Origin of the sequence: Synechocystis salina LEGE 00031 (assembly GCF_015207985.1) — a bacterium.
GTDB classification, from domain to species: domain Bacteria; phylum Cyanobacteriota; class Cyanobacteriia; order Cyanobacteriales; family Microcystaceae; genus Synechocystis; species Synechocystis salina.
In genome coordinates, this window is record NZ_JADEVV010000025.1 from 1 (window position 1) to 55167 (window position 55167).

Here is a 55167-nt window from a genome sequence, read left to right on the forward strand (position 1 = left end):
ATGTTTATAAGAGACAGGGGTGGGGGTAGGGACGGAGGGGGAAATTTGGCAGTGCATAAGGGCAACAGAAACATTGTCATGGCCGTTAACTTGGTTGGCCAACTCAATCAATCGAGGCACTGCTTCGGCCACCGGGCGATCGCCTTGGAGCACCGGCAGAAAATCATCTTGCCAATACTGCTCTACCCGATTGTTGTCACAGAAGCCATCGGAACAGAGTAAAAAGAGACAATCCGTGGGCACAATCAAGCGCTGAATAATGGGATGGAGTTGCCCCGCTGGCCCCAATCCCACCGCTTGGGTTAACGCCCCCGATCTGGGTAATTCCACCGCATGGCGATAGAGCATTAACCCCAGCCGCACTTCCCTAGAAGCCACGTCATCGTCCACCGTCACCTGTTTACAGCTATCCTTAGTCAGCCAATAGCAACGGGAATCCCCCACATTGGCCAGGAAAAACTGCTGAAAATCCGCCAGGGCCATCACCAGGGTGGTGCCCATCCTTTCCCTTTCGACCCTTTCCTCCCGGTCATTACGACGATTGAGTTGCTCGTTAACTTCTTCGATATCTTCCTTGAGATGCTGGATGAAGCTGCGGATTTGGTCCGGCTCATTCATCTGTTTTTGTATCTTGGAAATAATCCGAATTGGTAAATGATCAATTACCCATTGGGAAGCAATTTCCCCCCCTTCCTGGCCCCCCACCCCGTCACAAATGAGGGTCATGGTGTTGGCCAACTGTTGCCCTTCTATGGGGGTTTCGCTGACGGGAAAACAGGCGTCTTCATTATGGTCTCGACTGGGGCCCCCATCGGTTAGGGCAAACACTGTATAGCTAAAATCATACTGCTCTGCCAAGGATTGAATGCCCGTGTCCAACACCCGCAACAGGTAGTCCGCATGGGGGATTTTGCCCTGCTTTAGCCTTTGCCACAGGGTCTGACAAAAATCGGCGATCGCCGGATGGGCATTAGTCAATAACGACTCCCACACCCCGGCTAAATATTTGGTTTCATAAAATTGGTGCTCATCTAGCTGCAACTGCTGGAGAAAAATTTGGGGGCCCTGCACCCTCAACCAGTCAAATTCCAATAGGCTAGACACCACCCCCTGCCTTTGTAACGGTTGCCAAAGACGAATCATTTGCCAGAGCCAAGTTAACTGTTGTAGGGGTGAAGCTTGCTCCCACATTTCCCCCAGGGAAGGCAATAAACGGTCATGGAGAGGTTCCCCCGTCTCATCTAGGGGCACCGGGCCATAGTCCAACAGCCAGACCGATAAATCCTTTTCTTCGTCCCAGCTGGGAAAATAGTCATACACTTCCGGCACATTGAGACGAAAGGGCAAAAGCTTTTGGTAGGGCAAAATATGATCCGGGATTTCCTCTGGCCCGTCCACTCCCAGGGCTGGAGTAGTGTCCAACAACACTTGGGGCCGCACCAACAGATAACGGTCCAGTAACAATTCCCCCGGTTGATAGGCCTTGATCCAATCCCCCACCGACCACAGATAGCGTTTCAGCAGAGGGGTCTGGCAGGTTTTGCACAGGCGATCACCTAGGTCATTGGGGGCTTGACAATCGCGGTTGGAGCAGTGAACGGTCGGCACGGCATTACCCCTCTAACAAATTTCTGATTAATTTTAAGGAAATATGCAATCTTAAGAACATTTCCAAAAAGTTGTAATAGGCTAAAAGAGAAAAAACTGCCATTGTTTGCAAAATTGACCCAAGAGGATTATGAGCGCTGAAGCTGTCATCGAAAACCGAGACTATACCCTAATGATCGATAAAAGCAGTAGCATGGCCACCGCTGATGATCCCAATGGCCCCACTCGCTGGGAAATAGCCCAAGCTTCGACCATTGCCCTGGCTCAAAAATGCGAAGAAATTGACCCCGACGGCATCACGGTTTACCTATTCTCCGGCCGCTTCCGTCGTTATGACAATGTTACGGCCCAGAAAGTTGCTTATATTTATGCTAACAACGAACCCATGGGACGCACAGATCTTGCCAGTGCCCTCAAGGATGGTTTGGATAATTTTTTTCAGCGGCGTCAGGCGGGGCAAACTAAGCCCAACGGAGAAACTTTTTTGATCATCACCGACGGTGAACCCACCGATCGTAAAGCGGTGATCCGTTTAATTTTGGAAGCGAGCCAAAAAATTGACCGGGACGAGGAATTGGGCATTTCCCTCATTCAGGTGGGCAACGACAAAAAAGCCACAGCCTTTTTCCAGGCTTTAGACGATCAATTACAGGCCGCAGGAGCTAAGTTTGACATTGTGGATACCGTCACCATGGAAGATATGCAGGGCATGAGTTTGAGTGATGTGCTGCTCAAGGCAATTACGGACTAGGGGAATACCCAGGCATGGTGCTGATTTTGCCTTCTCAATGGAAAAAACACCTGAGCTTATTGCCGCTCTCACTGACGGGGACGGGGGTATTTTTCCTTTTTCTGACCACGGGGGTAGGGGCCCAGACTGATCGCCTTTGTCCGGCGGAACTGGGACAAAAACTGGCAACCCATTTACAACAACCGGATTTAGGCCGGGCCCAATGGGGCATTGCCATCCAACCTTTAACGGAGTCTCAGCCTGTTTACCAATATCAAGCTGATCGTCTTTTTATTCCGGCCTCTAACCAAAAATTAATTACCACCGCCATGGCTCTGCAGGAACTGGGGCCAAATTTTCGCTTTGCCACTCAGGTTTACCAACTTGATGGCGGTAAAAAAGTTCAGATTATCACCAGCGGTGACCCCAGTTTGACCCTGGAAGACCTGACGGCGATCGCCAAAAAGTTAAAGGATAGGGGGGTAACGGTAATTGAAGAATTGGTGTTAGTAGACGCCATCGCCCCCCAGGATTACCAACGCCCCAGTTGGGAGTGGGATGATTTGCACTACGGTTATGCTCCCCCTGTCAATGGCGCAATTTTGGCCGGTAACCAAGTTAGCCTCACCCTCACGCCCCAGGACTTAGGGAAACCCTTGGCCCCCACTTGGTCCGATTCCATTGCGGGGGAACAATGGCAGATTATTAACCAAACCCAAACGGAAGTTGATCCAGCCCAGTCTCCCCAGGTTCGACAAATTTTTGGTCAACGGCAATTGGTCCTCACCGGCGCTCTGCCCCCCGCAGGGGAACCCCGGGAGATTACCTTGGCCGTGGCAGACCCTCCAGGTTATTTCCTCGCTAGTTTGCAACAAAAGTTGGCGGAACAGGGTATTACCGTCAACTCCCAAACCTTGAGCACCGACACCACGGCGATCGCCCTGGCCCCTGTGCTAACTCTAACGTCTGCTCCTTTATCGGCATTGATTAAAACGGTCAACCAAGACAGCAATAATCTCTACGCTGAAGCGTTGCTCAACGCCATCCAACTGCCATCATCTGACACCAATTGGCAGTCCTACTTGGAAAGGCTTGGTCTAGCCCCCACTACGGTTAGATTACGGGATGGTTCAGGACTGTCCCGCCAGGATTTGGTCACACCCCAAACCCTAGTACAACTTTTGATAAATCAAACCCAACGGTCAACGGGGACAATCTATCAACAATCCCTTGCCGTTGCCGGGCGATCGGGCACCCTGGAGCGGAGTTTCGCCGATACTCCCCTGGTGGGCAAAATGCGGGGCAAAACAGGTACCCTCACAGGGGTAGTTTCCCTCACGGGTTATGTGGAAAACGACCATTGGGGCCCGGTGGCATTCAGTTTTATGGTCAACAACAGTGATCTAGGGGCTGCTGTGCTACGGGAAGCAATGAAGCAGATGGTACTTTGGACTGCCCAGGTGGAAAAGTGTCAGCCCAGTGGTCAATAACTCAATAACTATTTGTTATTAACGCCTCGTATTTAAACAAAGGTAAGAATCCACCACTCTGCCGGTACGATGACAATTGACCAAGAGGTAGTCACACACGGGACAAGCGGTTTCAGTGACAATTTCCTTTTCAATCAGGCATTGCTGACGGACGGCATGGTTTCCGCAATTGGGGCAATGGATAGTCTGCTTGGTAAGGATTTGGGGAGCTTGGATCGGTCGGTGATACATGATCATGGTGATTGCTTAAGGATACTTAAAGAGGGTTTGTTAAAAATCAAGTCCAACAGGTCAAATTGCGGCGGTAAAAAACGATAAAATTCCTGTAAGATTTGTAAAATAAAGCACAGTTATACAGTTGCAGTTAGGGAAAAGAAAAAATTACTCCCAGTGGCAGTTAGCGCTGATCCCCATGGCGGTCAAGTCCATTTCCGCCGTGTAGACCCTTCGATGGCTTAGATGATCAACCAAGGAAAACAACGCCGCTAGTGAACTTTTTAGGCCGCAGCGACCCAGCTAAGATCCAAAAACTAACACTTCCTTCGGACTGTTCAGGTTTTCTTAACTATTAATTAAGCTTTGCTAGACAATAGCCACGGGTCAATCAATATGACTCAAATTCTTGATCCCCATGGGGTTTTCTCATTTTTGCCCCAGGACAAATCGTTAACGATGACGAAAAAGGCGGTTTTAGTCTCTGTGCCTGCATTCTTCACCGCTTGGGCCCTAGGAACGCCCTGGCAACTGGCCATCAGACGAATACCCGGTGTTGCAACGAAGGCATTTGTTGACGTACCTGCTTGAGGCGGTCGGGGTTAATTTCGGCGATCGCCAGGCCTGGTTTTTCCCCCGCATCGGCCAGAATCACTCCCCAGGGATCAATGATCATGGCGTGGCCGTGGGTGTGGCGTCTTTCGTAATGGCAACCGGTTTGGGCTGGGGCAATGACGTAGCAGGTATTCTCAATGGCCCGGGCCTGGAGCAACACTTGCCAATGGTCTTTGCCGGTGTAGGCAGTGAAAGCGGCGGGCACAAAAAGAACATCTGCCCCTTGGCGAGAAAGGTAACGGTACAGTTCTGGAAAACGAACGTCGTAGCAAATGGACAGCCCCAAATTACCAAAGCTATCGGAATGGTACACCGGGGGATATTTTTGCCCAGCCATCACCGTGGCCGATTCCCAATAGGTGTTGCCGTCGGGCACATTAACGTCAAATAAATGAACTTTATGGTAGCGGGCCAATTCCTGCCCATTGGGAGCAATTAAAGTGGCTGTGTTATAAGCCTTGCCCGCCTCCCCCGCCACCGGAAAGGGAAAGCCCCCTGCCAGAATAGTCACCTGGAACCGTTGGGCCATGGTCTGCAAAAATTTTTCCGTCGCTGTGGCGATCGCCGAAGCCTGTTCCAGTTTGTCTGTTTCATTGCCCAAAAAAGCAAAGTTCTCCGGCAAACCCACCAATTCTGCCCCCTGGCGCACTGCCAAATCGATCAACTCCTCTGCTTCTTGTAAATTCTCGGCTAGGTTGGGGCGGCTGGTCATTTGCAGGGCAGCGGCTAAATACGGTTTCATGAAAATTCCTTGTCAGAAAGAAGCAGTGGGGGCTAGCAGTTCATTTTATCCTGATCGGGTGTAGGGACGGAACTTGCTCCCAAAAAGAGGAAGAGGGCTTCACATCTTAAGATATTATGGAGAAAAACTTCCTTAAAGTTTAGCCTTTGCTAAACTGAAGTCCCCCGCTTTTTAAGATTGTTAATTTCAATTTATTTTTAAGAATCTATTTTTAACCTCATTGATAAGAATTTCTAAGGGCAATAACAAGGTTTACTTAACAGCCCCCTTTGAGAATCTATCCTCAGGAGTTTAGGGAAGTAACCATTACTGTTGACCATTCTAGGCATGGTGGTTAACCAAACTAAATATTCTCCATGGCACTTTTACAAACTTCTTTTGATCGAATGCTTGATTCTTCCGTACCCACTTTTTCCGTCACCACCCCACTGTACTACGTTAACGATGTGCCCCATTTGGGTAGTGCCTACACTACAGTAGTGGCGGATACCCTGGCCCGCTTCAAAAGATTGCAGGGCTATGAAGTGTTGATGATCACCGGCACCGACGAACATGGGCAAAAAATTCAACGTACTGCCGAAGCTCAAGGCCTTGATCCCCAAACCCATTGCGACCATATCGTGGTCAAGTTTAAGGAACTATGGCGATCGCTCAATATTCGTTACGACCGCTTTAGTCGTACTACTAATCCCCACCATTTAGCCATTGTCAAAGACTTTTTTCAACGGGTCTGGGACAAAGGGGACATTTATCTGGCCCAACAACAGGGATGGTACTGTGTTGCCTGCGAAGAATTTAAAGAAAAAAGAGATTTATTGGAGGATAACCATTGTCCTCTACACCCTAACCGCAAGGCAGAATGGCGGGATGAGGAAAACTATTTTTTTCGCCTTTCCCGCTATCAGAAACCCTTGGAAGAACTGTATGCCCAACGACCGGAATTTATCCAACCCAGTAGTCGTCGCAATGAAGTGTTAAATTTTGTCGCCCAGGGATTGCAGGACTTTTCCATTTCCCGAGTCAATTTGGACTGGGGTTTCCCCCTCCCCAATGATCCCAACCATACTATTTACGTTTGGTTTGATGCCCTACTGGGCTATGTCACCGCTCTCTTAGGGGAGGATGAAGAACCTAGTTTAGCTAACGCTTTGGCCAAATGGTGGCCCATCAATTTACACTTGATTGGCAAAGATATTTTACGGTTCCATGCGGTCTATTGGCCGGCTATGTTGCTATCGGCGGAATTACCGATCCCCGCCCAGGTTTTCGGCCATGGCTTTCTCACCAAAGATGGGCACAAAATGGGTAAAAGTTTGGGCAACACCGTTGATCCCCTAGACTTAATTAACCGCTATGGGGAGGATGCTTTTCGTTACTATTTCCTCAAGGAAATTGAGTTTGGTAAAGATGGGGATTTCAACGAACAACGGTTTGTCAATGTGCTCAATGCCGATTTAGCCAACGACTTAGGAAATTTGCTCAATCGCACCCTGGGCATGGTGAAAAAATACTGTCAGGGGCAAGGTCCCCAGGTAATGGCCACGGATTTAGCCCCCGATAATCCCCTCAAAGCCCTGGGCAGTCATTTAGGGGAACAGGTGAGCAGTGCCTATGAAAGACTGTCCTTCACCGATGCCTGTGAGGCAATTTTTACCTTAGTGAGGGCTGGCAATAAATACATCGACGACATGGCTCCCTGGAAGTTATTTAAACAGGGCAGTCAGAAGGAAGTGGAAGATGTGCTGTACAGCGTCTTGGAGTCCATTCGGCTCTCGGCCTATCTCCTTTCCCCCATTGTTCCCCGCCTGAGCACCAAAATTTATCAACAATTGGGTTTCACCTGGGATTTTGACCAGTGGCGATCGCCGTTGGAGCAAGCGGAAGAATTCAACCGTCACCAATCCTGGGGCCAACTATGTGCGAATCAAAATCTGCCCCCGGCCCAGCCTATTTTTACCAAACTGGAGTTACCGGCAGAGGAGTAGAATCAAAAGCTGACCCCCTAGGTCAACTTCGATCTTTTGAAGATTTTTTAACAAAAATTAACATTTTTATCACTTTTCCGCTTTTTTCCTTTGAATTTTTTTTAAAAACCCCTTTAAATCACGACTTAATTATTTAGGAACACCATGTTTGAGGACTTTGAACAGGATGCACTGTTTACACCGGATCAGTTATTAGAAAACCGGGGCAGGGTGGCCATTTTCATTGATGGTTCCAATCTTTTTTACGCGGCCTTGCAACTAGGTATTGAAATTGATTACACCAAATTATTGCACTGTTTAACGGGGGGCTCCCGACTATTGCGGGCTTTTTTCTACACCGGGGTAGACCGCAGTAACGAAAAACAACAGGGATTTTTGCTTTGGATGCGCCGCAATGGTTACCGAGTCATTGCCAAAGACCTGGTGCAATTACCGGACGGTTCTAAAAAAGCCAACCTAGACGTGGAAATTGCCGTGGATTTGATGTCCTTGGTGGGTTCCTATGACACCGCTGTGGTGGTTAGTGGAGATGGAGATTTGGCCTATGCGGCTGATGCGGTCAGTTATCGGGGGGCGCGCATTGAGGTGGTGAGCCTCCGTTCCATGACCAGCGACAGTTTAATCAATGTTTCCGACCGTTATGTAGATCTTGACAGCATTAAGGAGGAAATTCAAAAACAACCCCGTCCCAACAGTGCCTATCGCAACGTCAACCCTATGCCAATTTTCTCCCAGGAAAAATCTACTTAACAGCCAACTCCTAGTTGTGTTCGTTTAAATAAGACTGAGATAATAACAGCTTCCGTAAAACTTTTATTAAGGCTACTCTAGTTTCTGATTTCGTCGTATTTTTAACTAAATAGCCATGGTTTTACTCTGGCGCACAGTTTGGTATAAATTCTGGTCAGCGGAAATTTTTCCCCGCATCAGGCTCTCTTCAGCCCAAACTGCCAGAGTTGCTTTTGCCCATAATCTGAAACCCTGGCATGGGAGCATTAGAGGGCAATGCCCCGCAGTTGTTGATACAGCAGAGTGGCTTGCAAATCGGTCATACCAGCAATGTAATCAGTTACTTTCAGAATTTTGCTGTAGTTATCGTCATCGGGGGCTACTTGGTGCTCTGGAGGCAACATAAATTTAAGCAGTTTCCCCTTCGGACGGGGTTGTTTTTCCAGGACGGCGGTAAGAAAATCAGTTAATAGATCCCCCAAGACTTCAAAGCCAGCAATTTTAATTCTGACCACATTGGGATGGTGAAAAACCGCATTGGTGGTCATGGTTTCAATTTCCTTAAGTTGGGGGGAAAAACGGCTTAGCCCCACTAGGGATTGGTCAAATTTCCCCGCTAAAATATCCGGTTCATGGTCAAGAAAAATTTGGGCTACTTCTTTTACCAGTCGATTGATGGCCTTAGCCCGCAGTCGTTTGATGGTTTCCGCTGGACTGCCTTCGTATTGGTTTAGCTCAATGTCAGCAATGCTTTGTAATTTATCTTGCACTGCTCCAAAGGGAAGATAGCCCATATGAAAACCATCTTCCAAATCGACAATGGAGTAACAGAGATCGTCCGCCGCCTCCATTAAAAACGTCAAGGGATGGCGACACCACCAAGCAACCTTTGGCGATCGCCGAATGAGACCCACCGTTTCAGCTACTTCAGTGAATAGATCTTTTTCAGCCTGGAAAAAACCGTATTTTTGTAAGCTTTTACCGGGATGGCGGGCTAGGGTGCGTTGGGGAATAAATGATTCCCGGGGATATTTGGCAAAGGTGGCCAGGGTGGCACAGGTTAGTTGCAGTCCCCCTGGGCGATGGGGTAAACCAAGCCTAGTTAAAATACGAAAGCCCTGGGCATTGCCTTCAAAGCGGTCAAAATCAGCTTTTTCTAGGGGATTAATCAGGGCACCGGAACGATTTTTGCGGGCATACCATTTTTGAAAAGCGGTTTGAATGGCATCTTCCCCCGCATGGCCAAAGGGAGGATTACCAATGTCGTGGGCCAGGCAGGCCGCCGAAAGAATATCTCCAAAGTCCGCCGCTTCGATCGCCTGGAGTTGATGGCGTTTAACCACCTGATCCCCCACCATGCGCCCTAGGGAACGGCCTACACAAGACACCTCCAAACTGTGGATCAGACGGGTGCGGACATCGGCATTTTTGGATAGGGGAAAAACCTGGGTTTTATCCTTCAGGCGGCGGAAAGCCGTGGAATAGACAATGCGGTCATAATCTTTGAGGAAAGAGGTGCGCTCAAACTGATGCTCCTCCAACTGTTGTTTACCGAGGCGTTTGCGGGAGAGTAATTGTTGCCATTCCATTGGGTTAATATTTTTGTTGGCCTATGGACCACGGCGACGAACCTGTTGCCACCGCAGTACTAACCCGAGGTTAACCTGTTTAGTCAACCAATAAAAAACGGTCAGAATCACCACGGTGACGCTAATGGCCAAGAGGGGGCGGTGATGGGAAAGGCTTTGGGCCAAATTATGACCCACATCTTTGGGGTCTGTAACCACATGCCAACTGTTTAAACGCAAAAATCGCCCCAGATAAATACCGATCGCCGACAACAGATGGGCCGTTAACTCCATGGGCCAAGTCCAGGCTGACCATTGCCGCTGCTCCAGGTAATAACCGGCATTGAGCAGGGACATGACGTAACATTGCCAACCAGTGCCTAAAAACAGCACAAATTGGGGCGTCACGGTGAATACCATAATGCTTTCCGGCACTCCCCGCCGCACCAGTTGGAAGTAATGGATAATGTCGGTCAAAATGTAAGGGGCATTGGGCAAAAAGGCGATAAATACCGCAAAAATTACCCACCATAGTGGCGATCGGGGCCATGGTTGGCGCTGGGGATTATGCCAACGGAATAACCAAACACTGAGCACCAGGGGAATAACAGCCAAAAAAGTGTTCCAGGCAATGCGATCGCCATTGATGGCCAACACCTGCCAAGACACCCGTAGCCAGGAAATGATTAGTTCCATACTCCTAATCCCTTAGCACGTAGCCTACCCCCCGCACTGTCTGAATTAAACGGGGCTCCCCCGCCGCCTCCAACTTCAACCGTAGGTAACGGATATAAACTTCAATAATGTTGGAATCCCCCATAAAATCGTAGCCCCAGACCCGTTCCAAAATTTGTTCCCTGGTCAACACCTGGCGGGCATGGGAGAGGAGATAGTCCAAAAGCTCAAACTCCTTGGCGGTGAGATCAATCAGGCGATCGCCCCGTTGAATTTCCCTTGTACTGCGATTGAAGCGTAGATCGGCAAATTGCAGCACTTCATCGCTAGCCGTGTGGGTACGACGCAATTGCACCCGGATGCGGGCAAAAAACTCATCGGAGTTAAAGGGTTTGACAATGTAGTCATCGGCACCGGCATCAAGCCCCATCACCCTTTCTTCCACGTCGTCCTTGGCTGTGATCAGGATAACGGGAATGCGACTGCCCGTCTGCCGTAGTCGTCGGCATAGCTCCGCTCCAGACAGCCCTGGTAGGGCTGCGTCCACAATGATTAAATCGGGGGGAAATTCCTGGGCTTGGGTAAGGCCCTTCAGACCATCCCTAGCCACACTGACATCGTAGCCTTCATATTTGAGTTCCAACTCCATAAATCGGGCTAACTTTTCTTCCTCTTCCACAACTAGAACACGGTGACTCATGGCAAACTAGGCGATCGCATAGCAAATATGTTCATCGTACTGCCCCCGCTGCGGATTTTAACCTGGGTTGGGCCAGGGAAAAGGGCTCAAAAAGCCGCAACTGCTCAAAACCATGGCATAGAAAAACTCTGTCTTGGGGCAGGGACCATGGCAACGACCAGTGAATTTAAATCAATTTAACTGTCTCTTTGATACTTTCTAGGTGCCGTACCGATCGCGCAGGTCTTGGTTGAGGTGGGAGCGATCGCCCATCACTTCGATCAAGGGGCCGTGCTTAGACATGGTGATAATACTCACCGCCGCCACGGGCATACCGATACGGTCTCGAAAACGGCCGATGTCAATGCCCAACAGACTACAGAGCATAATGCGGATGGTGGACTTATGGGATACCACCAACACATTACCGTCGGTGAAAGTTTGTTCGATTTCCTCTAGCACCTCAGAGCTACGACGGGCGATATCAATGCCCTTTTCTCCCTCAGAAGGAGCATTCCAACCCGGATCCGCCAGCCAACGGACATAATCATCGTGAAATTCTTGATTCACTTCCGCTGGGGTTTTCCCTTCCCATTCGCCGTAGGCAATTTCCTTCAGACCGTCCCGTTTTTGGATAGGTACATTGATCAGCTCACTCAGGGGAGTTGCCGTGGCCATGGTGCGGTGTAGGGGGCTGGCAAAAATAGCCGTCCAATGAACATCCTTGTAAGCTTCGGCAAATTGGTGGGCCATTTGATAGCCATGGCTAGTGAGGTCAATGTCCAGGCGGCCGCAAAAAGTCCCTGTTTGGCTAGAGGTGGTTTCGCCGTGGCGGAGAAAATAGAGATTAAGGGTCATAATAGCTGATGGATTTTTGGAGATAGTTTGGACTGGGTTCTGTTTCACCCACTGGCTTGGAGTTAACTAGCCCCAATCCGGGCAAGATTGTTAACAAGGCTTCCGGCTCAGATCAAGGAAAGAATAGTTGCCATGATTCAACTATGGCCCCACCCGACGCCAAACACAGTAGGGGCAATCGTTTTCCCCCACTGCACCAAATTTCATATACTGTCCCGGCAAAACATTTTCAAATTTAATCGTTTTGGTGTCACCTTCTTTGGTGCATTGGGCTATGACCACAGTAGCAGTACTAGAGTTCACTTGACAATCGATGGTGGTAACTTCCCCGGTACCGGCAACGCTCATCTGTAATTGGTTCCCGGCAATTTTGAGGGAGACCATGCCAAACATAAAGTTGAGCAGTCCGGACAGCGCTTCGATGTCTTCCTCTGGTTTGTATTCAGGGCTTTGCCGGTAGTCTGCCATGGTTTTTTCGTAATCGAATTTCCATGTTCCCTGAAAAGCTTGCAATCCATTGCCCAACGTTGCCCCAAGACCACCACTAAGAGGGCTACTAGGACTACTGTTACCTGCTTTGGGGGCCATGGTGGGGGGTAAACTTTCCCAACAGCGGGAATCGTACTGGGCTAGTTCCCCCATCTCGGCGCAATCTAAGGCTATCGCCGGGGAGGCCATGGCCAGGGTTCCGACCATAACACTAACGATGGCAGAGGCCAGTGCAGGGCAGGAAAATCGGCCGACAGAGAAAAAATACTGTTTGGGCATGGGGGCAAAGGGGAAAGCTGAAACAATGGCTAGGGCGAGAAGGGCCAACGGACTAGAAATGGCGATCGGGAGCCGGAACGGTATGATGATGCCCATGGCTCCTGCCTATGACCTAAACAATCTCCACCCACTTTATGGATGGCTTATTCGCACCAATTCCGAGTAATCCTTTAATCGACTTCACCATTCTATTATTGGTGACCCTGATTCTGCCGCCAATTTTTGAGCGTCTCAAGTTACCAGGATTGGTGGGACTTTTGTTCGCTGGCATTGTGCTGGGCAAAAGTGGTCTAGGAATATTAGATCAGGATTCGGAAAGCATCAAGCTCTTCACCGACATTGGCAAAATTTATCTGATGTTTGTGGCGGGATTGGAAATTGATATGGTGGACTTCCGCCGCACCCGCAACCGTTCTTTGCTCTATGGTTGCCTCACCTTTGCCATTCCTTTACTGACGGGGTTGGCCGTGGGTCAACTTTTTGGCTATTCCCTCAATGCTTCTGTGTTGATGGGGTCCCTATTTGCCTCCCATACCCTGTTGGGCTACCCCATTGTGCAGCGGTTGGGCATTGTGCGAAATCAGGCAGTGATGGTCACCATTGGGGCCACCATTTTCACAGATATTGCCGCTCTGTTAGTTTTGGCCATCTGTATTTCCATCCACAGTGGTAGTTTTTCCCCGGCGGGTTTGGTGGTGCAGTTGGTGGCGATCGCCGGATACAGTGCCTTGGTGTTAGTCGGCTTTGATTGGGCAGGGAAGGAATATTTTCGTCGCACCGGGGATGAGCAGAGTAATCAATTTCTCTTCGTACTGCTGGCGGTGTTCCTTGCTTCCGTGGGCTCGGAATTGATCAATGTGGATAAAATTGTTGGAGCCTTCTTGGCCGGGCTGGCGGTGAACGATGTGTTGGGCAAGGGGCCAGTTAAGGAAAAAGTCGAGTTTTTGGGAACTACCCTATTCATTCCCTTTTTCTTTATTGGCATTGGGCTGTTGTTGGATTTACCGGCCTTTATGGTCACCCTCACCACCTTGTTTCCCCTGGTGGTGGCCATTGTGGGCGGGCTGATCATCTCCAAGGGGGTGGCGGCTATCCTTGCCCAACTGAAATTGGGCTATACCTGGGCCGAGGGTCTAACCATGTGGTCCCTTTCCATTCCCCAGGTGGCGGCCACATTGGCGGCGGCGGTGGCCGGTTATCAAGCCATTAATGCCTCTGGCGATCGCCTGGTGTCAGAAACGGTATTGAACACCATCATTGTGCTGATGCTGATCACGTCCATCATTGGCCCCCTGATGACAGCCAAGTTTGCCACCAAAATTCCGCCCCCCAATAGTCTCTCTAACCTCGAAGATGACTCGGCCTTACCGGGGGAAAATGGCGAAATTACCCTGGTGCCCCCCAAAGCTTCCACCTTTACGGTCCTAGTGCCCACCCAGAATCCCCAAACCCTGGGCTATTTGTTGGAAATGGGAGCCCTGATCGCCCGCCATGAAAGTGGCGTGGTAATTCCCTTGGCGATCGCCAAAGCACCAGTGCACATGGATGATCCGGGGCTGAATAGAAGGCTGACCCGAAACGAACTGTTATTGCAACAGGCCACAGAACTGGCCACCACCCTGAAAGTAGATGCCCACCCAGCCCTGCGCATTGATGACGATGTGGCCCGGGCCATTAGCCACACAGCGAGGGAAAAAAATGCCGATCTGATCATCATGGGTTGGAGTCAGCAGTCCCTTGGTTTACGAGCTAAATTGTTTGGCAGCACCATCGATAGTGTGTTTTGGTCGGCTCATTGTCCAGTGGCGGTGATGCGACTTCTGTCCGACCCCCATTCTTTTCATCGCATTCTTTTCCCCATTAAAAATCTCACTCCCCAAACCTTGGAACTATTCCAGTTCACCCAGCGCTTGGCGGAAACCAATGGAGCCATTGTCACCCTGCTCCATGTTTGTCCCCACAACACCTCCCCACAACAGGTGCAAGCATTTAAAACGGAAATGGAACGGTTTTTAGACCAGTGCCAGGCCACAGCAGAATATCCCATTAAAGTTATTTGCCATGACGATGCTGCTAAGGTACTAGTCCGGGTTTCCCACACCTTTGACCTGGTCGTGCTCCGTTCTTTCCGAAGGCGATCGGTGGGGGGAGTGGCCCTGGGGGAAGTCACCGATAAAATTTTGCGGGAAATTACCAGTTCCTTCGTTTTGTTTGGTGATCCCTACGCTTAAATTTTTACTGGGGTAACCATCGGGGGTGAAAGTTATTCTCAAAAACTGCCAGAGTCGTATATCTACGTAAAATCTTCCTAGCAAAAAGGCAAGATTTTATTGCGGCTCCGGCAGGGGCGGCTTCGGTTTCCTCAGACCATCGGGGGGATAGCAAGCTTCTCCAGCATCAAACAGCTCTTGGAGTTTCTGCACATTATTAGGATGTTCAAAGACCGGGCCACGGATGCCGTAGAAGTCCTTAACGCCCACAAACCTGCCCGTAATGTCGTGGGGAAAGCCCCAAAGACTGCTTTGCAACAGTACCGCCTGATCCTCTGGTAGGGCCAAGGGTTCATTGCCATGGTCAATACGATTAATGCCCTGAAAACGCTCTAGGGTGCCATAGCCCGGTGACCAGACATTATAAAAGCCTCGCACATCCTCCTTGCCGGGGGTTTCATTCCGGAAGAAGTGTACGGAACCCTTGGGAGAAAATAAAATTTCACCCTGTTTTTGCACAAGGGATCCCATTTTGATGGGAGCAAGATTGATACCCGGGACTTGACCGGCTTTGATGGTTTGCTGTTTCTCCTGGGCACTGTAGAGTCGAATTTGAGAATTTTCTGTCGAGAAAAACCATTCGTCGTTGTCAAGATGGAAATGGGGCGGCGGCCCTGCATTGGGTGGCAAGATGGTTTCCGACATCTCGTATAGTCCGCAGGTATCAGGAATTGTCCGCAAGAACACCACAATATCTTTACCAGGGGTTTGAATAGCCTCGGGATTTTTCAAGAATCGGGGCATGGTCAACTTCAAACCGGTGTCAGGGAAATCATAGGTAATTCTCTCTGTCATGCCCCGACGATTCGTTTCGGAAAATGTATAGTCTCCATCCCCCATGGGGGTATAAAGACTGCCCTTAGGACTATTGGCCAAACTCGGTACGAGGGTCGCCACCACAATAGCGAGGGTGGTAGCAGCTCCCACGAGCCAAGCCCAGTGAATACCCCGCCAACACTTTAGTCTTTGCAGTAATAAGTTCATTGACCCGATCCTTAGGTACATACGACGATTTTCACATATCTTGGCAGAGACCGGCCAAGCCAGACCCCTGCACGGGCCAATGGTAGAATGGAGGCTGCTTTGAGCCCTGTTATCTGGTTCCCTTGGGAGGAATTGGAGCGCAACTCAAACCTTTCAAACTGCCTTGGAGTAATTGCATGACTGACTCGCCCGATCGCCTGATTGCGACTGACCTCAGAAACGAAATGTCGCGCTCATACCTGGAATATGCCATGAGTGTGATTGTCGGGCGGGCGTTACCCGATGCACGGGATGGACTCAAGCCAGTCCATAGACGCATTCTCTATGCCATGTATGAGTTGGGACTCACCCCCGATCGCCCCTTCCGGAAATGTGCTCGGGTAGTGGGGGAAGTGCTGGGAAAATACCACCCCCACGGGGATACAGCGGTGTATGACGCCCTGGTGCGGATGGCGCAGGAATTTTCCATGCGGGAACCGTTAATCGACGGCCATGGTAACTTTGGCTCCGTTGACAACGACCCCGCCGCCGCCATGCGGTACACCGAATCTAGACTTAGGCCCCTTTCTACCAATGCCCTCCTGCGGGACATTGAAGCCGAAACCGTAGATTTCATTGATAACTTTGACGGTTCCCAACAGGAACCAGTGGTGCTCCCCGCCCGCATCCCCCAACTTTTGATCAATGGTTCCTCCGGCATTGCCGTGGGCATGGCCACCAATATTCCCCCCCATAACCTAGGGGAAGTCATCGACGCGGCGATCGCCGTGGTGCAAAACCCTGACATCAGCGAACAGGAACTGATGCAAATCATTCCCGGTCCTGACTTTCCCACTGGGGCCCAGATCCTCGGGCGATCGGGCATTCGGGAAGCCTATCTCACCGGGCGGGGCTCCATCACCATGCGGGGGGTTGCCAGTATTGAGACCATGGAACATCCGGGCCGTCCAGACCGGGATGCCATTATCATCACCGAGTTGCCATACCAGACCAATAAGGCATCTTTAATTGAACGCATTGCCGACCTAGTTAACGACAAAAAAATTGATGGCATTGCCGACATCCGGGACGAGAGCGACCGGGACGGCATGAGAATTGTCATCGAACTGAAACGGGATGCCTATGCCAGGGTGGTGCTCAATAATCTCTATAAGCAGACCCCCATCCAGAGCAACTTTGGCGCTAACTTGCTGGCCCTGGTGGACGGAGAACCCCAGGTTTTAACCATCAAAAAATTCCTGACGGTGTTCCTCGACTTCCGCGTGGAAACCATCACCCGCCGCACCCGCTACGAACTGCGTAAAGCAGAGGAAAGGGACCATCTCCTCCAGGGTTTACTCATTGCTCTGGATAATCTCGATGCAGTCATTCGCCTCATCCGGGCCGCCGCCGACACCGCCAGTGCCAAAACTGAATTGGTGGAAGGCTTTGCCTTGTCGGAAGTGCAGGCCGATGCCATTTTGCAAATGCAATTACGACGCTTAACTGCCCTAGAAGCGGATAAGATCACCGCTGAGCACGAAGAATTGCAGACTAAAATTGCGGACCTCCAGGACATCCTCGCCCGCCGGGAACGGGTCAACGCCATCATTGAAGAAGAATTGGAGCAAATTAAGGCCATCCACGCCACCCCGCGCCGCACCGTTATTGTCCAAGAGGACGGGGAACTGATCGACACGGATTTAATTGCCAATGACCAAGCCTTAATTTTATTGACGGAACAGGGCTATATCAAACGAATGCCCGCCAACACCTTTGGCACCCAAAACCGGGCCACCAGGGGTAAAGCCGCCGCCAAAATTAAGGAAGACGATGGAGTGGAGCATTTCCTTTCCTGTTGCGACCACGACAAGGTGCTGTTCTTTAGCGATCGGGGGGTAGTTTACAGCCTCAATGCCTACCAAATTCCCATCGCTTCCCGCACCGCCCGGGGAGTCCCCATTGTGCAAATGTTGCCCATCCCCAAGGATGAAAAAATTACGTCCCTGGTTTCCGTCTCAGAATTTGATGACGATACCTATTTCATCATGCTGACCAAGCAGGGCTACATCAAAAAAACGGCCCTGTCTGCCTTCAGTAATATCCGCTCCAATGGTCTGATCGCCATCTCCTTGGTGGAAGGGGACCAGTTGCGCTGGGTACGCTTAGCCAAGGCAGAAGATAGCATTATCATTGGTTCCCAAAAGGGTATGGCCATCCACTTCAAAGCAGATCAGGACGAACTGCGGGCCCTGGGTCGGGCCACCAGGGGGGTTAAATCCATGCGCCTCCGCTCGGGGGATGCCCTCATTAGCATGGATATTTTGCCCAGCCAAGTGGTGGCCAACATTGGCATTGGGGGTGACGATGAAGCGGACGAGGATTTGGGCCCCGATAGCGATGCCATTTTGGAGGAAAGCGAAAATCCTAGCCCTTGGTTGCTGGGGGTAACCATGAAGGGGTTTGGCAAACGGGTGCCGGTGGGTCAGTTCCGCTTGCAACACCGGGCGGGCTTGGGAGTAAAAGCCATCCGCTTCAAATCCAAGGATGATCAGCTAGTGGCTCTCCATGTGGTCAACTTCGACGACGAATTGATGATCGTCACCAACCGGGGCATTATTATCCGCCAATCGGTCAATGATATTTCGCCCCAGTCCCGCAGTGCCACCGGAGTACGGGTACAACGATTAGATGCCGACGATGCGATCGCCGCTGTGGCCCTGGTGCCCCCTTCCGGGGAAGATGAGTTGGCCGAAACCTCAGAAAGCGAAGAGAGTTAATGGTCTCCCAACCTACTGCAACCATTACCCTGGCCGTTGTGGGCGATATCCATGACCAATGGGAATTGGCAGACCACCAAGCCCTCCAGTCCATCGCTGTAGATTTAGTGCTATTTGTGGGGGATTTTGGTAACGAATCATTGCCGGTGGTCAGCTTAATTGCCTCCTTACCCATACCCAAGGCCACGGTATTTGGTAACCACGATGCTTGGTTCACCGCCTCCGATTGGGGCCGCAAAAAGTGCCCCTACGATCGCCAAAAGGAAGACCGGGTGAAAGCTCAGCAGGAACTACTGGGGTTGGCAGATGTTAGCTATGGCCGCCGGGATTTTCAGCAATTTGGCCTCTCGGTGGTGGGGGGCAGGCCCTTTACCTGGGGGGGCAATGAATGGAAAAACAAACAGTTTTTGCGGGAACGGTATGGCATGGAAAGCTTTACCCAGTCCCAAACCCAGATTGCCGCAACGGCCCTGGCTAGCCCCCATGAAACGTTAATTTTTTTGGCCCATAATGGTCCCAGCGGCTTAGGAAATCAGGCAGAATCCATCTGTGGTCGGGATTGGAACCCCTTGGGGGGCGATTTTGGCGATCCCGATTTGGCTTGGGCGATCGCTTCTGTGCGGGAACAGGGTAAACGGGTACCGTTGGTGACCTTCGGCCATATGCACCATCGCCTTAGACATCGTCAGGATCGTCTGCGGGAGAGGGTTTGTGTGGATCATCAAGGAACGGTATATCTCAATGCGGCCTGTGTGCCCCGCATCCAAACGGAAAAAGACGGTTTGCCCCCTGCCCGTAATTTTTCCCTGGTGACTTTGGTTAATGGTGCTGTGGAAAAAATCACCCTGGTTTGGTTACGGAGTAACGGAGAAATTATCAGCCAGGAAACCCTTTGAATTAGTGCCCATTAACTCGCCCAGGCTTAGTTTTTCTGGTTGTGCAGGAATTCTAGGGAGCAAGAATGGTTCAAAACTACGTCCCCCCATGTTATTTTCGCCGCCAGTGTGATCTACCCTGGTTTTACCTATTTTTCATCAACGGAGGGAATAGGGTTTTTCTAAACCATGACTTACCATCAGGGTTTGATTACCCATAATTTCCTCTGCCCCACCATCGGCCACGATCTGCCCCTGATCAATGACTATCACCCGGTCACAGACTTCCAAGACAAACTCCAGATCATGGGAGGAAATGAGCAACGTTTCCTGGAACTGTCCCAAAAAGTTAATCAATTGACGGCGGGCCCTAATATCCAAGCTGGCCGTGGGTTCGTCGCAGAAGAAAATTTTCGGGGCCATGGCCAACAAACCGGCGATCGCCACCATTTGCTTTTCCCCTCCCGACAGGTGATGGGGCAAGCGTTCTAGCAAAGCAGTAACTCCTGTTAACTGGGCCGCCTGGGTCACCCGTTGGGCCACTGTTTCCGCGGACAGACCCATATTTTGCGGACCAAAGGCAATATCATCCCACACAGAAGTGGCAAATAATTGGTCGGTGGGATTTTGAAACAATAACCCCACTTCCGGTAAAAATTTCCCCGGTTGTAGGGGACTGCCCCATAGCTCAATGGTGCCGGCGCTGGGTTTGAGCAGTCCACAGAGTAGTAAAAATAAGGTGGTCTTGCCGCAACCGTTATGGCCAATGATCCCCAACCGCTCCCCCGGGGCAACCTGCAACGATAGACTGTCCAACACTGGTGCCTGGCCACCATAGGCAAAGCATAGTTCCCGCACTGTGATTGCTTTGGGTTCTGGGGATAGAATCGTTTCCTCCTCTCTACCCTGGTCCAGACCCCGTACATTGGTTAAAGTCACAGGCTCACCTCCGCCACCACAAAACCGACGGCGATCGCCAATACAGTCACCGTTAAACCCCAACCCCTTGAGCATTGCTCTGTTGTGGTGACTGTGCCCCCCAGGGAAGTTGTTTGGCCGTAACCCCGTAGGATCATGGCTTGGTAAACCCGTTGAGACTGTTCATAGCTACGGAGCAAAAGATTCCCCAACAACATCGCCCAGTGGGCTATTGATCGCCGTTTTGCCGGCCGTTGTCCCAATCCTCGTAATTGCATTGCTTGCTTCATGGTGCCGAGAGTATGGGCAATGTCGTATAGGTAACGGTAGGCCAACAGGGCCATATCCGCCATCAAAGGAGGTAAACCCAAACGACGTAAACATCTGACCATAGTTAGAAAAGGGGTGGTGCCAAAGATAATAAAACCCAGGGTAAGAATGGAGAAAAATCGCCCGGCAATGAGCACCATGGCCGTTAACCCCTCCCCACGAACACTGATCCATCCCCACTGCCCCAGCACCGTTTCCCCACTGGTAAAAGGCAGTAGAATAACCACCGCCAAAATGAATAACCCAGGATAACTGCAGCGTTGGCGCAGAAAACTTAGGGGTAAAGCGGATAATCGATAGAGCAACGCAGTCACAGTCACCATGGGAATAACTAACCAAACCCGTTGCACCATGGCCAAGGCAAACATTAACGCCATGAGGCTGACTAGTTTTTGCCGGGGTTCCCAACGATGCATTGGCGATCGCCCAGGTACATAGGTTTCTAAACCAATCAAGCCCACGGCCTAACCCTCCAATAATTCCGGTTTGACCCGTTGCAAAAATAAAACCACCATGACAGTGAATATACCTTCCAGCAGTATTAGGGGTAAATGTCCGAGGGCCACCACCAGAATGGCCCGGTGTTCAGCGGCGGCATCTAAGCCAGTCGGTAAACTGGTCAAAGTCAGGCTAATGAAAATTAGCACAGTTAAGGCTAAACCCCCACTGCCCCCCAAAAAAGCACAAATACCAGTGGGCCAGGGCTCCGGTAGAAATTTTTCCAGGCCATAGCGCAGTTGAAAAATATGATAGGCCGCCAACGCCGGTAACCCCATTAACACCCCATTAATACCCAAAGTGGTCAGTCCCCCGTGGCCTACCATCAACGCCTGGAAAAAGAGACCAATCAAAATAGCGGGCAGGGCAAAATAACCCAGTATTACCCCCAACAAACCATTGAGTACGAGATGGACACTGACTGGGGGCAGGGGAATATAAAGGGAGGACGCAACAAAAAAAGCTGCCGTCAGTAACGAAGCTTTGGGGATGTTTTCTAAGGTATTCCCTTGATGGTTAATTTGCCTTAAACAATACCAGGTGGCCAGCCCCGTTACCGCATAACCCCCTGCCACTATCTGGGGAGGCAATAGACCATCGGGAATGTGCATCTAGGTTCTACCTTTGCTGTGGCTTTGACTTTTACTGCTAAAAAATAGGGCTGTGCCCACAAATCCCCAAATGACTGCTCCGATGGTAATGCCCCGTTGCATGGGGGATAGGGCGGCGGCGTTGGGAACGGAGGCTACGGTGATCTCCGGGGTCATTTGGTCGGAGTTGGATTGCTCGGAACCTGAATCCATTGTGCCACCATTGGCTGTTTTCGCCTGCCAAGGTATGGTGACCATAGCCCCATGGCCCCCTTGCCGCACAGCCACTTCCCAGTTACCAGGGCGATCGCCTGGAGGGGTGAAGGTAAATTTACCCTGTTCGTCGGTGACCCCCGTTAACCAAGGTTGGGAGGAACTGTCTGGAGCATAGACCAACACCTGGGCTTCCGTCATGGGTTCTCCGGAGTCGTATTGGGCTGCCACGGCGATCGCCGCCACGGAATGATGTTCTACTTTAACTCCGTGGGCGAGGACAGGGGCCGTGTGGCTAAGTATGCCTCCCGCTAAAAAAAACAAGATTAAACTAGATTTCATCGGATTTACTGGTTGACGGAAGTGGTGGTGTTAAATTCTCGGGTTTGTCGGCAATGGCCTTCCCCCACATGGCCAAGGTTGGCCAAAACTTGCAAAAAGGTTTGATAATCTGCCTCACCTAATTGGGCTTGCAAATCCTCGCTGTTGATTTCAATGCCCTTTTCCTGGGCCAGGGCCGCTAGGGGGGCAAAACCGAAAGCACTAAGGTTAATGTCGCTGTCGGCGGATTCTTTCCCTTCCCCAAATAAATGATCTAAGTGAAAGGTTGCTTCCAAATCGGCCTTACCCCCGGCAGTTAAAATGCCTTTGCGTTCATCTCCGACAAAATCACCACAAATAAAGCCCAATTGCTCCTTCACCCCTAATTTGAACGGAATTGTCCGACCATCTTTAGTTGCCGTTCCCTCCAGTAAAATTGAGTAACCTTGGGCTGGACCTGCTGCGGCCAGGGGCATTTGCCAAGATAAAGCGTTAAATTTTCCCGCCGGAGCCGGGGTTTCCCCCACTAAAACAGTTTCAGCGTCTTTTCCTGCCGCTGCTAAATCCACTACGGTGGACCCTGGTATGGCGATCGTCACGGCCGTATCTGGCAATGGAGCATCAGTGCTGGCATCAAAGGTCGGTTCGATCTGGTAAGCATTAATTTCCGCCAGGGAAACATAAACGTGACTAAAGTCCAGAGACCAGCCATCCTTAGTGGTCAGACCTTCCCGGGCCCGTTGTTCTCCGTTGGCCCGCACTGTTAAAGTGCCCTGGTTCACTGGGGGAGAGGCTTTCAGTTCTGGGGAGGAAAGGGTTTCACCACCACAGCCAGATAGCAATACCAATAGCAGTGATGCCAAAGACCACCCCCTTGTAAATGGCGATCGCATAGTTTTCCCTGGGAGGCACAAACAACGCTTCTGATGTGTTCTTCCCATAGTCAAAGGTGGAAAAATTTACCTGACACTGGAGAGATTGGAAGCACAATTCCTACTTAACCTTGCCTGCTCAAAAAGTACAATACCCTCTGGGGGCAAGGGGCATCCAGTTTCCCCCTTGTTTCTTGACAGTAGGGCAGGGCATAGGTAAGCCCAAAATTTGGTTTAATAGCGGCACTAATGGGGAAGCTCCCAGCTCCCTATTGTCCCTGGCCCTAACCGGGAAGCATGGATCATAAACTCTATCTCTGGGGACAAATTTTGTGGACGGGGAGGAAACTACTTTTTTTCCAGGTTGGTTACCCTTTTGTTCGGACTTAATTCATACATTTTTGTTAACTTCAGTAACAATAGATACCGTTATGGAAATCTCCTAGGGTTTTATGTTATGTTGAGTGTAAATCTAAATGTAAGTTTTTCACTGCCTTTCGGAGGGTAGAAGTAATGAATAATCGTAAACGTGTTTTGACTCAAACGGCGATCGCCCACAAAGAAACCCTGCGTCAAAACCTCCAGCACCGACTAGAGCGGGCTCGGGCCGCCGGCAATCAGTCCCTTGTCAGTCAACTGGAAGCAGAAGCCGCTTACCTCCATCTGTAGGTTGGATTGGTGGGGTTTTGAGTGCCCCAAAGACGCCAAGAACATAGTTGACTAATGGTTGACAAAGTTTGCAAGAAATTTCTAGAGTTGATGGCGATTTATCCCCGGGATAGGTCGCCTTTTTGCTGGGATTTGCACCATTAACAGCCTGTAAACAGAAATATTGTTTGAATCTTAACTGCCCCATGCTTGTCCGGAAATTTCCAGCATTAAACTTAAAGTGAGTTCGAGTCACTACTGGAAGTTTCTAATCAAAGAAAACCTGCCAAAAGTTTTCCTCCCTGGGGGGTTTCTGTTGAGATTTCCTTGACCCAGGTCAGCTCAAACCGAAATGGGCACTCCTTGTCCTTGGCATAAATAATCACTCGAACTTTTCGGGGCAGACCTTCTGGGAAAAATCGTCCCAACGTTTCAGCAACTCGGCTTCGGTGTTTTTTTCACTAGTATCCAAGAGTTGCAGGGGAAAAAGATGAAATTGCCGATGGCGATTAAAAGCATCCATTGCCGCTTGACTTGCCTGTATGCGAGCCACCTCCAGGGTAGCTTGACTGCTGCAAATAGTTTCCGCATAGATATTTATGGCCAGTGTCTGATTGAAGTTGTCAGGAAATTCGAGGGGCTGGAAAAATGCAAGCAACATCACACTAGGTTCTCTCCCAGGCAGAATAACTTTAGACAAGTCCAAGCTTAAACCAAAACTTTATGTTAATTATCTTAAAATATTAGATAAGAAAATTTGGGTAACAGATATAATTACCTAATGATTAAGCATTGAGGTCTAAATCATGAAGGTATTACATTTGGTGCTGATGGCAACTTTCTCTGTGGTTTATGCAACCCTTGCTGTGGCAAGTCCCATTACCTACTATGGTCAGAAAGGGGAATATACCGTCGACTACGAAGCAGGAACCTATCGAGGCTGTGTTTATGGGACAGGCTGTATTAAATTAGGTCCCAGCCGTAAAGCAGGCATTTCAACTTGGAAAAATGGAGATTATACCTACTCAATTAATGACAACACAGTGGAAGTTTATCTAAAAGGTAAATTAATTTTTAAAGATACATTTAATTAAGATTAATTTCTCCACTCCCCTTCTTTCCAAACAGTTTAAGTGTTTTGAGAATGAGAACGTCAATTCATTCTTTGGAATCAGAATTGGTAACCAAATTACCTAGTGGTTCGCCATGGGATTAGGTTTCGCTAACCTAAAGATAATTTGCCAATGCGTCCGTAGTTAAATGCCCGGTTTTTTCCCAAGAGAATGCCCCGGCCCTGGCTAAGCCCTGTTGCTGTAACTGCTGACGCAAACTGTCATCCTTCCACACCTGCTCCATGGCTTGGTAAATTTCCCCAACATTAAAAGGGTCAACCAGTAGGGCGGCATCCCCTGCCACTTCCGGTAGAGAGGAGACGGAGGAAGTAATTACCACCGTGCCACAGGCCATGGCTTCCAGCACCGGAAAACCAAATCCTTCCCAGAGAGAAGGAAATACCAGGGCGATCGCCTGGCGATAAAGTTGCCGCAGTTGGTCGTAGCTGACGTAGTCCAAACAATGCACCAATGGACCAATGCCTAATTGCTCTGCCAAGGTCATTAATTTGGGGGTGTAACGGCGATCGGTGGGGCCTGCCAAAATTAACTCAACATCTCGATTGTTGGTAGTTTGGATAAACCGGGCAAAGGCTTCGATCAGCCTGGCCACATTTTTATGGGGGTCGTGACGGCCCACAAAGAGAAAGTAGGGCTTTTCCCTAGAGGGTAAATTATCTTCCCCTAGCTGAAAATGCTCCCGGTCATATCCCAAGGCGATCGGGGTAATTTTACTGGCAGGAATTTGGAAATAATCCACCACATCATCGGCCGTGGCTTGGGAGTTGCAAAGAATATGTTCCGCTTGTCCCAACACCAAGGGCAGATAAAACTTGCAATAGCTGGTTAGGGGAGATTTCCAATGGGGAAACCGGAGGGGAATTAGGTCGTGTACCATCACCACTGTGCGGCAACCGGACCAAAGGGGAGCTTCGGGAATCGGAGAAAAAAGCAAGGAAGCCTTTAACTGTTGGCAAAGTTTTGGTAACTGAAACTGGGTCCAGACTAGACGGTTAAAATGGCCCCGACTGCCCTGGGCCGGGGTGAGATTATTCGGCACGGTTTGGCAAGCAAAATTAGCCACCATGTGAGAGGTTAGTAAGGTTGGGTTGAGGGATTTAAGATGGGGAAAAACGTTGCTGGCATAGACGCTCAACCCCGTCGGTTGGGCCAGCAAAAAGGAAAGATTAATTAGTAAGTGGGAATCGGCCATGGCAACAATGCTGACCTACTTTTTGCCGGGAATGGGACCCCGTCGTCCTTGGCCGTAGCTAGATTCCTGGAGAAACTTTTGGAAGTGTTGCACGTAGGGATGGGCTGCCGATCGCCCTAATTCTTCCAAAGCTTGTTGGTAGGGGGTCTCAGAACGATAAATCAAGCGAAAGGCCTGTTTGAGGGCACTCAGATCCTCCGCCGACATGCCAGACCGTTGCAAACCGATGAGATTCAAAGAACGTACCCGGGAAGGATTACCCTCCACAATGGTAAAAGGTGGCACATCCCGTTCAATGCGACTCATGCCCCCCACCATGGCCAACCGGCCAATATGGACAAATTGGTGGACTCCCAAAACACCACTGATTCTCGCCTGGGACTCAATATGGATATGCCCCGCCAAAGCCACTGAGTTGGCAATGATTACTTCATTTTCAATGACGCAATTGTGGGCCACATGGGCATAGGCCATCAACAAATTGCGATCGCCAATGCGGGTCACTGCCCCCTCTTCCGTCGCCCGGTTAATGGTGACGTATTCCCGAATTTGGTTATTGTTGCCAATTTTGACCCAGCTTTCTCCCCCCTTATACTTCAAATCCTGGGGTTCACAACCAATGACTGCACCGGGAAAAATACGATTTCCTGTACCAATTTCCGTGGGGCCTTCCACCACCACATGGGGGCCGATCACAGTGTTAGCCCCGATGGTAACTTTTTCCCCGATGACACTAAAAGCCCCCACCTGGACTGTGGCATGTAACTGGGCTTGGGGATGGATAATGGCCGTTGGATGGATAGATGGGGACAAGGTCGCTTCTCCCAAGCGGTTATCAGTCAACATTAATCTCTCGGAATGGGGGATAATCGGAGCAGGGACAAGGGCAAATAACTTCCCCATAGATTAGCAGGCATTGTACCCCCTGGAGTGACCCCCAGGAGCTTGATCTTCTCTGCAACTCTGATTACAATCCAGTGGTTTGGTGATGGTGTCAATTTCGTCTTGGTGTTAACCCGTATGCTTAGCTCTATCGGTTCTAACGGCTCTAAACATAATCTTAAGAAGTATTTTAAACAACTCCGCCGTCCCTTTGCTCCCATTGGCTGTGGTCTGTTGATGGCCAGCGGTATGGTTTTTGCTCCGATCGCCGCCGTGGCTGGGGACTGGAACCAGTTTGATGTTTGTGTGAGCGAACTGAAGCGGAATGGAGTCAGCGATGATGCAGCCGCCTCCGGTTGTGCCCAGGCGATTATTCCCAAGGAAATGTCCCAATGCGTCAACATGATCAGCCGTAACACCAACATCACCGGCATTGTGGCGTTGCAATCCTGTTTCCAGGTACGTCGCCCGGTGGATTTGGGGAACTGTGTGGTGGACATTGACCGGGGGGTAGTGGGGCGAAACCGCTCTCCAGAGGGGGAAGATGTGACCATGGCTGCCCTCAATAGCTGTCGCCAAAGTTTACTGCCTGGCCGTCATTCGGAATGTGTGCTGGCCCTGAGTCGGGAAGTTTCCGATTTCACACCCCAAAAAGCGATGAATACCTGCCTAGCGGCGGAGGATTTCCCCCGGGATCTTTTCCCTGCCTACAGTGAAACCCAACCAAATTAGTTTAGTTATTAATTTCGCCTAGTAACTCTTAGAAGGGTTCATGGTACTCCAGACCAGCAGTTTTGCTCGGGGAGAACTGGGTGGATGACTAACTGTGTTTGTCATGTGAACTGTCCACTGACCTTGAAGTTTTTTCCAGGTAAATTCCAGGTAATGGCAATGGGGTTTTCCAGCAGTTCTGGATAATTTGGAATCAACAACCAAATTAGGTGAACGGCAATGAATATTGTTTCACTTCTAGCCTCCGGTTTAACCCTAGCCACAGTAGGCCTTGTTTCTGGCCAGGGAGCCCTAATGGCCACCGGCACGGCCATGGTGACCGCCAGTGGGGCCAGTGCAATCACAGTTGTAGAGCAAAAAAAGAAATTTGATTCTGTCCTACGGCAATTAGAGGATAACTTTGCTTCCAGCCAAGGGCAAATGCAAGCTTCTATGGCGGCGATCGCCGAACAGATCAGCCGATTGGAACAGGACACAAAGGTAACGGAGAAAATGGCCCAAAAAGTTGACCGGGTTCACACGAGTAACCGTTTGGTGGTGGGTAAACTGCAAAAATACCAACGGCAACACCTGGTTATGGCCGCCACCTTAGAACAGCAAGGACAAGAGTTGGAGCAACTTCAGCAAAAGACACCGAAATCCATCCCCCCGATAGTCAGCGTTTCCGAAGCAGGGGCCAGTAAGATAGTTTCCCTCGTGCCCAACCTGACTCAGCAGATTTCCACCACAGCCCATATCGTTATCGACGGCAATAATTTCAGCAAAAATGCCCAGGAGTTGGGTTTAGAAATTAACTGGAAATTTCTCAAGGTTGCCTTAGTGGCCCTAGCCGAGGACAGTGACGGTTTCAACCTCAAATACTACGGTGGTATTTACCAAAAACCGACCCAAGCCCAGCGGGAAAAACTCAAACACCTGCGGGACCTCAAATATGAAGTAGTTTCCCTGCCCGTGGCCCAATTGCCCAATGGTCAATCTAAAACCCTAGGGGACGATATGGCGATCGGAGTGGATTTAATGGACTGCGCTCGGTCGGGGGATGAGGTGATCCTAGTTACGGGAGATGGAGACTTTATCCCCTTGATTGAAAAATTGCTTGATCGCCAAGTGCGGGTGAAAGTGGTTGGTTCGGCTCAACATACTAATTACCGCCTGAAAAAATACCGGGGCCAAGGCTTTGAGTTTATTGCCCTAGAGTCCCTGGTCGATCAAATTGTGCACCTGAAAAAACCACGGGTTGCCTAGCATAGGTTGCAACTGCTGACGAAGATTAGCCGGATAGTTCACTACGGCCCCGATGACCACGATCGCCGGGGCTTGAAAATTTTCTGCCTCAATCTGGGCCAAAATAGTGGCAAAAGTACCCACCAATTCCTGTTGTTCTGGACAGGTTCCCCAGCGAATCAGGGCAATGGGAGTATCTTCTGGCAACCCCGCCAACTGTAACTGGGGCAAAATAGTGGCCAAACTATACACCCCCATATAAATCACAATGGTCTCCGATCCCCTGGCGATCGCCGCCCAATTCACCTCTGGCCGATATTTGCCTGCCGCTTCGTGGCCAGTGACAAAGGTAACGGAAGAGCTATAACTCCGATGGGTGAGGGGAATGTGAGCATAGGCCGGTGCTGCAATGCCCGCCGTAATGCCCGGCACCACCTCCACTTCAATACCAGCCCGTACTAAATCTTCCATTTCTTCCCCTCCCCGGCCAAAAATAAACGGATCTCCCCCTTTGAGGCGTACCACCACCGCATATTTTCGGGCCAATTGCTCCAACAGCGCCGTCGTTTCCTGTTGTAATTTTGTATGTCTGCCCCTTCTTTTCCCCGCATCCACCAATTCCGCTTGGGGATTAACCATGGCCAAAATAGCCGGACTTACCAAAGCGTCATAAACCACCGCCTCAGCATTTTCCAACAAAGCCTTGCCCTTAATGGTCATTAATCCGGGATCCCCAGGGCCGGCACCAACCAAATACACCTTTCCCATCAGTCCGTTGTGCAAATCTAGAACCACCTTTTCGATAATTTTGTTAGTTTTGAATGGCAATTATTAATTAACTAAAGTCTCTATTTTGACCTCCGGTAAAGCCCCCTGCATTTTGCCAAACCAATCGATCAGATTATCCATTTGTTTAGCCGGTGGCAATACCCCCAGTCCCCGCACCACCACTTTTTTCGTACTGTAAACAAAGCGGGATTGGAGATGGCTGGGCAAATTTTCTGCTAACAACTTCCAGGCTGGTTCTTCCATGGGGGTTTCCAGAACAAGATTTTGTTTGCCCTCCACCTTAATGCGGGAAAAGCCCAAAGACTTAGCTAAATGCTTGAGCTTTACCACTTTAAATAATTCTTCCACTGGACTCGGTAGTGTACCATACCGATCGCCCCAATCCAGGGCAACTTTGGGTAACTCATCGGTGGATTCAATGCTGGTAATGGTGCGGTAGGCGGCCATTTTTTCTTCCAAATCGGGAATGTAATCACTGGGAATGAAGGCCGTCAGGGACAGGTCGATTTGGGTATCCTCCACTTTGGGAATTTCCTGCCCTTGAATTTCCCGGATGGCATCCTGCAACATTTCCATGTAAAATTCATAGCCGATCGCCTCAATTTGTCCGGATTGTTCTGCCCCCAACAAATTACCTACACCCCGAATTTCCATGTCTCTAGTGGCTAGTTGATAACCGGAGCCCAGTTGGCTAAATTCCTGGAGTGCCCGCAGTCTTAACCTTGCTTTCTCTGTTAGCTGTTTTTGATTAGGATAGAGTAACCAAGCATGGGCCTGAATGCCCGATCGCCCCACCCGTCCCCGCAGTTGATAGAGTTGGGCCAAGCCAAATTTTTGGGCATCTTCGACAATAATTGTGTTTACCCTGGGAATATCCAAACCAGCCTCGATAATGGTAGTACACACTAGAATATCCGCCTCTCCATCATTGAAGGCCAACATGGTACTTTCCAGTTCCGATTCCTCCATTTGACCGTGGCCAATGGCAATGCGAGCACTGGGCACCATCTGGCGCAATTGTCCTCCCAACTCTTCGATGCCTTCAATGCGGGGCACCACATAAAAAACCTGGCCTCCGCGGTCTAGTTCGTTGCGGATGGCGGTGCGAATTACTTCGGGGTTATAGGGGGATAAATGGGTTTTAATGGGACGGCGGGAAGGAGGCGGAGTGGTAATTAAGCTCATTTCCCGGATCCCAGACAAGGACATATAAAGGGTGCGGGGAATGGGAGTAGCAGTGAGGGTTAAGACGTCCACTTCCGTTTTTAAGGTCTTAATTTTTTCCTTTTGGTTAACGCCAAAGCGCTGTTCTTCGTCAATGACTAGTAAGCCCAAATCTTTGAATTTCACCGATGGGCCCAATACCTGTTGGGTACCTACCACAATATCCAGTTCACCACTTTTTAACTTAGCTAAAATTTCCTTTTTTTCTGATGCTGTCCGGAAGCGATTTAACAACCCAATGGTGATGGGATAGGGGGCAAATCTTTCTTTAAGCGTGTGGTAATGCTGTTGGGTTAACACCGTGGTGGGAGCCAATAAAGCCACCTGTTTATTCCCACTGGTTACGGCCTTAAAAATAGCCCGCACTGCCACCTCCGTTTTACCAAAGCCCACATCGCCACACACTAATCGATCCATCGGGCGATCGCCTTCCAGATCCCGTTTCACATCCTGCACTGCCTTGAGTTGATCGGGGGTGGGTTGGTAGGGAAAAGAATCCTCCAATTCCTGTTGCCAGGGACTATCCGGGGGATAAGCATAACCCATTTGTTTTGCCCGTTTGGCATAGAGATTGAGCAAATCCACTGCCAACTTTTTGACCGCTTTACGGACTTTATTTTTGGTGGCTTCCCAAACTTTCCCCCCCATTTTATGCAGTTCTGGCGGTCTAGTGCCCGTATGGCGAAAACGGGATAAACTGTCCAAACTGTCCGCAGGTACCCGTAAAATACCGTCGGCGTATTGGATCATTAAATATTCCCGATTGGCCAAGGCATCCAACTTTAAAAATTTACCAATGCCATGGCTTTTATGGACGACATAATCTCCGGGGGAAAGTTTATTAATATCAACTTGTTTAGAGGTGGCCCGCCGTCGTTTCCGGACATATTCCGGTGTGGCTAAAGCGTGTTGCCCAAATAGTTCCCGGTCCGTAACTAGCACCACCCGAAATGTTGGCAGAATAAAGCCCTCCAGTTCCGCCATGCCCGCATATTTTAAAGTCACCGCTGTCCGTTGGATGTGGCTTTTTTCAATGGCAGGGTAATCCCTGGGGTTGGCAATGAACTGCACCGCACAGTCATGTTCTTGCAAGAGGGAAACGGTGCGACTGGGTTGGGCTGAAATCAACCAAGTGCTGTATTGTCCCAAGGTCAAACCACTATAAATTTCCCGTTTACCCCGTAAAATTTCCGCTAACTTGGCAAATTGGTGGGGCATGGTGGGGATTGGCCGGGCCGAAATGTCCAAACTATCCGTATTAACTTCGTGGATTTCCGACAGGGCGATATAAGTAAAACTTTCCTTCAGGCGATCGCCAAGGGCCGAAAAATCCCGATGCAATTGGGGCAAATCCTGCAACTGCAAAGCTGACCAATCCTGGGCCACCGCATCAAACCACCGTTCACTATGGGCCGCACATTGTTCCGGTTCATCCAGCACACAAACCGTTTCCGTCGGCAAATAGTCCAATAAACAAGCAGGCTCAGCAAAGGCCAAACCCAAAAATCGCTGCAATCCCTCCTTGCCAAACAATGCCTCAGTTTCCGCATCTTCTCCCCAAGCAGAGAGATCGATGGCCTGGGCATTTAGGGCCGGTTCAATTACCTGGTCAAAACTGGTGGGGGTCAGCACCAAACCAGTCAAGTCATCCAAAGAACGCTGGCTCGAAGGATCGAACTCCCGAATTTTTTCCAACTCATCGCCAAACCATTCCAGCCGCACTGGTAGCTCCGCCGACACCGGAAAAATATCAACAATGTCCCCCCGCCGACTCCATTGTCCCTCTGTTTCTACGGTGCTCCCCCGTTCATAGCCCAATCTAGCCAGGGTTAACTCCAGACTTTTGCTATCCATCTCCTGACCCCGCCGTAGGGCCAAGCAGTACTGCCGCAGGGTTGCCACCGGGGGTAAATGGGGCTGTAGAGCCTTTTCCGTGGCAATAATCGCCTTGCCCTTAACCTGATGGCCCTGGATCAATTCCGCCAACACCTGCATTTGTCCCCAGACCATTTCCGATTCCAGCCGCCCAGTGTCATAGGGGGAAGCTTCCGAAGTGGGGTAGAAGTTAACGGTTTGCCAACCCATCAGTTCTAACTGTGCTGTCCACCGTCCGGCTTCTTCCAACGTGGCAGTGATGACCAAAAGATTTTTCTCTAAGGACTGGGCCAAACTGGAAACAATCAACCCCTTGGGTAAGCGGGGCAGCCCACTGAGTTGCACATGGCCCCGCTTTTGTAATTTTTCCCGCAGGTCTTTGCTCAGAGGTAGGGTTTGCAGATGGCGCAGAATGGAGGAAAAGGTCATTGGGTTCAGAGCAGAGGAGATATTAACAAATCTTAGCCTGTTCCCCAGCCCAGCAGAATTTTTGTCCCTATTCCACCATTCCCCTGGTGAAGAACAGTCCCAGCGATGTCCCAGGTTAGGCCATGGTTAATAATTAATCCCAAAGAAAGTCGGCCCCGAGGCTTGGCTCCCAGGAAAACCTTTCCCTTGCTTCAGTTGTCAAAAACAAGGACGACCAAAACCTCCAACTGCCAGCGGACTTCAGGATCGAAAGAAGGGAAAAGGGAATCGGGAAAATTCTGTCATTAATGGAGATTAGCTATCTTTGTTCTGGCGGAGAAAGACCCGGTACACTCCGTAGAGAATCACCAGCAAAATGGCCAAAGTTACCAGGGAAGCCACAAACCTCAGCACCTGGGTCAAAATCGAAAAGGTAACGAACAAAACGGCGATCGCCACGGCCCCCTTGGCGGGGAGGGGCAACTTATCAAACCATTGCTGGAACTGCAACCAATATTTGCGAGCCGCACCGGTGATGCCATCGTCTCCCGTATCGTAGGAATCCACCACCTCTACTTTGGGGGCTTTAACTTCCTGGTCTTGATAATCTGATGGGGTCATAGACGAATTTTCCTGACAAGATCGCTACCAAGGCAACCACTGGGGCCATTGGCCAAGGATCATAGCACAACTGCCGGCCCTCCTTGGTAAGGTCACGGGTTAGGGCCTTGGGGGGAAAGAGTGACCCACAATGCAATCCCTTGGTCAATCACCAAACCCAGCCAACAGAGAATTTGTTTCCGGTGCCGATGCTATGTTTTTCTGTCCCCCCCAGAATTCACTCCGCTACCCATGGTGGGCTGACTGCCAACTCCCTCGACTCCTTACCAAGACTGGCTAACTATGCCGTCACTAGAGGGAAGTTTCCTTGACGGGACTTTTTTGCCAACAGGATTCCAGCAAAGAGATCTGATACATCGACCAAAAATGGGTCAACCGCCATGTTGCCTTTGACTCGCGACTGAAAATGGGTTGATTCAAATAACAAAACCAGAAACGAAATACTTGTCTGAGCTTCCAGAACATGGTCGGTTTCCTCCCAAAACATTGAGTTGATATGTTCACAAAAGATTTGATCTGCTGTCGATCACCCACCACTATCCAAATTGTCCCACTGCTTTTTGGAAACGGAACAAATTCTTTACACCTTGTAATGCAAGCTTTTACAGACCTTAATAAACTTTATTTATCTCTCCAATAAGATTTTCTGGGGTCTACTCCCCAATTTACGTGGTAGCTTGTGGAAGCTTGTAACGAAAATCTTGTCCGCCTTTTCGTACTATGTGCGGATGAGTGGGACCGCCGAAGACTCAGTAACTTATTTGCTTAAGTTTTCACCACTACCCTCTGATTCAATCGGGGTTTGCAGTCCTTGACCTTTACCTCTAAGTCTATGAAAGGAATTAACGTTTGTCGCTCGATCGCCGGTGTTATTGGCACAGCGAGTTTGACAACCCTGGTTTGGGGTAACTGCCCTTCTGGATTGTTGGCCTTAAACACCATCATCGAAGCGGATGCTCCGACAGCCGTTTCAGAGAATAATTCTTCTCTAGCTCCCTTAGAATCCTCCGTTACCGCCGCTTCTTCCAATCCGGTTTCCACTTTCCAAGACACCGAACTGATTTCTTTAGTTCCCCACCAAGGCCCGGAAAATCGTTTAGCTGTTACTCTGCGGGTGAACCAAATTCCCGTGGTCACCTTTTTGGGCACTGCCGCCGAGTTGACCGCCCTGGGCAATGACCAAGCCACTGACACCATGGAACGGGCCCAAACCGTTGCCCGTCGCCTCGATGAACTGAGCGGGGCTAAGTCCTTTGACCCAAGCACAATCAAAGTGGATCTAGATGCCACGACCAAGCAACTGGTGGTTAAATCCGTCGACGAAATTCTCCTGACCATCAACAAAAATACAGTTTTACCGGAAAAACCCCTCTCCGCCCCGGAAACGGCCCTGCAAACTGCGAACCGTCTCCGCCGTTTGTTGGGGGGGGCAGAGCCTATTGTCGCTTTACCGGCGGCTCTGCAGGTGGCTCGGGTGAATGCCTTTGATGCCGCTACAACGATTAAAAGAATTAAGGGAGGCATTGCTTCCTGGTACGGTCCTGGATTCCATGGGCGACGCACCGCTAATGGTGAGCGTTTTAACCAAAATGCCCTCACGGCGGCCCATCGGACTTTGCCCTTTGGCACTAGGGTGAAGGTGACCAATCTCCGCAACGGCCAGTCTGTGGTGGTGCGCATCAATGACCGGGGGCCCTTCACTGGGGGACGGGTAATTGATCTTTCCGCTGGGGCGGCCAGGGCGATCGGTATCCATAGCAGTGGCGTGGGTAATGTAGCCCTGGACATTGTGCAGTAATAATTAAAAATTCATAATTCTGGGCTATGCCATTGCTCCCAAGCATACTGGACTGTTTGTTTTCCTCTGGAAGTTTGGGGGCACAATCAACCCTGGCATAGTCCATTGTCAATATTTAGACCCATTAACTCCTACCGATCTACTTTGCCCATGGCGATCGGGGGGTTTTTGCTTTGGTGATTGATGGAAGAATCTCTTACTCTATCCCTTGCAGTCGTTATCGGGAAAATGTCGGTGAATACCATTGCCCTCGCCATGGCTTTGTAACAAAACTATACATACAATGGGGGGATGGCCATGCCTGCTCCATTACCGCCCCACCAATGCAGATTGAATCGAAAACCAATTCTAATATCCGTTCCGGGTTAACCCTGATTGCGCCTTTTTTCCTGTGGGGAACGGCCATGGTGGCGATGAAGGGGGTTTTGGCAGATACTACGCCCTTTTTTGTGGCAACGGTGCGCCTGATACCAGCGGGGATCTTGGTCTTGCTCTGGGCCATGGTGCAAAAGCGTCCCCAACCCCAGGATTGGCAGGGCTGGGGCTGGATTATTTTATTTGCCCTGGTGGATGGCACCCTTTTCCAAGGATTTTTAGCCCAGGGGTTGGAGCGCACAGGGGCAGGCTTAGGTTCCGTGATTATTGATTCCCAACCGATCGCCGTGGCGTTACTATCCAGTTGGCTATTCAAAGAAGTGATCGGCGGTTTGGGCTGGCTGGGGCTGCTACTGGGGGTAGGGGGCATCAGCTTAATTGGCCTGCCGGATGAATGGTTCTATCAGCTTTGGCATCTGCAAAGTTTGACCATCAATTGGAGTGGGCCTGCGTTGGTAGAAAGTGGCGAGTTATGGATGTTGCTGGCCTCCCTGTCCATGGCGGTGGGCACAGTGCTGATACCCTTTGTCAGCCGTCGGGTGGATCCGGTGGTGGCCACGGGTTGGCATATGATCATCGGCGGTTTACCCCTATTGGCGATCGCCTTGGTGGAAGATCCCCAACCTTGGCGCAATATTGACCTGTGGGGTTGGGGCAATCTGGCCTATGCGACGGTGTTTGGCAGTGCCATTGCCTATGGGATCTTTTTCTACCTTGCTTCCCGGGGTAATTTGACCAGCTTGAGTTCCCTCACTTTTTTAACGCCCATTTTTGCCCTCAGCTTTGGTAACTTGATTTTGGGGGAACAACTTAGTGCTCTGCAATGGTTGGGAGTCGCCTTTACGTTGGTGAGTATTTATTTAATTAACCAGCGGGAACAGTTAAAGATACAACTGCGGGCCATGTGGGGTTTGGTTCGTAAACCCGTAGTGAACGATTAATTTGGCATAATTGGGCACTGTTTCATCTACTTCTGCCTGAAACCCCAGCTATTTATTTGTTGTTCAATTCAAAATTCCCAGGAACTTTGCCCTATGGCCATGGAGGTAAAAATTTGTGGTTTACGCCATCCCGCCCAAGCCCAGGCGATCGCCGCTTTGGGATTCACCACCCTGGGATTTATTTGTGTGGAAGCTTCCCCCCGTTACGTCAGCCCCAAGGAAATTGCCCTGGTTCTGCAAAGCTTAACTGCCCATGACGAGCTATCGGCGATCGGGGTGTTTGCCAATGCCTCCCTACCTAAACTAGGGGAATTTCTAGCCCAAACCAACCTCAACGGCATCCAACTCCACGGTGATGAAACTCCCGAATTTTGCCGCCAAGTTAAACAAGCATTTCCCCAACATCGATTGATCAAAGCCCTCCGGTTAAGGCGATCGGAAGATTTGGCACGGGCGGAAGCCTATTATGATGCAGTGGACATTCTCTTACTCGATGCCTACCATCCAGAACAACTGGGGGGAACTGGGCAAACCCTTCCTTGGCAAAAGCTACAGCAATTCAGACCGCCCCTACCCTGGTGGTTAGCGGGGGGATTGACTCCTATCAATGTTCAAGAGGCGTTAAACCTGCTCCGGCCCGACGGCATTGATCTATCCAGTGGAGTAGAAAAGGCTCCGGCGGATAAGGATTTGGCAAAGATCGCCCAGTTACGGGCTCAATTGGATGCCCTCACAATTTTGCCCGATGTAAATCATCCTGAAAAAACCTAGGCTTTTTTAGACCGATCGCCATGGGTAGGACAGGGGGGCGCACTCAAACTTCGGTTTAACCAACCTTCTGCCTGTTGTACATGGGTCAATGCTTCCTGGGGGTTATCTTTGAGCAGATACACCAATGCCGCTGCCAATTCCTGACCAGCCTGGGCTTGGCGGTTACCCTTCAAACGATGCCAATCCTGGGGGGCGATCGCCAATCTTTCTGCCAGGGCCTGGGCCAGTTCTAGGGCAGAAAGTTCGGGGTGACTCACAAGGGAAGAGGTTTGGGAAGCAAAGGGAATCATGGTTGCAAACTGCTGGGAAAATTACGAACACCAAACCACGGATGGCCGGTTAACTGATTTGATTATGACCTTTTTTGCCGGGAGCCTGTTGGAAATTGTCCCAGCTCTCCTGCCCCTGAAAACTAAAGTGCCCGGCCCATTCCCCCCAAGAAGAAGGCAGTTTTCCCCGCGTTGTGTTTTGGCTGAATTTTGCCCAAAAAGAAAGCCCAGGCAAAGTTCCCCAGGCTTCCTCCAATGCTTATTTTTTGACTATGGGCAAATGAGCTGCTCCCACCACTACACCAGCCTCAGTTCTGGATATTCGCTGATAATATCGTTGCTGGTGAGGGTATCTCCTTCCTCTTGGGGCGTCCATAGCACTTCGATCGCCAAGAGGCGATCGCTACTGATGCCCCCCAGGGTTTGCAGAGATTGTTTGAGCTGACTGGAATCATTAACTTCCGGCAGGGTCAGATTACCCAGGGCTGCGGCAATAATGGTGACCAAAATATATTCCCCAGCACCATCGGGAACGGCATCGGGGCTATCTCCACCAATGGCCGGTGCCCTCCCCCCTTGGCGTAACTGATTATTAAAATTACTCAGAGTTTCGTCGGTGAATTTGCTCCGTTCAGTCAGGGCCAATTGATTAAAAGCAGCTTCGGCGGCACTCAAACGGACTTTATCACTCTGGCTGGAACCATAGACCCAATATTCAGGATGGCGTAGCAGGGCCAGGGTAGCTTCCTGCAGCACGAGGGAGCGGCCATTGGCAGTACCAGTGTCGGCGGAAAGGGCCAATTCATCTAGTTCTTTTTTCAGCTCTTTTGCACTAGCAAGCAAGCCCACCTGAATTTGGCCAATACCTACTTGGGGATCATTCCCCGCTAAGGCGCCGCCCCCTTCACCACTGCCGCCGCCACCATTGCGAATAGCATTGATCACCACATTGGCGATCGCAATCATGACTAAGATGCCGAAGATGCCGCCGAATCCTCCTCCAAAGCCAAAGAAAGGAATTATGAAGGGAAACCCAAAGCCCCCTCCCCCATAGGCACCACCAGAACGGTAGGAACCACCGCCGGGGCTGCTGTAACTACGACTAGGGGCACTACGGCTGGGAGCCCGGAAAGAACCGCCCCCAATGCGACCACCACTGCGCCGAGCTTCCGCTGAAAAGGTGGGGGTGAAGACGAGGGTAAAGGCCAGGACAAAAATAATCACCACTGAAGTGCCCCGCACCCAGACCGATCGCCAGGTAATATTCTTGGGTAGGGGTAAATTCTTGAGCATCTTAAGCATGGATAGAGAAACTTTGCTATTTTGATCTGGAAACACCACTGGCGGGATCGGTAGGACCCTGCTAAATCAACGGACAAAACTCCGTCTACTCCTCTAGGGTAACGGATTCTTCCCAGGGACGAATAGAAACTCTGTATTTTTTTTTGCTAATCTCGTCACTGGATCCACCAAGAGTCACGAAAAAACGGTACTGATTTTTACAAAAAAACTTTTGAAGAACATGTTAAAAGTGTCTGGCTAGCCTTATAAATGAAACAAAGACCAGATCATTGCACGAGGAGTACCAAGTTTGAAAAAAGTAGAAGCGATTATTCGCCCCTTTAAACTAGACGAAGTAAAAATTGCGCTAGTAAATGCAGGGATCGTTGGTATGACGGTCTCCGAAGTTAGGGGCTTTGGCCGTCAAAAAGGTCAAACAGAGCGTTACCGTGGCTCTGAGTACACCGTTGAGTTTCTCCAAAAACTCAAAATTGAGATTGTCGTCGATGAAGAACAGGTTGACATGGTTGTTGACAAGTTGGTATCGGCGGCCCGCACTGGCGAAATCGGTGACGGTAAGATCTTCATCAGCCCGGTGGATTCGGTAGTGCGGATTCGGACAGGGGAAAAGGACACCGAAGCTATTTAAGTCTTTTTGAGATTGAGATCTGCTTTCAGTTTCCTGGTAAGGTTGGGCCCTCTGAGGCTGTTTTGCTCTCCTAGCCCCAACTCCCCGCCCATTGCGGCCATCACCAGCCATCAAAAGCTGTCGAATTCTAATCCAGACCACCGGCGGATGAGTTTGTCAAAGGCTTGTCCCCGATGGCTCACCTGTCTCTTTTCTGCCTTTGTCATTTCTGCAAAGGTTTTTTTGTGCCTGGGTAGCCAAAAAATTGGGTCATAGCCAAAACCGTGGTCGCCCCTCGGACTGTGGGTGATTTCCCCCGGACAGATTCCTTCACTGCTTAGTTGAATACTGCCATCAGGAGCGGCGATCGCCACTACACAAATGAATTGGGCCTGTCGTTGGGTGACTCCCTCCATGGCCTGGAGCAGTTTAGTAATTCTTTCCCCATCGGTATTACCGTAGCGGGCGGAATATAAACCCGGTGCCCCGTCCAATGCATCCACCGCTAAGCCAGAATCGTCGGCGATCGCCCATTGGTTCAACGCTTTCGCCACCTGGGAAGCCTTTAAGCAAGCATTTTCATGGAATGTACTGCCGGTCTCTTCCACTTCAATTTCCGGGGGTTTGAGGGCTAACTGACAATCAAGGCGATCGAGATAGGCTTGCATCTCCGCTAATTTGCCTGGGTTTCCCGTGGCAACAATTAAAGTGGGCATGGTTTTCCTGGGTTTTATTGGTCGCTAAAAAAGTTTTTTAGGGGTAAAAATTAGCCAGAGCCTCTGGGTTGATCTTCTGCTATTCTGTATCAAAGATGCTGGTGTAGCTCAGTGGTAGAGCAACTGATTTGTAATCAGTCGGTCGCAGGTTCAAATCCCGTCACCAGCTTTGGTTTGAAGCCGTTAACCTGTAATTGTCTGAGCACTCCGCATGGTTTGCCATAGGGCCTTGTATTGGTCGGCACTGGCACTGTCCAGGGGAGCAAGGAATTCACAACGCTCCAACAACTCCGGCGAGAAGGCCAGCAAAGGATTGGTGGTCAGGGAACCAATGTCCAAGTTTTGATAGGGCACCGCCAAACCCTGACTAAAAGTAGCCATTTGCGTCAGACTGGATTGCTGGGCAGAAAAATTTAACCAATCATAGGTGATATCAGCGGCTTCGCTGCCAGCGGGCATGGTCCAGAGGTCGGCCCAGAGGGAAGTTCCAGAGGTGGGGATAATCGCCCTTAACTCCGACTGATTCCTAAGCAAGGGAATGATCTGGCTCGACCAGCCCACCGCTAGCCAGACATCTTTGTTCAGCAAAGCTTGGAGATAACATTGATTACTGTAAAACTTTACCTGGGCCGCCAATTCCTGTAGAGCGGGGGCTAGGGTTGGAATGGCCGCAGGATTGGTGACATTGTAGGAATAACCTAATTTTTTTAGGGTCAAACCGATCGCCTCCCTGGGGTCATCCACGAGGGCAATGCGTTGTTCTAACTCCGGCCGCCAGAGGTCAGACCAATCCGTCGGTTGCCAACCCAAGTCAGCAAAGGGTTGTTGGCGGTAAATGATCATGGTGGGGCCCCAGCGATAGGGAATGGCCCAAATTTTTCCAGCTTGATCCGGTACGCCCTGGTCATTGCGTTGTCCTAGTAATTGCCAACGGGGCGGCAGGGTTGACCATTGACTCAGTTGAGAAGAAGCAAAGGGTTGAATCAAACCAGTTTGGATAGCTTTTTCCAGCCAGACGTCTCCCCCTGTGACCAGTTGGGCGGGGCTTTGGAGTTGCTTGGTGCCTGGTCCATTGCCCCACAATCCTGGGAATGAATTTTTCCCTTGGGGATTGTGCCAGGTTTGCAAATTCTCAAACAAACTCTGGAGATTGGCGATCGCCTTGAAGTTGAGGTCTTTCCCCTGGGATAACTGCCGCTGAAATTGACTAATTAACTGGGGAGGCAGGGAGCGGTTCAGAAACTGTACTTCTTGGCCATTGCCTTGCCCCGGCCAACATCCCCCCAAACCAGTGGCAACCCCCAGAGCGGTGGCGGTCTGGAGAAAATGGCGGCGGGAGTACGGGGGAAGGGGCATAAACAGAACCCTCAAATTAATTGAGTCACTAACCGGAGTGGATTGAGTCAGGCAAATCAGGACAAAAACAGACCCTAGGGCAACTCCACCGAAGTTGGCTTAGCAATGTGGGGCAGACCCCAACCTAATTTCTCCCGCAGAATACGGAAAAACTCCGGGGTTTGCAAGCGAATGAATTTGGCGGCGTAGGGAGATTTAGATAAATACACCCGGTCCTCTGGCAACACATAGCAACCGCCATTGCCATCCACCACCAGTACCATGCGGTTGGGAGTAGCGGGAAAAATGGTCACCGGCTCCAGGTCAGAAAATACTAAAGCCCGGGAAGCCAGGGAGTGGGGACAGATGGGAGCTAACTGGAAAACCGGCACATCGGGAGTAACTACGGGGCCCCCAGCACTGAGGGAATAGGCCGTGGAACCAGTGGGAGTAGAAACAATGATGCCATCGGCGGCAATGTCCACGGAAGCGTGGTAGCCCACCTGAATTTCAAAATGGCACATGCTGGTCAGGGGTTCCCGGTGCAGTACCATCTCATTGAGGGAAAGGGCTTCCCACAACAGCGTCTCCCCCCGCATTAACTGCACCGTCATCATGGAGCGGCTTTCAATTTGGTAATCGCCGTTGATTAACTGCTCGATCGCCGTGGGGAGTTGGTTGAGGTAAATTTCCGTCAAAAAGCCCATGTGCCCCGTATTGATGGTCAACAGGGGAATGCCCAGGGGGGCTAACTGACGAAAGGCCGATAGTACGGTGCCGTCCCCCCCTAGCACGATGGCAAAGGGCATGGACTCATCAAAATGGGGAGGAGTCAAATGTTCGATGCGGGTGTGGCAGATGGGGCGATCGGGCTGGGAATAGCCCAACAGGCCGCCGGACCCAGTTTCCACCACCACAGTGAACCCACTGCTTTGTAGTTGCTCTTGTAATTCTTGGGCAACGCTACAGGCGGTGGGCTTATTGTCGTTGAAAATGATGCCGACTTTTGGCACAGGGGCGAGATCCTAGCGAGTCAGGGAACAGGGAGCGGGCAAACCGAACAGAAAACGAGATTATCTAAAAGTATCAAATTGTCAATCAAACTAGTCAAACTAGAAAAAGAAATTATTTTTCTTCTTTTTGCCATCGGTTTGGGTTGGGTTAACTTCGTAATCCAATTCTTTGAGCTTTTTGATGATGCGCCCAAAGTATTCCTGTAGGTAGGATTCTAGGGTTGTAGTTTCCTTGGGATCAAGGCCAAATTGCTCATACACCGGGGCCATCTCCGCTGTTAGGGCCTTACCACTGGCCAATACCTCGGCAAACGCCAGGCGATCGGAGGCGTTATAGGTCCACTGGAAAAAGCGAGTCAAGCTCCGCATAAATCTTAAAACCGCCATGGGCACCTGGGAAATGCGAGCCGTATTGCCCGACATTCTTTCGCACAATTGAATGATTTCCGTTGCCCCCCAGGCCCGACTGCCCACCACAGGATAGGTTTGGCGGGCTACGCTGTCCAATTCCACTGCCCGCACCGCAAACTTGGCCACATCCTGGGTATTCATGTAGGCGATCGGGGTGTTTTCGCCGGTTTGCCACACTGACTGATTATCCAAAATGGGGATGGCATACTGACCAATCAACCCCTGCATAAAACCTGCCAGTTGTAGGACGGTGTAGTCCAGGTCTGTTTGGGCTAAAAATTTCTCGGTACAGTGTTTGATGTCCATTAGGGGAACTTTGGGATATTCTACTGCCCGCAAAATGGAGAAAAAGATAAACTTTTTGATGCCCGCCTTCTGCACAGCCCGGATAAGGTTGAGCTTACCTTCCCAGTCCACTTGGCGAATGGTGAGAGCATCGGTGGCCCTGGCGGTGGAGGCGTCGATCACAGCGTCGATGTTTTCTAGGGCAGGGGGCAAGGTTTCTGGCTTACAAATATTTCCCCCCACAATGGTGGCTCCCCACTCTTTAAGAAAAGTTGCTTTTCTCAGACTACGGACCAGACAAACAACGGTGTGACCTTGGTCGATCGCCTGCCGAACAATTTGCCTGCCGAGGGTTCCTGTGCCGCCTACCACCAAAACTCGCATCTTAATTTTCTTTACAAATTTTAATACTTTGCTAAATCCTATCAGACTCTGACAATTATGGGTATTGGGGCCAGCCCCCAAAAATTTTGTTCTCGTACCCCGGTACAGGCCCCAATGTCAATGCAGTTCAGGTAAAGCAGGACTAACCCCTACACAGGGCAAGACAACTCCTCCGTCCGATCCCGAGGTAGGGACCAGTGAAAAAGCAAAAATGGTTATGTTTAAGAAGTTTGACGTTCCAGCAAACCACTGGGGCCAGCCTGTTGACAATATTGCAAAAAGGTAGAGAAAGCTTCAGGGCAGTCCACTTCGATAATTTTGCCGCCGATTTCATCAAAACTTTCATTGCGGCATTGACGCCACGTGGGAGTAACCGTAACGGTAATGGTGGGTAAGGCTTCGTTGTCCATGCGCCGGAGCTTAACAACAAAATCCCCATCCTTGGGCCAATCGTTGGGAACACTCACACAAATGCCACTGCGAGTTAAATCAAAGGATACCCCCACCAATTCCCCTTCCATATCGAACACTTGGCAAAAGGCCAACATCCGCTCTTCCCGACGTCGGTCCTGGACTCCTTGGAGATGGGCGATGGTCAGGGCCTCTTGGGAGATGGGAGGTGGAGAATCTTGAGCCATAGAGATTATTTCCTCAGTCAAATAGGTTTACCTAATCCATGGGCCTGGTTGACCATAATTGTAGTCATTTACTGGATCGATCGCCTTTTCCACCAGGTCTTTTGGGCAATTTTTTACAGCAGGAAGCAATCCAGCAATCCATAGGTATTTTCCCAGTTAGAGCTTTGGGAGCAGGACTGGGAAGGGGCTAATTTGGGGGCAAAGCACAGAGGCCAGAACTGGTAGGGATAAGTTAAGCAGAGGAAACCATTGTGGCCAATACTCCCCAGAGTCGGCGGGGGCCGTCTTGACTGCTAAAGAAAAATAATTCCGTCAGCAAGGCGAGGAGGCGATCGGGGGTGGGCGCTGGTAGGGGAATATGACCCTCTCCCCCCTGTTTTTCCACATAGGCTTGCCAAGCGGAGGTGAATTTTCGAGCGTACTCACTTAAAAGTACGGTTTGTAACGGATTTTTGCCCTGTTCCTTGGTCTGCTCAACTAAACTGACCGATCGCCGCAACAATTCCTGGTAATGGGCTCCTAAGTAGGCGATCGCCATGGCCAAAAGTCGAATTCCTTCCACATCTAGTTGGCCGGGGGCAACAGCAGGAACGGGGTATTTCTTAGTCAAAGATTGACCTGTTGTCGTAGGTAACGAAATTTTTTCTAGGGTTGTCGTCCAAGTGTCCTGATCCACATCCGTCAAGGCTACCAAGGCCAACAAAAGCTGGTCTAGGTAGCAATTCATTTGTCGTAGTTGTTGACGATTGGGGGCAGTGGCAAAGGACTGGGGGGGAGCGGGGCTAGAGGCGAACTGAGCAAGAACCATAGAATCTCAGGGACCGGGGGAAATGTTAATGAATGCATGACATGCATAGGATAGCGAATTGGGCCAAAGCAATGGTTTCCCCTGGGATAAATATATTTTGCCCCACTGCCCTGGTTAATTCCTGGTTAATTTTGCCGCTAATCCGGGCAAAAAATCATTGTTTTTCGGAAAGTTGAACCCGTAGCTAGCTTGTATTGCCCAAACCTAACTCATCATTGCTCCATGGCGGCAAAAAATCTTTAGGACAAAACTCGCCAGAGGTCAAGGCTTGATTTTTTCAGAGGGAAAAATTCCCCGGCTAAACAATCAAAAAGTTGGAAAAAAAAGTTTTTCAGCTAAGGTTTAATGTTATATTTTATCTCATGTAGACTTTTGAAAAAAACAAGTCCCCGCAATCAAGTATCATTCAACGGAAAAAATAATCCCATGCCAAACGCCTCCACCGCACTAACCGGCAAAGCATTACTCAATAAAGTCAAAGAACTATCCCATCTGCCCCGTCGAGAAACAGCGAAAGCCTGTGGCTACTACTCCACTTCCAAGGAAGGACAAGTACGGGTTAATTTGACCGACTTCTATGACGCAGTTCTAGCGGCCAAAGGGGTTCCCCTCGATCCCTCTGGTACCAAAGATGGTCGGGGTCGTGAACCGACATTCCGCGTTAGTGTACATAAAAATGGGCAAATTGTTATTGGCTCTACCTACACCCAAGAAATGGGTCTGAAGTCCGGTGATGAGTTTGAGATCAAGCTTGGTTACAAGCATATTCACCTGAAGCAAATTACCGATAGCGACGACGAAGAGGAAGTATAAATTTCTCGGCTCTGGTTCCCTAAGCAGGGGGGACTAGGTGCTTTTTCCCTGGGGGGGAGACCTGAAACAAAAAGGTTTCTCCCTTTTTTTATCGATTAGGGATGACAGCGGACGTACTGTCAAGCTGGCCCTTGCAAGTTTTGCTTTTTTTCAAAAAAAATTGGCGATCGCCAGGGGGATGGGCCGATGGAAAATTTAATGAAGTTTTGGCAACCATGGCCGGGATCGTTGAAAATTACTGTTTTTCTGGCGGGCTGGCTAGTGCTGTGGTATCCCATTGCCCTGGTGGTAGGGCGTAAATTAGCTTGGCAACCCTGGCAGGCTGTCACCCCGGAGCAAAAGCTACCTTTGGTGTTATCCCTTTACCTGGTTTCTCCCCTACCCATCTGGGCGGTGAGCCAATTAGATGGTCAATCCCTCCAGGATTATGGATTATCCTTCACCCCAGATCAGTTACTTTCTTTGGCGATCGCCGTGGGGGTGGCGGTGTCCGGTTTGGGTTTAACCTTGGCGGTGCAGGGCAAAATTGGCCTACTGCAATGGCACGGGGAAAAACTGTGGAATTTAGTTAAACTTTCTCCCTTGTTTATGCTCTTGGCCCTGGCGATCGCCTTAGTGGAAGAGTTAATTTTTCGGGGCATTTTCCAAAATCAATTACAACAGGATTTACCAGTCTGGGTAGCGGCCATGGTAATCAGCGCCATTTTTGCCGTGCTTCATCTGCTCTGGGAACGACGTTTGACAGCCTATCAATTGCCCGGACTATGGTTATTGGGCATGGTGCTAGTCTGGGCCCGTTTAGTGGATGGTGGTAATCTGGCCCTGGCCTGGGGATTGCACGGAGGCTGGGTCTTTGCCCTGGCTTCCTGCGATGCCACTGGCTTAATCACCTATCCTTCCCCCGTTGGTAACCTTTGGGTGGGAAAAGCCAATCAACCCCTAGCAGGGCTAGCTGGTATTGGTTGTTTACTGCTCACTGCCCTGGCGATCGGGCTATTTCCCCACATTTTCTCCCTTTGACCCGGGGTTTGAAGGCCCAATTACCCGGAATGGGTTTGGTATGATGGTTGCCCGTTGCCCCTTTGTCTTCTGTTTTCCACCTATGCCATCGCCCCTGTCGCAAAAATTTGCTGCTTTTCTCGCCCGTCGAACCGTCCGCTTTGGTGGGAGCTTGATTTTAATCCTAGGGTTAAACCAGGGCTTGGTCAGTTGTGGAACCAGTAAAGCAAATCAATGCCGCCAACTGATTTTAATTACCAAACAGATGGCGGAGGAAGGGGCTAAATATAGGGATACCACTTCAACGGCAGAAGTACTCAAAATTGCCGATGCGTTCGATGCCACCGCCACTAAGGTCGAACGACTTAACCTGGAAGATCCCGTTCTGGCCAATTACCAAGGGGAGTTAGTGGAGATTTACCAAGGCAATGGGTCAGCCACCCGCAACATGGTCCAAGCATTGGAAAGTAAGGATATTTTGACTGCCCAACTTGCCCAAAAACAGGTGACTACCATCGGTCAACGGGAACAACAGGTAATCACCAACATCAATGTCCATTGCCAACAGCCCTAGGCACCATAGCCTTGCCATTTTTGCCCATGGAGTTAATGGACAGATTCTAACCACTCCACATAGTTTTAACTGGGGTTGAACCTCCGGTAAGAAAGGGTCAGGCACCAACCCCTAAAATGGGAAAATAGCCACAGTGTCCCAAAGTTTCATCTGCAAAATCTTCAACTAGACCATGACCACCACCCCGCCCGTCCTCAGCGGCCCCGCCATTCGTGAGCAATTTTTGCGATTCTTTGCCGATCGCCAGCATCAAATTTTGCCCAGCGCCTCTCTGGTGCCGGAGGACCCCACCGTATTGTTGACCATTGCAGGGATGTTGCCGTTCAAGCCAATTTTTTTAGGACAAAAGATAGCGGAATTCCCCCGGGCCACCACTTCCCAAAAATGTATCCGCACCAACGACATTGAAAACGTTGGCCGCACCGCCCGCCACCATACCTTTTTTGAAATGTTGGGCAACTTTAGCTTTGGGGATTACTTCAAATCTCAGGCGATCGCCTGGGCCTGGGAATTATCCACCAAAGTATTTCAACTGCCTCCAGAAAGGTTGGTGGTGAGTGTATTTGAAGAAGACGACGAAGCCTTTGCCATTTGGCGTGATGAAATTGGTATCCCGGCCCACCGCATCCAACGCATGGGGGCAGATGATAATTTTTGGGTTTCTGGCCCCACAGGGCCTTGCGGGCCTTGTTCGGAAATTTACTACGATTTCCACCCAGAATTAGGGGATGAGAAATTAGACTTGGAAGACGATAGCCGGTTTATTGAGTTTTACAACTTGGTATTCATGCAGTACAACCGGGATATGGGGGAGAATTTGACTCCCCTGGAGAAAAAAAATATTGACACGGGCATGGGCTTAGAAAGAATGGCTCAAATTCTGCAACAAGTGCCCAATAATTACGAAACGGATCTGATTTTCCCCATTATTCAAACAGCGGCAGGGATAGCGGGGATTGATTACGCCCAAGCCGATGAAAAAACGAAAGTTTCTTTGAAGGTAATTGGAGATCACGTCCGTGCCGTTGTCCACATGATTGCCGACGGTATTAGTGCGTCCAATTTAGGAAGGGGCTATGTGCTCCGAAGATTGATCCGCCGGGTGGTGCGCCATGGCCGTTTACTGGGGATAGAAGGGGAATTTACCACCAAAGTAGCCGCCACTGCCATTGACCTAGCCCAGCCAGTGTATCCCAATGTGTTGGAACGCCAAACCTTGATTGAACAGGAGTTACAACGAGAAGAAGCGGCTTTTTTGAAAACCCTAGAACGGGGAGAAAAGTTGTTAGCGGATTTAATGGCCGACGGAGTCAAGGAAATTGCCGGCGTAGATGCGTTTACTTTATACGACACCTTTGGTTTTCCCTTGGAATTAACCCAGGAAATTGCCGAAGAACAGGGTATTACTGTGGATGTGGAAGGGTTTAAAAAAGCTATGCAGGAACAACAGGAACGTTCCAAAGCGGCCCACGAAACTATAGATTTAACCGTGCAGGAAAGTTTAGACCAATTGGCTAACCGTATCCATCCCACGGAATTTTTGGGCTATACCGATGTACAAAGTTCAGCAATAGTCAAAGCGGTATTGGTGGCGGGGGCATTGGTAGAAGAAGGGAAAGCGGGGCAAACTGTGCAAATCGTACTGGATCAAACCCCTTTCTATGGAGAATCCGGCGGGCAAATTGGTGACAAAGGTTTTCTCAACGGCGATAACTTGCTCATTCGCATTGAAGATGTGAAGCGGGAATCGGGCGTTTTTATCCATTTTGGTCGAGTGGAACGGGGCGTTGTCCAGGTGGGGGATACGGTCACTGCCACCATTGATCGGGCTTGCCGCCGTCGAGCCCAAGCCAATCACACGGCCACCCACTTACTGCAATCGGCCCTGAAAAAAGTGGTGGATGAGGGGATTTCCCAAGCCGGCTCCTTGGTGGATTTCAACCGTTTACGGTTCGATTTTAATTCTCCCCGGGCAGTGACCATGGAGGAGTTACAGCAAATTGAAGATTTGATCAATCAATGGATTGCCGAAGCCCATCAAACTGAGGTAGCAGTAATGCCGATCGCCGATGCCAAGGCCAAAGGGGCGATCGCCATGTTCGGAGAGAAGTACGGCGCTGAAGTGCGGGTCATTGACGTGCCGGGAGTTTCTTTAGAACTATGTGGCGGCACCCATGTGGCCAATACGGCCGAAATTGGTTTGTTCAAAATAGTGGCGGAAACGGGCATTGCCGCTGGAGTAAGGCGCATTGAAGCGGTGGCGGGGCCGGCGGTGTTGGATTACCTCAATGTGCGGGAAGCGGTGGTCAAAGAGCTTGGCGATCGCCTCAAAGCTAAACCGGAGGAAATTCCAGACCGGGTTAACCAACTACAACAGGAATTAAAAGCTAGCCAAAAACAGTTGGAAGCCCTGAAGCAAGAGTTGGCTTTGCAAAAATCCGAACAGTTATTAGCCCAAGCCCAAACCGTGGGCGAGTTTAAAATCCTGGTGGCGGATCTGGGCACTGTGGACGGAGAATCCCTCAAAACTGCGGCGGAACGGTTGCAACAAAAACTAGGGGAAAGTGCCGTAGTACTAGCTTCCATTCCCGAACCAGGTAAAGTCAGCCTAGTGGCGGCCTTTAGTCCCCAATTGGTTAAAACCAAACAACTTAAGGCTGGGCAATTTATCGGTGCCATTGCCAAAATTTGTGGTGGTGGTGGCGGCGGTCGTCCTAATCTGGCCCAGGCCGGGGGACGGGATCCAAGTAAGTTGCCGGAGGCCCTGGCCATGGCGGAACAGACATTGGTAGCCGAACTTAGGGGTTAAATCTAGTCCCAAATTAATTTACCGTTAAGGCTCCACAGCGGTAATGGTCCACTACTAAATTGAAAAATTCGGCCACGGGGGGCATTTGCAGGCGATCCACCGTGGTCACCACCGACACCTGTCGTCGAAAATCTTGGCGATCGCCAGACTCTGGGCAAAATAAATAGCGCACAGAAAAACTGGGATTCTCAATCACCGGCTTGACCAAAGACTGGGGCATTAGGGCAATCATTTCGCTTCCCTGTACCACCCCATAAAAGGCTTCGGGAATATTTAGCTCCAAACTAACGTTGAGGGGAATTTCCCGGCGACTAAATTCATCTTCCACCAGCCGTCGCATTCGGTAACCGTCCTTAAAAATCACCTGGGGATAGGGTCCCAAATCTTTCCAAGTGATGAATTTTTTTGCTGCTAGGGGATGGTCTCCCGCCATCAAAATACAAATTTGCTCCTCATAGAGGGGTTTAATGGCCAACTCCTTAGTATTAGTTAAACTGCGATGGCTCATGATAATGGCCACATCCACCAAACCATCTTGTAAAACTTTCAAAGCTCGGTCACTCCCCAGGGCCGTCACCCGCAGTTGAATGTGGGGATGCCCTAAGCAAAATTTGGGTAATAAACTAGGCAAGGAAGAGACACAAACTGAGTGGATCGCTGCCACACATAATTCCGTTTGTTTACCTTGAAAAAGGCTACTAATTTCCTCACTAGCCACATCCCATTCTTGACAAATTTTCCTCGCCCGCCGTAGAAATAATTCCCCCGCCACCGTTAGTTTTGCCTGGGCTCCCCGGTGGAATAGTTGGCATTTGAGGGCAGATTCCAAACCCTGGATTTGCCTACTAATGGTAGATTGGGTTACTTCCGATTGTAATGCCGCCTGTTGAAAACTGCCTAGTTCTGCAACTTTTAAAAAAGCCTGTAACTGTTCTAGTCGCATAGGTTAGTTTTCGGAAGAAAATTGGCACAATAAACTATTTCTAGCTATAGCATTGTCCATTGCTCAAAAATGTTATTGATGCACTTTTTTGGGGGGTGATGATAATGGCGCACAAAAAAACGGGAGGACAGATTTTTGTCCATCTTCCCGGTTAATTTCTGAGGAGTTTTTCAGCGTTCTAAAGGTGAAAAGAGCCTATCTATCTGGTGAAAAATTTTCTCCCGTGGCCCAGTCTTTAAACTGGTGAGAAAAATCTTTTTCCAGAATTATCTAGGCAGACTTTATCGGTCGTCCAAAGCGGCAATGCCGGGCAGTACCTTACCTTCTAGTAATTCCAGGCTAGCACCCCCACCAGTGGAAATGTGGCTCATTTTTTCGGCCACTCCTACTTTTTCTACTGCAGCGACCGAATCCCCACCACCAATAATGGTAACGGTACCGCTGGCGGTTAATTCGGCCAAGCTCCTGGCGATCGCCTCGGTGCCTGCGGCAAATTTGTCAAATTCAAATACCCCCATGGGGCCGTTCCAGATGACGGTGCCACAACCCGCTAGGGCATCCTGGAAGGTTTTGACGGAATCAGGACCAATATCTAGACCCATCCAACCATCGGGAATGGCGTTGACACTAACAGTTTGGGTGTTGGCATCGGGGGCAAAATTGTCGGCCACCACCACGTCAGTGGGTAGGAGGAACTCTACTCCTTTTTCTTTGGCTTTAGCCATGAGGGACTTGGCCAGTTCTAATTTATCTTCTTCCACCAGGGATTTGCCGGTGCTCAAACCTTGGGCTTTGTAGAAGGTGAAAATCATGCCGCCGCCGATGATCAGCTTGTCGCATTTATCCAGGAGCGTTTCGATGACACCAATTTTGCTGGATACCTTAGAACCACCGACGATCGCCACCAGGGGACGTTTGGGGGCTTCGATGGCTCCTTGCAGGAACTGTAATTCTTTTTCGATTAGGTAACCAGCAACGTTGGGGCTGAGGAAATGGGTTACCCCTTCAGTGGAGGCGTGGGCCCGGTGGGCAGTACCAAAGGCATCGTTGACGTAGAGGTCAGCGTTGGCCGCTAAGGCTTTGGCAAATTCGGCATCGTTACCTTCTTCTCCGGCATGGAAACGGAGATTTTCTAACAGGGCCACACCGCCATTAGGCAGGCTAGCAATCTTGGCCGTAACTTCAGCGCCAATGCAATCGTCGCATTTAACCACCGGTTGTCCCAATAATTCTGCTAGGCGATCGCCAACGGGGGTCAGGCGCATGCTGTCCACCACTTTGCCCTTGGGACGGCCAAAATGACTGCCCAAAATAACTTTGGCGCCTTTGCTTAACAGGTCTTTGATGGTGGGTAAGGCCGCCCGAATCCTGGTGTCGTCGGTAATGCTGCCGTTATCTAGGGGCACGTTAAAATCCACCCGGACAAAAACCCGTTTGCCTGCGAGGTCTGCCTCCGTTAAATTGGCGATCGATTGCTTGGACAAAACCTTTTCCTCCTAAATGTCAAATAAACTTAACAAAATTAAACCAGTCAATGTTACCGCCGACAATGGAAAGCCCCAAAATGACCTCCGAAGATAGCATTCTGACCATCCTGCAACGGGACTATGCCAATTTTCCCCGGCAACAGACCCTGAGCATCTATGATGCCGACGTTTATTTCCAAGACCCCTTGACCCAGTTTCGGGGCCTGGCCCGGTACGAAAAAATGATCCAATTCCTGGTCCGTTGGTTTCAGGCGATCGACCTACAACTCCATGACATTGCCCGGGTGGACCAAGAAATTACTACCCGTTGGACCTTAAGTTGGACTTCTCCCTTGCCCTGGAAGCCGAGAATTGCCATCAGCGGCCGCAGTGAGTTGACCCTGAACGAAGCTGGGTTAATTATTTCTCACATTGATTATTGGGACTGTTCCCGCTGGGATGTGGTGAAACAACATTTTCAACGATAGGCTGTCATTCCTGTCCCGGTGAGAGCTTGTGTCGAATTGGCAATGGCTAGAAAAATCAATTGTAGGATCAATATTGAATCAGAATTGACCGAGAAAGCCTCAATGTATTCTTGTCTTTTCATAATTGACTTTAGAATGACCTCGCGGCTACAATCGCTGATTCAAAGCTAAACTAGCCTGGGCGGATAACGGTAAAGTAAGGATATTCGATAAAAGCGTGAATCTTTGGAAATTAGTCTCAAACCATTGTCTTTTGGGTATTCCCGAACAATTTCAACGGCAGATCCCTCTGTGCTAATACAGCGCTAATACAGCAAATTCGCCGTAAGCATTGATCATTGAGCACTTCATCCATTGGCCCGGATCAGGGCGTGAACGGGGCCGACACAAAAGTCAGAAATCCATGCAAAACTGGAGACAACCCAACTAACTACCATGGTTGGTAAGTTGTTTTTTCCTCTCCCCACCATGCCTGCCAAAGACGTTCAAATCTGCCCGATCGCCGTTGACACCACTGTGTTTCGCTCCCGCACTTGGGACAGGTTGAAGTTTGAAATTGAGTATGGTCTGCAAAGGGGCACCACGGCCAACAGTTATCTAATCAGCGCTGATAAGGTGGCTCTATTTGATCCGCCGGGGGAGTCCTTCACTGATAATTTTGTCGGTACACTAATCCAACGACTAGACCTGAACATCCTGGATTACGTCATTTTGGGCCACGTTAACGCCAACCGGAGCCATACCCTGAAGCTGTTATTAAGTTTGGCTCCCCAGGCAACGATTATTTGCTCTAACCCCGCTGCCCAAAATTTAGAAAAATTACTGGCGGATGGAGACGTTAATAATCCCATTCAAGTGATGAAAGGCAACGATCGCCTGGATTTAGGGCGGGGTCATGAGTTGAGCTTTACCCCCACCCCCAGCCCCCGTTACCCTGGGCAACTGTGCACCTACGATCCCCGCACCGAAATCTTATTCACCGATAAACTATTTGGGGCCCATGTTTGTGGCGACCAAGTATTTGATGAAGGCTGGACCATTTACCAAGAAGACCGCCGCTATTACTTTGACTGTTTGTTGGCCCCCGCTGCGGCCCAGGTGAGTGCGGCCCTCAATAAGCTAGAAGCCTATCCCGCCCAGACCTATGCCCCCAGCCATGGCCCCTTAGTGCGCTACGGTTTGCGGGAGTTGACCCGTAACTACCAACAATGGCTCAGTGAACAACAGGCCCAAGCTTTGAACGTGGCATTAATCTATGCGTCCGCCTACGGCAATACCAGCACCCTCGCCCAGGCGATCGCCAGAGGTATAACCAAAGCAGGGGTAGCGGTGACGGCCATTAATGCGGAAACTAGCAATGCCGAGGAAATCAAAGGGGCCATTGAGGCTTCGGCTGGCTTTATT

The 55167-nt window shown here is 50.2% G+C and carries 52 protein-coding genes and 1 tRNA gene; 22 read left to right on the forward strand and 31 right to left on the reverse strand.

Annotated features, from left to right (window positions below):
• On the reverse strand, window positions 1-1608 hold a 1608-nt coding region (locus IQ217_RS09995; RefSeq protein ID WP_194019829.1), incomplete at its 3' end, for a protein phosphatase 2C domain-containing protein.
• A gap of 130 nt (window positions 1609-1738) precedes the next feature.
• On the opposite strand from IQ217_RS09995, the gene IQ217_RS10000 reads away from it, so the two are divergent.
• Together IQ217_RS10000 and dacB are read left to right on the forward strand one after the other, a co-directional pair.
• Window positions 1739-2359, forward strand: coding sequence for a vWA domain-containing protein (locus tag IQ217_RS10000; protein ID WP_190595797.1), 621 nt, complete (start codon window positions 1739-1741; stop codon window positions 2357-2359).
• Between the two features lie 14 nt (window positions 2360-2373).
• On the forward strand, window positions 2374-3828 hold the full coding sequence (dacB, locus tag IQ217_RS10005; RefSeq protein WP_194019830.1) for a D-alanyl-D-alanine carboxypeptidase/D-alanyl-D-alanine endopeptidase: 1455 nt from the start codon (window positions 2374-2376) through the stop codon (window positions 3826-3828).
• A gap of 18 nt (window positions 3829-3846) precedes the next feature.
• On the opposite strand, the gene IQ217_RS10010 is transcribed toward dacB, so the two are convergent.
• Window positions 3847-4065 carry a hypothetical protein gene (locus tag IQ217_RS10010; protein WP_228024013.1) on the reverse strand — a complete coding sequence of 73 codons (219 nt, stop codon included), beginning with the start codon at window positions 4063-4065 and terminating at the stop codon, window positions 3847-3849.
• 514 nt (window positions 4066-4579) lie between these two features.
• Window positions 4580-5398, reverse strand: a complete 819-nt coding sequence (locus IQ217_RS10015; RefSeq protein ID WP_190595793.1) for a carbon-nitrogen hydrolase family protein — start codon at window positions 5396-5398, stop codon at window positions 4580-4582.
• A 386-nt stretch (window positions 5399-5784) separates the two neighbouring features.
• On the opposite strand from IQ217_RS10015, the gene metG reads away from it, so the two are divergent.
• The gene (gene metG / locus IQ217_RS10020; RefSeq protein ID WP_190595791.1) at window positions 5785-7383 is read left to right on the forward strand and encodes a methionine--tRNA ligase; all 1599 of its coding nucleotides are present in this window, start codon (window positions 5785-5787) and stop codon (window positions 7381-7383) included.
• Between the two features lie 144 nt (window positions 7384-7527).
• Window positions 7528-8133 carry a LabA-like NYN domain-containing protein gene (locus IQ217_RS10025; RefSeq protein WP_194019831.1) on the forward strand — a complete coding sequence of 202 codons (606 nt, stop codon included), beginning with the start codon at window positions 7528-7530 and terminating at the stop codon, window positions 8131-8133.
• A 245-nt stretch (window positions 8134-8378) separates the two neighbouring features.
• Here the strand turns inward: IQ217_RS10025 and IQ217_RS10030 are convergent, their stop codons facing one another.
• From IQ217_RS10030 to IQ217_RS10050, 5 genes are all read right to left on the reverse strand, one after another.
• Window positions 8379-9701, reverse strand: coding sequence for a deoxyguanosinetriphosphate triphosphohydrolase (locus tag IQ217_RS10030; protein ID WP_194019832.1), 1323 nt, complete (start codon window positions 9699-9701; stop codon window positions 8379-8381).
• Window positions 9702-9722: 21 nt separating this feature from the next.
• The gene (locus IQ217_RS10035; RefSeq protein ID WP_190595785.1) at window positions 9723-10376 is read right to left on the reverse strand and encodes a DUF1361 domain-containing protein; all 654 of its coding nucleotides are present in this window, start codon (window positions 10374-10376) and stop codon (window positions 9723-9725) included.
• A 4-nt stretch (window positions 10377-10380) separates the two neighbouring features.
• Window positions 10381-11055, reverse strand: a complete 675-nt coding sequence (locus tag IQ217_RS10040; protein ID WP_194019833.1) for a response regulator transcription factor — start codon at window positions 11053-11055, stop codon at window positions 10381-10383.
• 198 nt (window positions 11056-11253) lie between these two features.
• Window positions 11254-11892: a histidine phosphatase family protein gene (locus tag IQ217_RS10045; RefSeq protein ID WP_190595779.1), complete on the reverse strand. Its 639-nt coding sequence runs from the start codon at window positions 11890-11892 to the stop codon at window positions 11254-11256.
• Window positions 11893-12033: 141 nt separating this feature from the next.
• The gene (locus tag IQ217_RS10050) at window positions 12034-12756 is read right to left on the reverse strand and encodes a hypothetical protein (RefSeq protein ID WP_228024014.1); all 723 of its coding nucleotides are present in this window, start codon (window positions 12754-12756) and stop codon (window positions 12034-12036) included.
• 38 nt (window positions 12757-12794) lie between these two features.
• Between IQ217_RS10050 and IQ217_RS10055 the strand changes: the two genes are divergently transcribed.
• Window positions 12795-14891 (forward strand): cation:proton antiporter domain-containing protein, encoded by a 2097-nt coding sequence (locus tag IQ217_RS10055; protein ID WP_194019834.1) that lies wholly within the window; start codon window positions 12795-12797, stop codon window positions 14889-14891.
• A gap of 96 nt (window positions 14892-14987) precedes the next feature.
• Here the strand turns inward: IQ217_RS10055 and IQ217_RS10060 are convergent, their stop codons facing one another.
• Window positions 14988-15914, reverse strand: coding sequence for a cupin domain-containing protein (locus IQ217_RS10060; protein WP_194019835.1), 927 nt, complete (start codon window positions 15912-15914; stop codon window positions 14988-14990).
• A gap of 176 nt (window positions 15915-16090) precedes the next feature.
• Between IQ217_RS10060 and gyrA the strand changes: the two genes are divergently transcribed.
• Window positions 16091-18673, forward strand: coding sequence for a DNA topoisomerase (ATP-hydrolyzing) subunit A (gene gyrA / locus IQ217_RS10065; RefSeq protein WP_194019836.1), 2583 nt, complete (start codon window positions 16091-16093; stop codon window positions 18671-18673).
• Window positions 18673-19569 carry a TIGR04168 family protein gene (locus IQ217_RS10070; RefSeq protein ID WP_194019837.1) on the forward strand — a complete coding sequence of 299 codons (897 nt, stop codon included), beginning with the start codon at window positions 18673-18675 and terminating at the stop codon, window positions 19567-19569. Before gyrA ends, IQ217_RS10070 begins: the two co-directional genes overlap by 1 nt.
• Window positions 19570-19707: 138 nt before the next feature.
• Here the strand turns inward: IQ217_RS10070 and IQ217_RS10075 are convergent, their stop codons facing one another.
• The 6 genes from IQ217_RS10075 to IQ217_RS10100 are packed head-to-tail and all read right to left on the reverse strand — an operon-like array spanning window position 19708 to window position 23408.
• Complete coding sequence (locus IQ217_RS10075) at window positions 19708-20562, reverse strand: energy-coupling factor ABC transporter ATP-binding protein (protein WP_194019838.1); 855 nt, start codon at window positions 20560-20562, stop codon at window positions 19708-19710.
• On the reverse strand, window positions 20484-21257 hold the full coding sequence (gene cbiQ, locus IQ217_RS10080; protein WP_194019839.1) for a cobalt ECF transporter T component CbiQ: 774 nt from the start codon (window positions 21255-21257) through the stop codon (window positions 20484-20486). Before cbiQ ends, IQ217_RS10075 begins: the two co-directional genes overlap by 79 nt.
• A 3-nt stretch (window positions 21258-21260) precedes the next feature.
• Entirely contained in the window at window positions 21261-21905 is a 645-nt protein-coding gene (cbiM, locus tag IQ217_RS10085; protein WP_194019840.1) for a cobalt transporter CbiM, read from the reverse strand.
• Entirely contained in the window at window positions 21906-22439 is a 534-nt protein-coding gene (locus IQ217_RS10090; RefSeq protein ID WP_194019841.1) for a carboxypeptidase-like regulatory domain-containing protein, read from the reverse strand. It lies immediately after the preceding gene.
• Between the two features lie 5 nt (window positions 22440-22444).
• Window positions 22445-23266, reverse strand: a complete 822-nt coding sequence (locus IQ217_RS10095) for a hypothetical protein (protein WP_228024015.1) — start codon at window positions 23264-23266, stop codon at window positions 22445-22447.
• Window positions 23238-23408, reverse strand: a complete 171-nt coding sequence (locus IQ217_RS10100; RefSeq protein ID WP_194019863.1) for a hypothetical protein — start codon at window positions 23406-23408, stop codon at window positions 23238-23240. The genes IQ217_RS10095 and IQ217_RS10100 overlap by 29 nt, the downstream gene beginning before the upstream one ends.
• Before the next feature lie 395 nt (window positions 23409-23803).
• Here IQ217_RS10100 and pirA point away from each other — a divergent pair, with 395 nt between their 5' ends.
• Entirely contained in the window at window positions 23804-23959 is a 156-nt protein-coding gene (gene pirA, locus IQ217_RS10105; protein ID WP_010873614.1) for an arginine synthesis PII-interacting regulator PirA, read from the forward strand.
• A 361-nt stretch (window positions 23960-24320) separates the two neighbouring features.
• Here the strand turns inward: pirA and IQ217_RS10110 are convergent, their stop codons facing one another.
• Window positions 24321-24599 (reverse strand): hypothetical protein, encoded by a 279-nt coding sequence (locus IQ217_RS10110; RefSeq protein ID WP_228024016.1) that lies wholly within the window; start codon window positions 24597-24599, stop codon window positions 24321-24323.
• A 145-nt stretch (window positions 24600-24744) separates the two neighbouring features.
• Here IQ217_RS10110 and IQ217_RS10115 point away from each other — a divergent pair, with 145 nt between their 5' ends.
• Window positions 24745-25032 carry a hypothetical protein gene (locus tag IQ217_RS10115; RefSeq protein ID WP_190595758.1) on the forward strand — a complete coding sequence of 96 codons (288 nt, stop codon included), beginning with the start codon at window positions 24745-24747 and terminating at the stop codon, window positions 25030-25032.
• A 133-nt stretch (window positions 25033-25165) separates the two neighbouring features.
• On the opposite strand, the gene IQ217_RS10120 is transcribed toward IQ217_RS10115, so the two are convergent.
• The gene (locus IQ217_RS10120; RefSeq protein ID WP_194019844.1) at window positions 25166-26263 is read right to left on the reverse strand and encodes a glycosyltransferase family 4 protein; all 1098 of its coding nucleotides are present in this window, start codon (window positions 26261-26263) and stop codon (window positions 25166-25168) included.
• Between the two features lie 15 nt (window positions 26264-26278).
• A complete protein-coding gene (lpxA, locus tag IQ217_RS10125; RefSeq protein ID WP_228024017.1) occupies window positions 26279-27166 on the reverse strand; it encodes an acyl-ACP--UDP-N-acetylglucosamine O-acyltransferase in 888 nt (295 codons plus the stop codon).
• A gap of 117 nt (window positions 27167-27283) precedes the next feature.
• Between lpxA and IQ217_RS10130 the strand changes: the two genes are divergently transcribed.
• On the forward strand, window positions 27284-27877 hold the full coding sequence (locus tag IQ217_RS10130; RefSeq protein ID WP_228024018.1) for a hypothetical protein: 594 nt from the start codon (window positions 27284-27286) through the stop codon (window positions 27875-27877).
• Between the two features lie 219 nt (window positions 27878-28096).
• The gene (locus IQ217_RS10135; RefSeq protein ID WP_194019846.1) at window positions 28097-29122 is read left to right on the forward strand and encodes an NYN domain-containing protein; all 1026 of its coding nucleotides are present in this window, start codon (window positions 28097-28099) and stop codon (window positions 29120-29122) included.
• Here IQ217_RS10135 and cobA read toward each other — a convergent pair.
• The 3 genes from cobA to IQ217_RS10150 all read right to left on the reverse strand — a co-directional run bounded on the left by cobA (window position 29069) and on the right by IQ217_RS10150 (window position 34018).
• Window positions 29069-29896, reverse strand: a complete 828-nt coding sequence (cobA, locus tag IQ217_RS10140; protein WP_194019861.1) for a uroporphyrinogen-III C-methyltransferase — start codon at window positions 29894-29896, stop codon at window positions 29069-29071. The two genes, IQ217_RS10135 and cobA, sit on opposite strands and share 54 nt — an antisense overlap.
• A gap of 36 nt (window positions 29897-29932) precedes the next feature.
• On the reverse strand, window positions 29933-33418 hold the full coding sequence (mfd, locus tag IQ217_RS10145) for a transcription-repair coupling factor (RefSeq protein WP_228024020.1): 3486 nt from the start codon (window positions 33416-33418) through the stop codon (window positions 29933-29935).
• 294 nt (window positions 33419-33712) lie between these two features.
• A complete protein-coding gene (locus tag IQ217_RS10150) occupies window positions 33713-34018 on the reverse strand; it encodes a hypothetical protein (RefSeq protein WP_194019847.1) in 306 nt (101 codons plus the stop codon).
• 832 nt (window positions 34019-34850) lie between these two features.
• Between IQ217_RS10150 and IQ217_RS10155 the strand changes: the two genes are divergently transcribed.
• The 3 genes from IQ217_RS10155 (at window position 34851) to IQ217_RS10165 (ending at window position 37903) form a co-directional block, all read left to right on the forward strand.
• The gene (locus IQ217_RS10155) at window positions 34851-35816 is read left to right on the forward strand and encodes a septal ring lytic transglycosylase RlpA family protein (RefSeq protein WP_194019848.1); all 966 of its coding nucleotides are present in this window, start codon (window positions 34851-34853) and stop codon (window positions 35814-35816) included.
• 323 nt (window positions 35817-36139) lie between these two features.
• Window positions 36140-37132 (forward strand): DMT family transporter, encoded by a 993-nt coding sequence (locus IQ217_RS10160; RefSeq protein WP_194019849.1) that lies wholly within the window; start codon window positions 36140-36142, stop codon window positions 37130-37132.
• Window positions 37133-37225: 93 nt separating this feature from the next.
• Window positions 37226-37903, forward strand: coding sequence for a phosphoribosylanthranilate isomerase (locus tag IQ217_RS10165; protein WP_194019850.1), 678 nt, complete (start codon window positions 37226-37228; stop codon window positions 37901-37903).
• Here IQ217_RS10165 and IQ217_RS10170 read toward each other — a convergent pair.
• Together IQ217_RS10170 and IQ217_RS10175 are read right to left on the reverse strand one after the other, a co-directional pair.
• Window positions 37900-38193: a DUF6439 family protein gene (locus tag IQ217_RS10170; RefSeq protein ID WP_194019851.1), complete on the reverse strand. Its 294-nt coding sequence runs from the start codon at window positions 38191-38193 to the stop codon at window positions 37900-37902. The two genes, IQ217_RS10165 and IQ217_RS10170, sit on opposite strands and share 4 nt — an antisense overlap.
• Window positions 38194-38469: 276 nt before the next feature.
• Window positions 38470-39474 (reverse strand): DUF1517 domain-containing protein, encoded by a 1005-nt coding sequence (locus IQ217_RS10175; RefSeq protein WP_190595740.1) that lies wholly within the window; start codon window positions 39472-39474, stop codon window positions 38470-38472.
• A 289-nt stretch (window positions 39475-39763) separates the two neighbouring features.
• Here IQ217_RS10175 and IQ217_RS10180 point away from each other — a divergent pair, with 289 nt between their 5' ends.
• Complete coding sequence (locus IQ217_RS10180) at window positions 39764-40102, forward strand: P-II family nitrogen regulator (RefSeq protein ID WP_028949278.1); 339 nt, start codon at window positions 39764-39766, stop codon at window positions 40100-40102.
• Window positions 40103-40212: 110 nt separating this feature from the next.
• Here the strand turns inward: IQ217_RS10180 and rdgB are convergent, their stop codons facing one another.
• On the reverse strand, window positions 40213-40797 hold the full coding sequence (gene rdgB / locus IQ217_RS10185) for an RdgB/HAM1 family non-canonical purine NTP pyrophosphatase (protein ID WP_194019852.1): 585 nt from the start codon (window positions 40795-40797) through the stop codon (window positions 40213-40215).
• Window positions 40798-40894: 97 nt separating this feature from the next.
• On the opposite strand from rdgB, the gene IQ217_RS10190 reads away from it, so the two are divergent.
• Window positions 40895-40966: transfer RNA gene (locus IQ217_RS10190), tRNA-Thr, on the forward strand.
• A gap of 14 nt (window positions 40967-40980) precedes the next feature.
• Here the strand turns inward: IQ217_RS10190 and IQ217_RS10195 are convergent.
• From IQ217_RS10195 to IQ217_RS10215, 5 genes are all read right to left on the reverse strand, one after another.
• A complete protein-coding gene (locus tag IQ217_RS10195; protein WP_194019853.1) occupies window positions 40981-42153 on the reverse strand; it encodes an extracellular solute-binding protein in 1173 nt (390 codons plus the stop codon).
• A 74-nt stretch (window positions 42154-42227) separates the two neighbouring features.
• Complete coding sequence (locus tag IQ217_RS10200) at window positions 42228-43145, reverse strand: NAD(+) kinase (RefSeq protein WP_190595733.1); 918 nt, start codon at window positions 43143-43145, stop codon at window positions 42228-42230.
• Window positions 43146-43244: 99 nt separating this feature from the next.
• The gene (locus IQ217_RS10205; RefSeq protein WP_190595732.1) at window positions 43245-44225 is read right to left on the reverse strand and encodes an NAD(P)H-binding protein; all 981 of its coding nucleotides are present in this window, start codon (window positions 44223-44225) and stop codon (window positions 43245-43247) included.
• A 221-nt stretch (window positions 44226-44446) separates the two neighbouring features.
• On the reverse strand, window positions 44447-44863 hold the full coding sequence (locus IQ217_RS10210; protein WP_228024021.1) for a hypothetical protein: 417 nt from the start codon (window positions 44861-44863) through the stop codon (window positions 44447-44449).
• A gap of 232 nt (window positions 44864-45095) precedes the next feature.
• Window positions 45096-45671 carry a DUF3038 domain-containing protein gene (locus IQ217_RS10215; protein ID WP_190595729.1) on the reverse strand — a complete coding sequence of 192 codons (576 nt, stop codon included), beginning with the start codon at window positions 45669-45671 and terminating at the stop codon, window positions 45096-45098.
• A 345-nt stretch (window positions 45672-46016) separates the two neighbouring features.
• Between IQ217_RS10215 and IQ217_RS10220 the strand changes: the two genes are divergently transcribed.
• The 4 genes from IQ217_RS10220 to alaS all read left to right on the forward strand — a co-directional run bounded on the left by IQ217_RS10220 (window position 46017) and on the right by alaS (window position 50866).
• Window positions 46017-46484 carry an AbrB family transcriptional regulator gene (locus IQ217_RS10220; RefSeq protein ID WP_199309499.1) on the forward strand — a complete coding sequence of 156 codons (468 nt, stop codon included), beginning with the start codon at window positions 46017-46019 and terminating at the stop codon, window positions 46482-46484.
• A 228-nt stretch (window positions 46485-46712) separates the two neighbouring features.
• Window positions 46713-47504 (forward strand): CPBP family intramembrane glutamic endopeptidase, encoded by a 792-nt coding sequence (locus tag IQ217_RS10225; RefSeq protein ID WP_228024022.1) that lies wholly within the window; start codon window positions 46713-46715, stop codon window positions 47502-47504.
• Window positions 47505-47586: 82 nt separating this feature from the next.
• Window positions 47587-48057, forward strand: a complete 471-nt coding sequence (locus IQ217_RS10230; RefSeq protein WP_194019855.1) for a hypothetical protein — start codon at window positions 47587-47589, stop codon at window positions 48055-48057.
• 172 nt (window positions 48058-48229) lie between these two features.
• Entirely contained in the window at window positions 48230-50866 is a 2637-nt protein-coding gene (gene alaS, locus IQ217_RS10235; RefSeq protein WP_194019856.1) for an alanine--tRNA ligase, read from the forward strand.
• Between the two features lie 13 nt (window positions 50867-50879).
• On the opposite strand, the gene IQ217_RS10240 is transcribed toward alaS, so the two are convergent.
• Complete coding sequence (locus IQ217_RS10240; RefSeq protein ID WP_194019857.1) at window positions 50880-51809, reverse strand: LysR family transcriptional regulator; 930 nt, start codon at window positions 51807-51809, stop codon at window positions 50880-50882.
• A 281-nt stretch (window positions 51810-52090) separates the two neighbouring features.
• Window positions 52091-53293: a phosphoglycerate kinase gene (locus IQ217_RS10245; protein WP_190595721.1), complete on the reverse strand. Its 1203-nt coding sequence runs from the start codon at window positions 53291-53293 to the stop codon at window positions 52091-52093.
• 80 nt (window positions 53294-53373) lie between these two features.
• Here IQ217_RS10245 and IQ217_RS10250 point away from each other — a divergent pair, with 80 nt between their 5' ends.
• Both IQ217_RS10250 and IQ217_RS10255 read left to right on the forward strand, forming a co-directional pair.
• Window positions 53374-53763 (forward strand): DUF2358 domain-containing protein, encoded by a 390-nt coding sequence (locus tag IQ217_RS10250; RefSeq protein ID WP_476718269.1) that lies wholly within the window; start codon window positions 53374-53376, stop codon window positions 53761-53763.
• A gap of 468 nt (window positions 53764-54231) precedes the next feature.
• Window positions 54232-55167 (forward strand): FprA family A-type flavoprotein (locus IQ217_RS10255; RefSeq protein WP_476718270.1); only part of this gene is annotated, 936 nt, incomplete at its 3' end.

What these genes read in the sequence shown, in the direction of transcription:
- IQ217_RS10000 (WP_190595797.1), top strand. Translation starts at nt 1,739, where the DNA reads ATGAGCGCTGAAGCTGTCATCGAAAACCGAGACTATACCCTAATGATC.
- dacB (WP_194019830.1), top strand. Translation starts at nt 2,374, where the DNA reads ATGGTGCTGATTTTGCCTTCTCAATGGAAAAAACACCTGAGCTTATTG.
- IQ217_RS10010 (WP_228024013.1), bottom strand. Translation starts at nt 4,065, where the DNA reads ATGATCATGTATCACCGACCGATCCAAGCTCCCCAAATCCTTACCAAG.
- IQ217_RS10015 (WP_190595793.1), bottom strand. Translation starts at nt 5,398, where the DNA reads ATGAAACCGTATTTAGCCGCTGCCCTGCAAATGACCAGCCGCCCCAAC.
- metG (WP_190595791.1), top strand. Translation starts at nt 5,785, where the DNA reads ATGCTTGATTCTTCCGTACCCACTTTTTCCGTCACCACCCCACTGTAC.
- IQ217_RS10025 (WP_194019831.1), top strand. Translation starts at nt 7,528, where the DNA reads ATGTTTGAGGACTTTGAACAGGATGCACTGTTTACACCGGATCAGTTA.
- IQ217_RS10030 (WP_194019832.1), bottom strand. Translation starts at nt 9,701, where the DNA reads ATGGAATGGCAACAATTACTCTCCCGCAAACGCCTCGGTAAACAACAG.
- IQ217_RS10035 (WP_190595785.1), bottom strand. Translation starts at nt 10,376, where the DNA reads ATGGAACTAATCATTTCCTGGCTACGGGTGTCTTGGCAGGTGTTGGCC.
- IQ217_RS10040 (WP_194019833.1), bottom strand. Translation starts at nt 11,055, where the DNA reads ATGAGTCACCGTGTTCTAGTTGTGGAAGAGGAAGAAAAGTTAGCCCGA.
- IQ217_RS10045 (WP_190595779.1), bottom strand. Translation starts at nt 11,892, where the DNA reads ATGACCCTTAATCTCTATTTTCTCCGCCACGGCGAAACCACCTCTAGC.
- IQ217_RS10050 (WP_228024014.1), bottom strand. Translation starts at nt 12,756, where the DNA reads ATGGGCATCATCATACCGTTCCGGCTCCCGATCGCCATTTCTAGTCCG.
- IQ217_RS10055 (WP_194019834.1), top strand. Translation starts at nt 12,795, where the DNA reads ATGGATGGCTTATTCGCACCAATTCCGAGTAATCCTTTAATCGACTTC.
- IQ217_RS10060 (WP_194019835.1), bottom strand. Translation starts at nt 15,914, where the DNA reads ATGAACTTATTACTGCAAAGACTAAAGTGTTGGCGGGGTATTCACTGG.
- gyrA (WP_194019836.1), top strand. Translation starts at nt 16,091, where the DNA reads ATGACTGACTCGCCCGATCGCCTGATTGCGACTGACCTCAGAAACGAA.
- IQ217_RS10070 (WP_194019837.1), top strand. Translation starts at nt 18,673, where the DNA reads ATGGTCTCCCAACCTACTGCAACCATTACCCTGGCCGTTGTGGGCGAT.
- IQ217_RS10075 (WP_194019838.1), bottom strand. Translation starts at nt 20,562, where the DNA reads ATGCTCAAGGGGTTGGGGTTTAACGGTGACTGTATTGGCGATCGCCGT.
- cbiM (WP_194019840.1), bottom strand. Translation starts at nt 21,905, where the DNA reads ATGCACATTCCCGATGGTCTATTGCCTCCCCAGATAGTGGCAGGGGGT.
- IQ217_RS10090 (WP_194019841.1), bottom strand. Translation starts at nt 22,439, where the DNA reads ATGAAATCTAGTTTAATCTTGTTTTTTTTAGCGGGAGGCATACTTAGC.
- pirA (WP_010873614.1), top strand. Translation starts at nt 23,804, where the DNA reads ATGAATAATCGTAAACGTGTTTTGACTCAAACGGCGATCGCCCACAAA.
- IQ217_RS10110 (WP_228024016.1), bottom strand. Translation starts at nt 24,599, where the DNA reads ATGTTGCTTGCATTTTTCCAGCCCCTCGAATTTCCTGACAACTTCAAT.
- IQ217_RS10115 (WP_190595758.1), top strand. Translation starts at nt 24,745, where the DNA reads ATGAAGGTATTACATTTGGTGCTGATGGCAACTTTCTCTGTGGTTTAT.
- IQ217_RS10120 (WP_194019844.1), bottom strand. Translation starts at nt 26,263, where the DNA reads ATGGCCGATTCCCACTTACTAATTAATCTTTCCTTTTTGCTGGCCCAA.
- lpxA (WP_228024017.1), bottom strand. Translation starts at nt 27,166, where the DNA reads ATGGGGAAGTTATTTGCCCTTGTCCCTGCTCCGATTATCCCCCATTCC.
- IQ217_RS10130 (WP_228024018.1), top strand. Translation starts at nt 27,284, where the DNA reads ATGCTTAGCTCTATCGGTTCTAACGGCTCTAAACATAATCTTAAGAAG.
- IQ217_RS10135 (WP_194019846.1), top strand. Translation starts at nt 28,097, where the DNA reads ATGAATATTGTTTCACTTCTAGCCTCCGGTTTAACCCTAGCCACAGTA.
- mfd (WP_228024020.1), bottom strand. Translation starts at nt 33,418, where the DNA reads ATGACCTTTTCCTCCATTCTGCGCCATCTGCAAACCCTACCTCTGAGC.
- IQ217_RS10150 (WP_194019847.1), bottom strand. Translation starts at nt 34,018, where the DNA reads ATGACCCCATCAGATTATCAAGACCAGGAAGTTAAAGCCCCCAAAGTA.
- IQ217_RS10155 (WP_194019848.1), top strand. Translation starts at nt 34,851, where the DNA reads ATGAAAGGAATTAACGTTTGTCGCTCGATCGCCGGTGTTATTGGCACA.
- IQ217_RS10160 (WP_194019849.1), top strand. Translation starts at nt 36,140, where the DNA reads ATGCAGATTGAATCGAAAACCAATTCTAATATCCGTTCCGGGTTAACC.
- IQ217_RS10165 (WP_194019850.1), top strand. Translation starts at nt 37,226, where the DNA reads ATGGCCATGGAGGTAAAAATTTGTGGTTTACGCCATCCCGCCCAAGCC.
- IQ217_RS10170 (WP_194019851.1), bottom strand. Translation starts at nt 38,193, where the DNA reads ATGATTCCCTTTGCTTCCCAAACCTCTTCCCTTGTGAGTCACCCCGAA.
- IQ217_RS10175 (WP_190595740.1), bottom strand. Translation starts at nt 39,474, where the DNA reads ATGCTTAAGATGCTCAAGAATTTACCCCTACCCAAGAATATTACCTGG.
- rdgB (WP_194019852.1), bottom strand. Translation starts at nt 40,797, where the DNA reads ATGCCCACTTTAATTGTTGCCACGGGAAACCCAGGCAAATTAGCGGAG.
- IQ217_RS10195 (WP_194019853.1), bottom strand. Translation starts at nt 42,153, where the DNA reads ATGCCCCTTCCCCCGTACTCCCGCCGCCATTTTCTCCAGACCGCCACC.
- IQ217_RS10205 (WP_190595732.1), bottom strand. Translation starts at nt 44,225, where the DNA reads ATGCGAGTTTTGGTGGTAGGCGGCACAGGAACCCTCGGCAGGCAAATT.
- IQ217_RS10210 (WP_228024021.1), bottom strand. Translation starts at nt 44,863, where the DNA reads ATGGCTCAAGATTCTCCACCTCCCATCTCCCAAGAGGCCCTGACCATC.
- IQ217_RS10215 (WP_190595729.1), bottom strand. Translation starts at nt 45,671, where the DNA reads ATGGTTCTTGCTCAGTTCGCCTCTAGCCCCGCTCCCCCCCAGTCCTTT.
- IQ217_RS10220 (WP_199309499.1), top strand. Translation starts at nt 46,017, where the DNA reads ATGTTATATTTTATCTCATGTAGACTTTTGAAAAAAACAAGTCCCCGC.
- IQ217_RS10230 (WP_194019855.1), top strand. Translation starts at nt 47,587, where the DNA reads ATGCCATCGCCCCTGTCGCAAAAATTTGCTGCTTTTCTCGCCCGTCGA.
- alaS (WP_194019856.1), top strand. Translation starts at nt 48,230, where the DNA reads ATGACCACCACCCCGCCCGTCCTCAGCGGCCCCGCCATTCGTGAGCAA.
- IQ217_RS10240 (WP_194019857.1), bottom strand. Translation starts at nt 51,809, where the DNA reads ATGCGACTAGAACAGTTACAGGCTTTTTTAAAAGTTGCAGAACTAGGC.
- IQ217_RS10250 (WP_476718269.1), top strand. Translation starts at nt 53,374, where the DNA reads ATGACCTCCGAAGATAGCATTCTGACCATCCTGCAACGGGACTATGCC.